Below are 57,671 nucleotides of genomic sequence, written 5' to 3'. Positions count from 1 at the left end.
GCCGTGACGGCGGCGCTGCTGGGCGTGGCGGCGTACACGCTGAGCGTCCCCGAGCCCTTCGGGGTGGACACCGAGCCGCGCTGGCTCGGGGCGAAGGTCGCGCTGTACGCCGCCGCCATCGCGTGCGGGCTCGGCATCCGGCTGACCCTGCGGCCGTTCGGCCCGGCCTTTGCGGCCCTCGGTGCGGGGGGCTCGACGCCGGGGACGGAACGGGCGCTGCGGCGGGCGGTGGACGGCTGCGTCCCGTACGTGGTGACCATCTGGGGCTGCGTACTGGGCGCGGCGGTGCTGGGCGTGCTGAAGCCGGGGGCGAACCTGTGAGGGCGTGGGGAACGACCTCTCCGGTCAGTCGGCGGCGGGCCGGTAGCCGAACTCGGCCGACAGCCGCTCGGCCGCCTCGATCAGCAGGGGCGCGCATTCGCCCATGCGGGGCTTGAAGCGGGTCTGCGGACCGGCGACGCTCAGGACGGCGATGACATGGCCGTCGTGCCCGAGCACGGGAGCGGCGATGGAGGCCGAGCCGACCTCGCGCTCCCCGACGGACGTCGCGTAACCACGGCGCCGGATGGCGGCGAGCTCCTTGCGCAGCTTCGCGGGATCGGTGACGGTCCGGTCGGTCAGCGGCTCCAGCCGGTGCCGGTCGAGGTACGCGTCGGTCTCGGCCTCCGGCAGGAAGGCCAGCATGGCCTTGGACGAGCTGCCCGCGTGCAGCGGGAAGGGGATGCCCAGGGCTACTTCCATCCTCAACTCCTGGACGGGCACCACCTGGTCGACGTACAGCCGGGTGTCTCCCCGCCGGATGGACAGGGTGGCCGTCTCGCCGCACTCGTCCGCCAGGCGCCGCAGTTCGGGTGCGGCGAGGATCCGCAGATCGGTGCGGGCCAGGTAGGCGCGGCCGAGCGAGATGGCCGCAGGGCCGAGGGCGTACCGGCGGGTGACGGAGTCGGTGATGATCAGGTCGCGGTTGCGCAGTGCGGTGAGGATGCGGTGCACCGCGGCCTTGGTGATCCCCAGCTCCTGGGCGATCTCGGTGACGCCGAGGTCGGGGCGTCCCGCGCGGCCGAAGAGGAGCAGGACGTCCATGGCGCGCTCGACCGCTGCGATCGACCTGCTGCTGTTCTCGTCGGTCACGGTGTCCCCCGGTGTGGTGCGGGCGTGCTGAGCCGGCCGGGGCGACTCCGCCGACCTGGGACCAGCATAGGGGGCGATTTCCCCATGGGAAACACTCCCCCGGCCACGTATCGCAGGTCCCTTGACGCCCACTCCGGCATGTCATTACGGTGTGCGTGACACTGTTTCGCAAGACGAAACGACGCAGGAAGCGACATGGGGGCGGAAGTGGCCATGGACACCGGTACCGCCGTGGACGGGACGACCTTCCGCCGGGTGCTGGCCCGCTGGCCGAGCGGAGTCGGCATCATCACCACCGCCGGACGCGACGGCCTGCGCCACGGGATGACGGCGAGCTCCTTCAGCAGCGTCAGTCTCGATCCTCCGCTCGTTCTGGTCTGCCTCGACCGCCGCATTCGCTCCCACGAACTGGTCGCGCGGCACGGTGTTTTCGCCGTCAACGTGCTGGGGCGCGACCACATCGGACTCGGCCGCCGGTTCGCCGGGCTGACACCGGGCGTCACCGACCGGTTCGCCGAAGGCGACTGGCTTCCGGGCGCCACCGGCAGTCCGGTGCTCGCCGACGCCACGGCCTGGGTGGACTGCCGGGTACGCCACGCCTACCCGGGCGGGGACCACACCATCTTCGTGGGCGAGGTCATCGCCGCCGGAGTGCCCCGCATCACCTCCCCGCTGCTGTTCCACTCCCGTTCCTGGGGCCAGCTCGCCGATCCCCTGCCGGAGAGCGTCACGGTTGCCGACACGGAGCTGGCCCGCACGCTGGCGGCGGAGGCGGGGAACCGGCGGCGCGCGGCGCGGCTGACGGCCGCCGTCCGCGCCGCCGGTGTGCGGGTACGACTGCCCCGCGACGAGCTACGCCGCTCCCCCGCCCTGCCGGAGCCGGTCTCGGTCCGGGTGAGGAACGCCGCCGAGGCGGCGGAGGCCGCCGCGGGCTGCCGGGCGGTGGAGGTGACCGTGGCGGCGGACGGCACAGCCGCCACGGCCGCCTCCGTCGTCGCCGCCGTGGCCGGCTCGGGCACCGCGGTCGTGGGCCGCGTCGACGACGCCCTCGATCCCGCGCGGGGCCGGGCCGTACTGCACACCATCGGCGCCCTGCGGGAGGCGGGCTGCGGCGAGATCGCGCTGGACGAAGCCGGGCCCCGAGGTGGTGAGGACCGCGAGGACGGCTCGCCACGCCATCTGCGCAGGCTGCTCCAGGACGCCGTACCGCAGGCGGGAGACGCCCGGCTGCGGCTCGCCCTGCGCGACCACCACGGACTCGGGCTGGTCAACGCACTCACCGCGATGAAGAACGGCGTCAGGGACTTCGACACCGGCCTCGCCGGCTGCGGCGGACTGCTGCCCACCGAACGCCTGGTGCTGCTGTGCTCGCGGCTCGGCGTCGAGACGCCGGTGGAGAGGGAGGCCCTGCGCCCCTGCCTGAACGAGCTGCACACCCTGCGGTACGGGAGACGGCGCGGCGGCCCCGTCCGGCCCGCCGTCCCCTGACCGAACGCCGTGCGCCGTACCCGGTGCGGCGTGCACCACGCGCTGTGCGCCGTACGACGTATCCCGTACGCCCGTACGCCCGTACGGACCTACGCCTCGCGGCCGTACGCAGCACGCCGTGCGCCGTACGGACCGTGCGCCGAACGCCCCACCCGAGGCACCCGAAGCCAGTGAGGAGCCGCACCCATGCCAGCGTCCCCACCACCCGCTGCCCGCCTGACCGCCGAAAGTCTCCTCGACGCCATGACCCCGGCCGAGCGCGCCCGGGCCGAGCGCGTCGAGGCCGTCCTGCCCGCCCTGCGGGCCTCGGCCGCCCGGGCCGACGCCGACGCCGCGTTCCCCGTCGGCCATGTGGCGCTGCTGCGCGACGCAGGGCTGCTCGGCCTGGTCGTACCGGAGGAGTACGGCGGTCTCGGCGGGACGCTGCGGGACCTGGCGGCGGCGACCCTCGCCATGGGCACCGCCTGCCCCTCCACCGCGCTTGCCTACTTCTTCCACAACACCAGCGCCTCGCGCGGGCTGTTGCCCCTCGACGCCATCAAGGCCGGGCTGTTCGCCCCCGAGGAGGCGGGCGAGGTGACCGCCTTCGCCGAACGGGTGCTGACGACGATGGCGTCCGGGCGGTGGCTCGCCAACTTCGCCAGTGAGTCGGTCAAGAGTTCCGGAGCCAACATCTCCATCGCCACCACCGCGAAGCCGGCCCCCGGCGGCTGGCAGCTCTCCGGCGAGAAGTCCTTCGGCTGCGCCACCGGCGTCGCCGACACCTACCTCGTCACCGCCAAGCTGGAAGGCAGGGAAGGGCCTGACGCGCTGGCCCTCTTCCTCGTGCCGCGCACCGCACCCGGAGTCACCTCCCGCGAGCCGTGGAACGGCCTCGGCATGCGCGCCAGCGCCAACCACGGCATCCGGCTCGCCGACGTCTTCGTGCCCGAGGACCAGGCCCTCACCGTGCCCGGCGCGTTCACCCGCATGCTCCAGGTCAGCCGCGGCAGCTTCGTCGGCAACCAGCTCGCCATCGCCGCCGTCTACACGGGCGCGGCGCAGGCGGTGTACGACCACACGCTGGAGACCCTCACGCGCCGGACGTTCGCCGACACGGGCAGGCCGATCGCCTCCAGCCCCGTGCATCAGGTCCTCATCGGTGACATGACGCAACACCTCCAGACCGCCCACCTGTGGCTGCGGCGCCAGTTGGAGCTGGAGACCTCCGAGCCGCCGTTGCGGCCCAAGTCCGAGGTGTTCACGCACTGGCGGCTGGGCAAGGGCTCGGTGACCGAGGCCTGCTTCGACGTGGCGCTGGGCGCGTTGAAGGCCTGCGGTACGTCGGGGGCCACCATGGACGGACCGGTGGGCCGTGCGCTGCGTGACCTCGCCATGGGCCTGGTGATGACGTTCCCGGCCGAACGCGGTCGGCTCGAAGCGGCCAGGATCGCCACCGACGCCCAGGAGAACGCCCTGTTCGCGACCGTGGAGGCCGACCGGTGAGCCAACTGCCCACAACCGCCGATCTGGTGGACGGTGTCTGGCAGCCCTGTTCCCGTGAGCTCGACGTGGTGCTGGAGGACCCGGCGACCGGTGAACCCCTGGGTCGGGCGATGGCCTCCGCCCCGGAGCGCGTCGAGCGCGCCCTCGCCGCCGCGGCCTCGCTCCACGCCGACGAGAGCTGGACCGGGCTCGCCGACGAGAAGCGGGCGGACGCGCTGGAGACGGCCGCCGCCGCGGTGGAGGCCCGCGTCCCGGAGATCGTACGGGCCGAGGCGTACGCCACCGGCGTCCCGCTGGCCCAGACGTCGGGTCTTGGCGTCATCGTCGGCGGGGCCTTCCGCCTGGCCGCAGCGCGCCTGCGGGCCGGGCTGCTGCACTCCGGCGCCGTCCGGCCGGACGGCCGGTCCGTCGAGGTGCGTCGTGCCGCGCTCGGGCCCGCCCTGTGCGTCGTCCCGTACAACGCGCCCGCGCCCATGGCCGCTCACAAGGCGGCGAGCGCGCTGGCCGCCGGCTGCCCGGTCGTCGTCAAGGCCCCCGAACTGGCTCCGTACAGTACGCAGTTGCTGGTCGAGGCCGCTGCCGAGGGGCTGGCCGCCGCCGGGGCGCCGCCGGCCGTGCTCCAACTCCTGCACGGGGACGGCGCCACCGGGGCTCGGCTGGTGGCGGACGACAGGATCCGGGTGGTGTCGTTCACGGGAGGTACGGCGACGGGCCGCGACATCGCCGCCGTGTGCGGGCGCGCGCTCAAGCCCGTTCAGCTCGAACTCGGCGGGAACAACCCGTTGATCGTCATGCCGGACGCGGACGTGGCCATCGCGGGCCGCGTCGCGGCCGAGCTGCTCACCACGCTCAACGGCCAGTGGTGCCGGGCGCTGGGCCGGCTCGTCGTACCGGCGCGGCTGCTCACCGAGGTCCTGGACGCGACGGCGGGGGTGCTCGCCGCACTGCGGGTGGGCGATCCGCTGGACCCGGCCACCGGGTACGGGCCGCTGGCGCACTCCCGCCACCGTACGAAGGCGCTGGCGGCGGTCGAGGCGCTGACCGGTGCGGGGGCGAAGGCGCATCCCCTCGCCGGTGTTCCCGAGCGGGGCAATTTCCTGCCGCCCCTGCTGGTGACCGGTGCGCCGGAGGCCGCCGCGCGCGAGGAGATCTTCGGGCCGGTGGCGACCGTCCACCCGTACGCCGACGAGGCCGAGGCCGTGGCCCTCGCCAACTCCACCGGATACGGCCTTGAGGGGTACGTGGTGGGCGGCGACGAGACGGCCGCCCTGGGCGTCGCGCGGCGCGTCCGGGCGGGCGAGGTGAAGGTCAACGGCTCGTCGGTGCTGAGCCTGCACACCGACACGCCCCGCCCCGCCTGGGGCTTGTCCGGGCTGGTGGACGAGGGCACGGACGAGACGATCCTGCACTTCACCGGCGCCCGGGTCACCGGCGTGGAGGGGGCCTTCGCGCTGCACGCCGGGCCCGGCGCGGCTTCGGAACGCGGTGCGCGGTGAGCCGTGTTCTGGTCGCGGGCGCGGGGCCCGTGGGGCTGACCGCCGCGCTCGTCCTGGCCCGGCGCGGGGTTCCGGTGACGGTCCTGGAGGCGGGGGCGGGTCTCGCCGAGGAGTCGCGGGCGTCGACGTTCCATCCGCCGACCCTGGAGATGCTCGACGAACTGGGGGTCGTCGCGGCGCTGCTCGACCGGGGGCTGGTCGCCCGCACCTTCCAGTACCGCGACCGCCGCACCGGACGGCCGGTCGCCGAGCTGGACCTGGCGGTGCTCGCGGACGACACGCCGTACCCGTACCGCGTGCAGTGTGAGCAGAGCAAGCTGACGCCGATCCTGCTCGACGCGCTGAGCCGGCACCCTGCGGCCGATGTGCGCTTCGGCTGTCCGGTCCGGGAGGTGGCGCGGGACGCCGGTTCGGTGACCGTGGTGCTGGGGGACGGCTCTCGGGTGCGCGGCGACTGGCTGATCGGCGCGGACGGGGCGCACTCGGTCGTACGGCGTGCCCTGGGCGCGGAGTTCCCGGGCGTGACGTATCCGGAGCGCTTTCTGGTGGCGTCGCTCGACGAGGACCTGACGGCCACGGTGCCGGACCTGGCGCCGATCGCGTACGTCCTCGATCCGGACGAGTGGCTGGTGCTGCTGCGTACGCCCGGCCACTGGCGGGTGCTGCTGCCCACGCCGGACGGCACACCGGACGCGGCCGAGCTGGCGCGGCTCCCGGAACGGCTTCGCGATCTGTCCGGAGTCGGGGAACGGCCGTGGCGCGTCGCGCACACCAGCCTGTACCGGGTCCATCAGCGGGTCGCGGACGGCTTCCGGTACGGCCGGGTGCTGCTGTGCGGGGACGCCGCGCACGTCAACAACCCGCTGGGCGGCATGGGGATGAACAGCGGTATCCACGACGCCGTCCTGATGGGCGGCGCGCTCGCCGACGTGATGGCGGGGGAGGCCGGGGACGCGGAGCTGTCCCGTACCGCCGAGCGGCGCCGGCGCTGTGCCCTGGCGTACGTCGGAGCCGAGACCCATCGCAACTGGGAACGGCTGCGGGCCCGTGACGAGGAGACCCGGGCGTCCGTGCGCGCGGAGTTGCGGGCCACGGCGGCGGACCCGGGCAGGGCCAGGGATGCGCTGCTGCGCAGTTCGATGATCGCCTCTCTGAGACCTGCGGGTGGTGCGAAGGGGGGCGCGGATGCCCGCTGAGCTCATCGTCCGCCGGAACCCGGCGCGGGTGGACGAGGTCGTCGGCAGCGTGCCGGTCGCCGGGGGCGCGGCGGTGGACCGGGCCGTCGCGGCGGCGGACGCGGCCGCCCGATCCTGGGCCGGGGAGCCGGCGGAGGACCGGGCCCGTGCGCTGCTGCGCGCGGCCGACGCGCTCGATGAGGTGGCGGCCGAGGCCGCGCCGTTGCTGGCGAGTGAGTCGGGCAAGCCGCTGGCGGACTGCGCGGGCGAGATCCGCTTCTCCGGGGTCGTCCTGCGCTGGTACGCCGAACAGGCCCCCGGGCTGCTGGCCGACCGTGTCACCGACGACGCGGCGGGCCGGCTGACGGTACGTCACCGGCCCTTCGGCGCGGTGGCGGCGCTCACGCCGTGGAACGCCCCGGTGGTGCTCACCGTCGTCAAGCTGGCGCCCGCGCTGGCGGCGGGCAACACCCTGGTGGTCAAGCCCTCGCCGCTGGCCCCGCTGGCCGTGTCGCTGGTCCTGGACACGCTCGCGCGTCACTTCCCGCCGGGGCTGCTGCATGTCCTGCACGGGTACGCCGACACCGCGCGCGCCCTGGCGGGGCACGCACGCATCCGGAAGGTGTCGTTCACCGGCGGGCCGGAGGCGGGGCGTGCCGTGGGCGCGGTCGCCGCGGCGGCGCTGACGCCGACCACCATGGAGCTGGGCGGCAACGACGCCGCCGTACTCCTGGACGACGCCCGACTGTCGGAGAGCGACCTGGAGCGGCTGGTGCTGGCCAGTTTCGCCACCGCGGGACAGGTGTGCATGGCGGCCAAGCGGATCTACGTGCCACGCCGGCGGTACGAGCGCTTCGTGGCGGAGTACGTCGCGGCGGCCGAGCGCGCGCTGCTGCTCGGCGACCCGCTGCGGCCCGCCACGACGGTGGGCCCGGTGATCAGCGCGGAGGCGGCGGACCGGATCCGGCTGCTCGTCGCCGATGCCCGGGGCCGGGGCGGACGCCGTGTCGAGCTGGGCGGGGTGTGCCCGGACACGGACCTCGCCGCCGGACACTTCGTGCGGCCCACGCTGCTCCTTGGTCTCGACGACCGCGCTCCCGCAGTACGGGAGGAGCAGTTCGGCCCGGTGGTCCCGGTGCTGGCCTACGACGACGAGGACGAGGTGGTGGCCCGCGTCAACGCCACCGAGTACGGCCTGGGCGCTTCGGTGTGGAGCACCGACGAGGACCGGGCGTTCGCCTTCGCGCACCGTCTGGAGGCGGGTTTCCGCTTCGTCAACACGCACAACCGCACGGGGATGTCGCCGCGGGCGCCCTTCGGCGGGATCAAGCGCAGTGGGCACGGCCGGGAGTACGGGGCCGAGGGGCTGTACGCCTATACGCAGCCGTGCGTCACGCACGCGCCCGCGGCCTTCCGGCCGGGTGGTCCGGGGATGCCGCCCGGTGCGTATCCCGGCCTCGTGTGACCGCCGCCCGTCGAGCGGGTGTCAACTCCGCCTCGGCGGTGGGTATTGACAGGTCCGCCCGCCTCCGCTGTCATGCCCGTATCGCGAACAGAAACTTCGTTTCTCTTTAGGAAACGACTGTCCGCCCTTGGAGGCTCGCATGCACCTGCCAGCTCTGCGCAAGGTGATCGTTCCGGCACTGGCCGCCCTGCTCCTCGGCGTCGTCCCGGCCACCACCGCCCACTCCGCGACCCTCGCGTCCCCCGCGTCCGCCGCGTCCGCCGTCACCAAGGCGTCCACCACCGTCGACGTGTCCTGCGCGGTCTTCACCTACCGCCAGTCCGCCGACTGGTACTTCCCGTCCACCGCGTCCGGGGCCCCCAAGGGCCTGATCTGGCTCCAGCACGGCTTCGCCCGGGCCAACGACCACATGACGGACCTGGCCGGCCGCTACGCCGCCGCCGGGTACGTGGTGTTCGCCCCGACCCTGCGCAGCGCCGACATGTTCGGCTGCACGCTGCAGAACATCGGCAACAACAAGCCGTTCCTCGACAACGTGGCGAAGTGGTTCGCCTCCGCCGACAACCCCTCGTCCCAACTGGCCCGCAGCTACGCGTCGGCCAAGAGTCAGGCCGGCCGTACCGATCTGGGCGCACTGCCCGCCGCGTTCGTCTTCTCCGGCCACTCGGCGGGCGCCGAGGCGGCGGAGTACGTGGCGCAGAGACTGCGGGCCGACCACCCGGCCGCCTTCGCCAAGGTGCGGGGCCTGGTGCTGCTGGACCCGGTGAAGTCGTTCATCGGGAACAACACCGACGCCTCACTGTCCCAGCTGGCGACGACGTCCCTGCCCATCCTGACGGTCTCCGCTCCCGGCTACAGCTGCAACAACAGCGGCAGCGGCACCACCGCGCTCCAACAGCTCCTGCCGCGCCCCTTCGTCGGCGTACGGCTGACGACGGGCGCCCACACCGACGCGGAGGGCTCCTCCACCGACGACGCCGGCACGCTGATGTGCGGCACGCCGCAGCAGAAGAACGTCTCGGCGCTCCAGACCCTCGCGGTCGGCTGGGCGAAGGACGCCTTCACCGGGGCGCGCACCGCGGACCTGTACCCCGGCGGCGCGTACTACGCGTCCCTGCTCGCCGCGGGCACCGTCCAGACCCTTCAGGGCCGCGCTTCGTAATCGACCGTCACCCGGTCCGCGAGCCGCGGTCGCAGCCAGTCACCCAGCGCGCGATGCGCTGGGTGACTCTGGTATCCGGCGAGCGCGGCGGCCGAGGCGTGCCGGGTGGTCAGACACAGATCGTACGAGACGGCCGACCCGGTGACGTCGAGGCCGACGCGCATCGACTCGATCTCACCGACCAGGGCGGGCAGTTCCTCCAGCCGCTCCTTGGCCTCGCGGGCGTCGGCCGGGTCGCTGAACCTCATCAGGACGACGTGGACGAGCACGACGGAACCTCCGATCGGTCATCGCTTCCCACCCCTGTCGCGGGGTGGCACCCGAGTGTATGTTTGGGAAACACTGTTCCGCTAGAGGAACCAGAGGAGGCTGTCATGGCCAGGCTCGGCACCACCGTGCGCGTCGCGGCGGCCCAGTTCGCCGTCGGCGCCGACCGCCGGGCCAACCTGGCCGCCTGCCTCCGCGCGATCGACGCGGCGGCGCGGCGCGGCGCACGTCTGGTGGTGCTGCCGGAATTCTGCAACCACCTCTCCTGGTACGACGATCGTGCACACGCGCTGCGCAGGGCGTGCCGGCTCGGTGACGACTTCCTTGCGCCGGTGGCAGCGGCGGCCGAGCGGTACGGCATGTTCGTCAAACTCCACGTCACCCTGGCCACCGCCCACGAAGACCAAGACCGGGACCGGGTCACCGCGGCGAGCCTGCTGTACGGCCCCGAGGGGACGCTCGTCGCCCATGCGGACAAGCAGGTCCTGATGGGCAGCGAGAGGGACCACCTCGACCCGGCTCTCGAAGCGGGACCCGTGGTGGACACGGAGCTCGGCAGGATCGGCCTGTACTCCTGCATGGAGGGCGTGATCAGCGAGGTGTGCCGGGGACTCGCCCTGCGCGGCGCCCAGGTGCTCCTCAACAGTCTCAACTCCTTCGCCCTGGACGAGGCTTCGCTCCACATTCCGGTGCGGGCGGCGGAGAACAAGGTCTGGGTCGTCGCCGCCAACAAGGTCGGTCCCCTGCTGCCCGCCGAGCACACCGACGCCGTCGCCGCCGGCCTCCGTGTGCCGCGCGAGGCGCTGTACGGGGCCGGGGAGAGCCAGATCGTCGCCCCCGACGGCACCGTGGTCGCCCGTGCCCCGCGCACGGGTGAGGCGGTCGTCGTCGCCGACATCGAGCCGGCGCGGGCCGACGACAAGCGGCGCCCGGACGGCACGGACCTCTTCGCCGCCCGCCGGCCCGCGCTGTACGCCCCCCTCGCGGCTGCGCCCCGCCCGGCACCGGACTTCGCGGGACGGCGGGCCGACGAGGTGACGGCCGCCGTGGTCCAGCCCTCCACCTCGGGCCCGGACGCGGTGGCCGAGGCGGCGGAACTGACCGCCCGGGCGGCCGCCCATGGCGCGTCCCTCGTCGTGCTGCCGGAGATGTTCTGCTTCCCCGGCGGGGTCGCCGAGGAGGGAACGTCCGACCCGGACGCACTCGCCAAGGAGGCGCTGGCGGCGCTGACCGGCGCCCTGGCCGGCACCGACACGTACCTCGCCTGCACGCTCCCCCACGAAGGCAGCCACACGGGATATCTGCTCCGTGGCGACGGCCCCGTCCTCGTCCAGCCCCAGCTGCACCGCAGCGCGCGGCACTCCCCCTGGGCCGACGGTCCACCCGGGCCACGGCTCCTCACGCACGACGCCCCGTGGGGCAGGATCGCGGTCGTCGTCGGCGACGACAGCCTGTACCCGGAGACCTTCCGGCTCGCCGCGCTCGCCGGGTCGGACACGGCCGCCGTCTGCTTCACCGGGACGGAACCCTGGGAGAGCGCCCTCGGGCTCCCGGAGCGCGGCGCCGAGAACCGGATGAACGTCGTGGCAGCGGGTCACGCCACCGGCGCTATCCACTGTCTGCCACGGGACTTCGGCCTGTGGCAGACGCGCGAGGCGCCCTTCGACGGCCGGATCAGCCACCCCGACACCGTCCCGGCGGACGGCCGCCTCACCCTCGCCCCGATACGGCCGGCCCAGGCCGCCCGCCGTCTCGTCTCGCGGGGCACCGATCTCGTCGACGGGCGGCCCTGGCACCTCGCCGGGGCCCTCGTATCGGCCGCACGCCCAGGAGGAGCAGCGTGAGCGAAACCCGCGAAACCCGCGAAACCCTCAAGGCTGTCCAGGACATGACGGACGAAGCCCCGGCCACCGACGTGACCGACACCTTCGAGCAGTGGCGCGTCCTGCTCACCGAGCTCAAGGAGAAGATCGACGCCCGCTTCGAGCTCCACCGGGACCCGTCCACCAAGGACCTGGACACCTACGGCTCGCCGCCCGAGAGCCCCGGCGGCTCGCTGGCCGCGTACACCGGCCCGGAGGTCGACTGGATGGTGCACTCCTGGCTGGGCAACCCCACGCGCGGCTTCGCCAATCTCCACCTGACCGTCTGGCTCGGCCCGCACATCCGCGTCCCGCACCTGGGCATCGCCCTGCTCTGCTGGCCGGGCGGGTGGTTCTACCTCGATTCCGTACCCCGTACGAACCTGCTCGCGGACGGCGCCTCCTACGACCGCTACTACGAGCCCGTCGCCGCCGAATGGCTGTCCGTACGCGAGGAGAACCCCAAGCTGTCGTGGTTCACCAGCCGCGCCGGTTTCATCCGGGCGAGCCTCTCCCCCACCGCGTACTGCTACTCGATGCCTCGCGACGAGCACCACATCGCGCTCGTGCGCCGGCTGACGCACGCGCACGTGGACCGGTGGCTGGGATGGGTGGACGAGGCGGAGCCCGTACCGGAGGAGCAGCGGGCAGCGCTGGCCGCCACCGATCTGGCGACCCGCCGCAACATCGCCGAACGCGACCCCGCCAACGTCATGGGCGTGCGGTACTTCGGCCAGGAGACCACCGACCGGCTGGTCCGCGCCCTGTGGGGCGGGGACCGCGAGTCGCCCCGGCCCGGCGGGCCCGCGTCATGAGCCAGGTCCGGTCCCTGTGGTGGGCCCGGCGGGTGCCCGGTCTCAAGGAACCGTTCGACACCGCCCATCTGCGTGTCTTCTACCCGGCCCGGCACACGGGCTCCGACGCCGAACGCCTGTCCGGCGAGGTACCGGCTGATCCGTCCCGCGCCCCTTACCCCGTCGTCCTGCTGCTGCCCGGCATCAACGTCGGCCAGGACGCGTACCGCTGGCTCGCCATCGCCCTCGCCGAGAAGGGGCTGGTCACCGTCACGGCCGACCTGGTCGGTGAGCTGTTCGCCGGCCGCCACGGCCTCACCCCGGCCGTCGACCTCGACGCCGCTTCCCCGTCCGGGTACGGGTCACGGCCCACCACCCCGCTCATCGCCGCTCTGCTCGCCGCGATGGGCGAGCTAGCCGCCCGGCCTCCCCTGGCCGGGCTGCTGGACCTGGACCGCGTCGCGCTGGGCGGGCACTCGGCCGGCGGCACGGTGGCGTTGCAGTCCGCCGGGTTCACGCCGGGCGTCCGGGCGGTCTTCACGTACGGCGCCCATACGCTGGTCGCCTCGATGCTGGGCTGGCCGCCCGGCACGGTGCTGCCGGTGAGCGGCACCGCGCCGGTCATGCTGCTGTCCGGCGAGACGGACGGCGTGATCGCCGCGAGCACCGACCGGTACGGGGGCGAGGGCGCGACCGATCCCGTGGAGCGCACCTTCGCCCGAGCACTGCGGGACGCGGACGGGGCGCACGTCTGGGCGCGGCTCGCTGGCGCGGGCCACTTCACGCCCTGCGATCCGCACGACCCCACCACGGCCCGCGGGTTCCTCGAACGGCCCGGCGCAGCCCAGCACTCGGCACGGGCTCTGCTGGCCCGGCTCGTCACGCTCTTCTGCACCGCCCATCTCCGCGGCGACGCCACCGCCCGCGGCGCGCTCATGTCACTGCTCGCCCCGCCCCATCCCGGCCTCGCCCTGGTGCGTCGCCGCTGAGACCGCTGAGACCCGCTGATCCCTGAAGGAGCGGCACGGATGCTGAAGAATTTCTGGTACGCGGTCGAGTTCGCCGACCGCGTCGGGCGCACGCCCCGCAAAGTGGTGTGCCTCGGCCAGTCGCTCGTGCTGTACCGCACGGGCGCCGGCCGCCCCGTCGCCCTGTCCGACCTCTGCGCGCACCGGGGCGCGACCCTGTCCGCCGGCACCCTGGCGGGCGACTGCGTGGTCTGCCCGTACCACGGATGGCGGTTCGACACGGACGGGGCGTGCACCCTCATCCCGGCCAACCAGGCCGGGCGGGGCATCCCGAAGAAGGCCCGGGTCGACGCGTACCCCGTGCGGGAGAAGTACGGCTTCGTGTGGGTGTTCCTCGGCGATCTGCCGCCCGAGGAGCGGCCCCCGATCCCGGTCTGGCCCGAGTTCGACGACCTCGTCGAGCACGGTGGGCGGTTCAGGGCGGTCAGGGGCGAGTACCTGTGGCGCTCCAACTACGAGCGAGTGCTGGAGAACGGCTGCGACATCGCGCACACCCCGTTCGTCCACGCGGGCTCGTTCGGCAACCCGGACCGGCCGGAGGTCGAGGAGTACACACTGGAACAGCCCGACGAGTGGTCGGCGTTCGCGACGGTCGCTCTGCATCCGCCCACCGCCAAAGGGCTGTGGGGCAGGCTGTACGCGGACCGCAGGGCACGGGCGAAGGACCGGCCACCGGTGGTGACGACGGCCGGCTGGATGCTGCCGAACCTGATCAAGCTGCATGTGCGGCTGCCGCTGGGCAGCATGGTCATCTACGACACCAACATCCCCGTCGACGAGACGACGACCCTGGTGAAGTGGGTTGCGCTGCGGGACTTCTTCACCGGGGCGTGGGCCGACGGCAACACCCGCAAGCGGGTCATGAGGATCTTCGGCCAGGACGCCCCCGTAGTGGACGGCACCCGGCCCGAACTGCTCCCCGCCGACCTGGGCGCGGAGCTGCACCTGCGGTCCGACCTGATCTCGGTCGCGTACCGCCGCAAACGTCAGGAACTGGCGGCCAAGGGCTGGATGGTCGGTGACGCCGACCGCATCACCGGCGACGTCCCGGCACGCACCGCCACCGTGATCCCCTCGCCCGGCCGCCGCGACATCCCCGAGTTCGCGCGCGCCTGGGAGCAGAAGGCGCACGGCTTCCACCCCACCGTCGAGAGCGAGTGATCATGTCAGAAGCGGTGATGTCCCCGGCCGCCGAGCTGTCGGCCCTGGTCCTCGACCGGCTCGTCGCCGGTACGGGCGTGAGCGAGCGGCCCACCGAGTGGACAACCCTGCGCGGACCCGCCTTCCCCGAACCGGTCGGCAGCGTACGGTACTTCACCGGCGGCCACGCCGAGTCCGTCGCGTCGGTGGTGTACATCGGCCTTGTGCTGCCCGCCGCCGGTCTTGACAGCCACATGGTGTTCGCCTTCGGCGCGGACGACTGCCCGCTGCCCCACTTCACGCTCGACTCGGTGCACGCGGGCGGTGCGTACGCCTTCCACCTGGACCTGGTGCAGCGGGCCGACCTGGCCGCCCATCCGGTGTATACGGACACCGTGTACGGCCCGCTCACCAAGCCCCACGCGCGGGCCGCCGAGGCCCCCGGACTCACCGCCGCGGCCATCAGCCCGCGCCAACGGTCCCTGATGTCCCCGTGGATGCTGGTGCACCGCGCCGACGAGGCGGCCCTGCGCGCCATCACGCCGGTGGCTGAGGAGTACCTGGAGCACTGGCTGTCGCTCGCCGCCGCGATACCGGCGGAGGCGGCCGGCGAACTCGCCGACACCGACCTGCCCGAACGGGACCGACGGCTGCGCACCGCGCTGTTCAGCCGGGAGATCGACCCGGTGTGGGGCAGGGTCGACCGGCTGCTCGGCGCCACGACCACGGACCGGCTGCGGCACCTGTTGATCACCGGCCACCCGGAGGGAACGCGATGACCCAGGTCTCCCCCAGCGCCTGGCAGCAGCGCATCGCGGGCGAGTGGCACGGCCGCCCCTCCCTCTTCGACGCCCACGGCACCTGGTGCGGCTACGAGGACATCCGCCGCTCGTCCGACTTCAAGGACGGCGCCACCGTCTACCGCATGGACGGCGGCCTCACGGGCGGCGGGCCGCTCGCCGGCCGGTTCCGTCTGGCCGCGCCCTTCGCGTTCGCGGTGAGCGACGCCGACGACAACCGTCTCTACCAAGGGCCCGACTTCCACGGCAGCGGGCAGCCGTACGGCGCGTTCGTCGACGCCCACTACTACGGCCCCGGCTGGCAGGTGGGCCTCAACACCTGGAACCACGTACTGCCCGGGGGCACCGCCCAGGTCTACTCCTCGGTCCTGTACCAGGGCTGGACGGTCATCGGCTGCTTCAACGGCCTCTACGTGAGGACCACCGACCACGACACGAACCCGGACACCCGGCGGGCCGTCGCCGCGCACCGGGAGGCCGAGACCGCCAACGGCCCCGTCCCGTGGATCCTGCCGACCAAACAGGCCGGGCGCTACACGGGTGACTGCGAGCTGTGGGGCGCGGACCAGAAGCCGCTGGGCACGGTACGGATCGTCGACCGGCTCACCCCGCTGGACCTGCTGCGCACCGAGCACCGTGTCACCTGGACGGGCGGCGGGACCGACCGGGCGTTCACCGTGGTACGGCGGCGGGACGGGACGCGTGAGTTCTGGGAGGGCCCCGACGCCTGGGGCAGCGCCCAGGCCTTCGGCCGCGCCAACTTCCCGCTGTGGCACTTCACGGGCCGCGGCGACGCACAGGGCGTACACCGCGTACACCGGGTCACGGGGCGGGAGTTCGCCCTCGACGCCACGCCTGGCATGTCGGCGGGCGGGCGGCTGGCCGTCTCGTACGAGCTGTTCGACGGCAACGTCCTCAGCGCCGTGCTGCACGGCGTACTGACCTGGGAGGCGGAGTCGTGAGCGGCGGCACCGTCGTGGTGGTCACCGGCGGTACGCGGGGGATCGGCCTGGGGCTCGTACGGGCGTTCCTCGCGCGCGGCTGCCGCGTGGCGCTGTGCGGCCGTAGCGCTGGTGCCGGTGCTGCTGCCGGTGAGGCCGGTGAGGCCCTGCCCGGCCCGGCGGACCGGGTGCTGGAGCGGGTGGCGGACGTCACCGACCGCGGGCAGGTACAGGCGCTGTGGGACGCCGCGTACGAGCGGTTCGGGCGCGTCGACGTCTGGATCAACAACGCGGGCGCCGCCGCGCCCCGGCGCCCGTTCTGGGAGCTGTCCGCGGCGGACGTCGAAGCGGTGGCGGCGGCGAACCTGCTGGGCACGGCCCACGGCTCGGCCGTCGCGGTGACCGGCTTCCTCGCCCAGGGGCGGGGACGGCTGTGGAACATGGAGGGCTTCGGCTCCGACGGGCGCGCGCTGCCCGGCCTCGGGGCGTACGGCGCCACCAAGAGCGCGGTCACGTACCTGACGCGGGCCATCGCCGCCGACCTCGACGAGCGGGCCAGGGCGCACCCGCACGACGTGAAGGCGCTGCGCCTGTCCCCCGGGATGCTCGTGACCGACCTGCTCGTCCACGGCTACACCCCCGAGCAGTACGCGAAGGCCCGGAAGGTCCTCGACATCCTCGCCGACCGGGTGGAGACGGTGACCCCGTGGCTCGCGGACCGGGTCCTCAACGACCGGACCCGCAACGGGGGCCGCGTCGCCTGGCTGACCCGCCGCAGGGCGGCGGCCCGGTTCGCCACGGCGGCCTTGCGGCGGCGCGACGTGCTCCCCGAAACCCTCCCGGTTCGGTGAGCGCCGTGGAGTACCCCGTAGCGCTGGCTCTGGAGGACTTCGTCCCGGTGGTGCTGACCGGATTCGCGGCGGCACGGCTGGTGGCGCCGATCGGCCGCGCCGCCCCACGCGCCCGTGCCGTCGCGGTCGCCGGCGCCGCCCTGGTCTTCGCCGGCGGCCTGTCGAAGGCGAGCTGGAAACTCACCGTCGCGCTGGACGGACCCGACATCCAGCCCCTGAACAAGGCGCTCTTCCCTCTTCTCGCGCTGGGCTTCCTGCTCCTCGCGCACGCGCTGCTCAGCGCGCCCCCGCGCGGCAGTACGGGCGACCACCGGCTGCCCCCGCTGTGGGGCTTCGCCGCGGCGTGGACGGCGGCCGCCGCCGGCTCCCTCGCGCTCCGGTCGACCCTGCCCCTCATGGTGCTCACGATCGCCGCGGTGACGGTCTGCGGCGTACGGCTGATCCTGCTGGCGCGCTCGGCCGGAGAGCCACGCGCGGCCACGGCCACCGGTCTGTGGCTGCTGGGCACGTACACGCTCGGCCCGCTGGCCGCCCGGCCCGACCAGAGCGTCGCCCTGCAGTGGGTGGAACAGTCCTGCAACACGCTCACGCAGGCCGCCCTCGTGTACGCGGCCTGGCGCCTGTCCGCCTCCTCACTCCCCTCCCTCCGGAAGGTGACCCTGTGACCGACGCCCTCGGCTGGCGCCGCAAGTTCGGCGTCATCGCGCCCAGCACGAACACCATCGTCGAACCTGACTTCTCCCGGCTGACGGTGCCGGGCGTGACCGCCCACTTCTCCCGTATCCACATCCGCGACCAGAACATGGCTGGGGACGCGGGCATGGAGCGGCTGCTGGAACAGATACGGGACGAGATCGGCGCCGCCTGCGAGCGGGTACTCACCTGCGAGCCCGACTACATGGTGATGGGCATGTCCGCCGAGACGTTCTGGGGAGGCGTGGCCGGCAACCGGGCCTTCGTGAAGCAGATCCACGACATCACCGGGCTTCAGGTGGCCACCGGCGCGGAGGCGTGCGAGCGCGCGCTGCGCCTGTACGGGGCCCGGCGCATCGGGGTGGTGACGCCGTACCAGCCGGTCGGCGACGCGAACGTACGGCGCTTCTTCGGCGAGCTCGGCTTCGAGGTCGCGGGCGTGACCGGTCTGCGCTGCCCGACGGCGGTCTCCATCGCCCATGTCGGGGAAGAGCGGCTCCGGGATGCGCTGACCGGTCTGGCGGCGCTCGACGGGGTGGACGCGCTGGTCCAGTGCGGAACCAACCTGTCCATGGTGGCGCTGGCCGACGAGGCCGAACGGTGGCTCGGTCTCCCGGTGATCGCCATCAACGCCGCCACGTGGTGGATGGCCCTGCGCGACAACGGGATCGAGGACAAGGTGTACGGCGCCGGGTCACTCCTGCGCGAGCACTGAGCGCACCAGTCCGGCGAGCATCAGCGCCTCCCCCGCGTTGCCGAGCGGCGGCACCACGACGGCCGCCGCCGAGGCGACGAACAGGGCCACCGCCCCCAGAGCCAGCCATGGCACGCGCCGGCGTCGCCAGAGCACCGCCCCCGCCACGAGCAGCAGGAGCATCGCCGCGACCGCCGCGACCGGCACCCCGCCGGGCTCCGCGTCCGCGTACCGCACGGTGTCCGCCCAGTGCCGCGGTTCGAGGCCAAGCCCTGGCAGGGTGGCCCAGGCCCCCGCCACGGCCAGCGCACCGGCCGTGCCCCACGCCCCGGCCACCACCACGCGCCCGCTGGACAGCAGCATCGCGGCGCACGGCACCACCAGTGGCGTCAGCACGGCATGCAGCAGGTACCGGCCGGTGCTGAGCGTCTCCAGCGGTGGGCCGTGCCCCAGCACCGTACCGGCGGCGACGACGGCCGAGTCGTACGCCAGGGCGCAGCCGAGCAGCGCGACCCACCGCCCCGGGCACGGACCGCGCAGCGCCACGGCGGCGAGCGCCAGTTCCAGGGCGGCGACCACCGCCAGGGCCGAGGAGAACACGGTCGTCCGCCTCCGACCGGCTCAGCGGCCGTAGAGCGACTCGATGAGCTGCGCGTACCGCTGCTCCACCGCTCCACGGCGCACCTTGAGGGTCACGGTGAGCTGGGGCCCTCCGGGTTCCCACACGTCCCGGAGGACAGCATGGGCGCGGATCCGTTCGGGGCGGGAGAGGCGGGTGTTGGCGTCCTCGACGGCGGCGGCGATGGTGCCGTCGAGGCCGGCGGACCCGCCCCCGGCGGTGACCGCTTCGTGGTCCGGGAGGATGAGGGCGACGTTGTGGGGGCGCCCGTCACCGACGACCACGACGTGCCCGATCAGGGGCGACGCATCCCGCAGGACGGTCTCGATGCGGGTGGGCGACATGTTCTTGCCGCCCGTGTTGATGATGATGTCCTTCTTGCGGTCGACGACGCGGACGTTCCCGTCGTCGTCGACGGTGACGACATCGCCGGTGTGGAGCCAGCCGTCGGAGTCGAGGACTCGCGCGGTGAGTTCGGGCTCGTCGCGGTAGCCGCGCATCAGGAAGGGCGCGCTCACGAGCAGTTCGCCGTCCTCGGCGACCCGTATGCGAGCCCCTGGTACCGGCCGGCCGACGGTGCCGGGACGGAGGTCACCGGGTGGGTTCATCAGCGCCATGCCGGACAGCTCCGACATGCCCCAGGCATCGCCGAGCGGCACACCGATCGCGTGGAAGAACCCCACCAGTTCCGCCGACGCGGGAGCGGCTCCGGTGACACAGACCCGGGCGCGGTCGAGGCCGATTCGTTTGCGCAGTTCGGCGAGGACCGGCTCGGCTTCGTCGAGTTCCTTGGTCTCTTCGGCCGTCAGCGTTCCGGCGCGCCGGCCGGGGCCGAGGCGGCGTGCGGTGGCGATACAGCCCTCCACCAGGGCACGCAGTCCCGGGTCGGCCTCGGCGAGGGCCGCGTCGAGCCCGGCTTTCAGCCGCTGCCATACGGCGGGCACCGCGCCGAAGAGAGTGGGGCGTACGGAAGTCAGCGCGCCAGGCAGCTCCTTGAGGTCGGGTACGCAGGTCAGGCGGGTACCGAAGCGGAGGTTCGTGTAGTGCGAGGCCCATCGGTCGGCGATGTGCGCGGCGGGCAGGAAGGACAGGTGGCTGTCCTCGTGCGTGATGCCGAGGAGCTGTTCCGTGGCGTCCAGTTGGGCCGCCATACCGGCGTGGGTGATCTCCACGGCCTTGGAGCGGCCGGTGGTTCCGGACGTGTGGATGAGCGTGAGGACGTCGTCCGGCCGTACGCGCTGCCATGCCTCCGCGAAGTCGAAGCCCGTCGGCGCCGCGGCCTCCACCGCGGCCAGGTCGGTCGCGCCGTCACCGGGGCCGTCCACGGCAATGAGGTGCTCGACGTCCGTACCCGCGAGGGACGCCCGCAGTACCGGCAGGAATCGCCGCTCGGTGACCAGGACGCGCGCCCGGGCCCGGGTGAGTACGTCGGTGAGCTGGTCCGGGGGCAGGGTGTTGTAGAGCGAGAACGGTATGGCCCCGAGGTGGAAGGCGGCGCAGTCCACCACGTGGAACTCCGGCCGGTTGGTCAGCATCAGGGCCACGGTGTCGCCATGCCGGACGCCCAGGCCGTGCAGCCCGGCGGCGACCGAGGCGACGCGCTCGGCGTACTCGGCCCAGGTCAGGGCATCGCCCTGAACGGTGTGGAGGGCGGGGGCCGGGCCCCGGGTGGCGGCGGTGTGCTGCAGGGCCTCGCAGAGGGTCGCGGCGTCGGACATGACGGCTCCTTGGCGTCGGGTGGTACGCGGAAGGAAGATCAGGACGCCGCGCCGAAGCGCAGGCGGAAGTCCCGCAGCACCAGGCTGAGCAGTGGTCGTCGGCGGACGAGGTGGCTGAGCGGGCTGGTGTCGGGCACGGCCCAGCGTGCGGTGGCGAGGACGACACCGGTCCGGGTGCGGACCGGGCTCGCCTTGCTCCGCCCGTGGAGGGTCTGGGCGACGTGGTACGTGAGCGGCCAGCGGCCCGGCAGGCGACGGGTGCGTCCGAACACGGCGGTGGCCAGGACCTCCTGCTCGGCCTTGGCGGTGGCGCGCAAGCCGGCCGAGCGGTCGATGTCGAAGGACGCGAGTTCCTTCGGGATGCCCCACAGCTCCCGCCCGCCGGCCATGGAGGCGGGGCTGTCGACCCAGATGTCGGTGATGGTGACCCGAGGGCGGGCGCCGTCGCGTACGAGGACGGCGGCGAGGAGTTCGTTGTAGTGCAGCACGCTGTCCTGCTCGTACACGACCCACGCGAGTCCGGCCACGCAGCGTCCCGCGACGGTGACCGGCCGGGTGCCGGGCGGGAGGCCGGGTGGGAGCGCGTGGCGTGGTGCGAGCCAGAGGGAGAGGTACATCTGCCCGGCGAGGTGCCAGGGTTCGGGCGGGTACGCCGTCACGGTGGGTCCTTTCGGCCGGCGGTCCGTCCCAGGCGCAGCGCGGCGGGTGCCGTGGCGGGCACTGACGGCGTACGTGGGGGGACGGGTGCCAGGGTGCGGTAGGGCTCGCCGGGGGCGGGCCGGGGGTCGGGGTCGCCCTTGTTGGGCCACAGGGCGGTGGCGCGTTCGGCGAGGGCGGTGATGGTGAGGGAGGGGTTGACACCGAGGTTCGCGGAGAGGGTGGAGCCGTCGACGATGTGCAGGCCGGGGTGGTCGTGCACCCGGTGGTAGGGGTCGACGACGCCCGTGTCGATCGTGTCCCCGATGGTGCAGCCGCCGATGAGGTGGCCGGTGGTGGGGATGTCGAAGAGGTCCGCCCACGTACCGCAGGGTATGCCGTCGATCCGGCGGGCGGCCTGCCGGGCGGCGCGGTGTCCGGCGGGTATCCACGTGGGGTTGGGGTCGCCCTCCCCGGGCCGACTGGTGAGCCGGCGTCCGAACAGGCCCCGCCGCGTGGAGGTGGTGACCGAGTTGTCGAGACTCTGCATGACGAGGAGGACGAGCGACTGCCGCGCCCAGCGGCGCGGGTCGTGCAGGGCGGGCAGGTCGCGCAGGTTCTTCGCCATGGCGGCCATACCGAGCAGCAGCCGGGAGCGGCCCGGCACGGGGTCCACGAGGGTGGCGCCGAGCAGGCCCAGCAGATTGCTGCCGCGTCCGTAGCGGACCGGTTCCACGTGCGTGGTGTCGTCGAGGTGGACGGAGGAGGTGATGGCGACGCCCCGGGTGAAGTCGGCGTTCCGGTCGCGGGAGCGGACGGCGAGGATCGCCTCGGAGTTGGTGCGGGTCAGGCGCCCCAGGTGCGGGGAGAGCCCCGGGAGCGCTCCGGTGTCGCGCAGCCGGTGCAGGAGGCGCTGGGTGCCCAGGGCACCGGCGGCGAAGACGACGTGCCGCGCGGTGAGGGTCCGCTTCCGGCGGCGCGGGGCCCGGCCGGTGCGTACGGATGTGACGGCCCAGCCGTCACCGGCGGCGCGGACGTCGGTGACGGTGCGCTCGGCGTGGACGTGGGCTCCGTTGCGCTCGGCGAGGCCGAGGTAGTTCTTGGGCAGGGTGTTCTTGGCGTTGTGCCGGCAGCCGGTCATGCAGGCGCCGCAGTGCAGGCAGGCGGCCCGGTCGGGGCCCTCGCCCCCGAAGTAGGGGTCGGGGACGGCGGTGCCGGGCGCGCTGCCGGGCGGGCCGAAGTGCACGCCCACCGGGGTGGGGCGGAAGGTGTCCTCGCGGCCGAGGTCACGGGCGGTCTCCCGCAAGACCTGGTCGGAGGCGGTGACCAGCGGGTTGAGGGTGACGCCGAGCATGCGGCGGGCCTGGTCGAAGTAGGGGGCGAGTTCGGTGCGCCAGTCGGTGAGGGAGGCCCAGTGGGAGCCCTCGTAGAAGGCGGCGGGAGGCTCGTACAGGGTGTTGGCGTAACCGAGGGATCCGCCGCCGACGCCCGCTCCGGTGAGCACGAGCACATCACCGAGGAGGGTCATGCGCAGGATGCCGGTGCAGCCGAGCCGGGGCGCGAAGAGATAGTCGCGCACGCGCCACGAGGTACGGGGGAAGTCGGCGTCCTCGAAGCGGCGCCCGGCCTCCAGTACGCCGACCCGGTACCCCTTCTCGGTCAGCCGCAGTGCGGTGACGCTGCCGCCGAACCCGGAGCCGATGACGAGGACGTCGTAGTCGAAGGCCGTCACCGTCGTGGACGCCGTCATGGGCGCTCCTCCGACACGAACCCGGCCATGAGGGGGATCACCAGCCGCTCGATCGCGGCGCGCCGTGCCCCGGGCCGGTCCTCGGTGAAGGCGACGGGTCCGGCGAGGCCGGGGGCGAAGGGGGCGAGCGCCATGTGCGGCAGAAGCAGCAGGAGCAGGGAGAGCAGGGCGTCGGTGTCGGCGCCCTCGCGGATGTCCCCGGTCTCGACGGCACGCTGGACGAGGGGCCGCAGTCCGGCGAGGTAGAGCCCGTGGACGGGGGCGCGCACGGCTTCTCTGACGACCGGGTCCATCTCCATGTTGGTGGCGGCGGTGACGCCGCGCTCCAGGGGGTGGGTGGCGAAGTAGTCGAGCCACGCTTCCAGGGCGTCGGTGAGGTGGGTGGTGAACTCCTTGGTGCCGTCGTATCCGTCGAGCCACGGCCGCATGGCCGCGTAGATGCGCAGCGAGGTCTGTTCGGCGACGTACGTGAACAGGTCGAGCTTGCCCGCGAAGTACTGGAAGAGAGACCCCTTGGCCACTCCCGCCGCGCGGGCGATGACGTTGAGGCTTCCCGTGGAGTAGCCGTGCGTGCCGAACTCGTCCATCGCCGCGACCAGGACCCGCTCGCGCCGCGCGGGCGAGAGATGCGTCCAGGTGGAAGTGGGCATGGGGTGCTCCCGCTGTATGACCGGGCGGTCATGTGACCGCCTGGTCATCGTGGCGAACGCACCGGCCGATGTCAACACCCCCGTGGCGCCGGGTGGTTGACAACCCGTCACCCGCCGCCCACCCTATGACCACCCGGTCACATGACCGGGTGGTCATCCCGTCCGTCTCTCGTCGGAAGGCTCGTGATGAAACGCGTCTGTGTCATAGGAGCGGGCTCGTCGGGCATCGCCGCCTGCCAGGTCCTCGCGGAGCGGAAGATCCCGTACGACTGTTACGAGGCCGGCTCCGAGGTGGGCGGCAACTGGCGCTACCTCAACGACAACGACATGTCCTCGGCGTACCGCTCCCTGCACATCAACACGTCACGGCAGGTCATGGAGTACGCCTGCTTCCCCATGTCGGAAGGGTATCCCGTCTATCCGAGCCATGCCCACATCGCGCGCTACTTCGACGAGTTCGTCGACCATTTCGGTCTGCGCCCCTCCATCGCCTTCCGGACGGAGGTCACCGGTGTCGAACCGTCCGCCGACGGGCGACGCTGGTCCGTCACCACACGCCACCGCGAGACCGCCGAGGAGGCCGTCCGCTCCTACGACGCCGTACTGGTGGCCAACGGGCACCACTGGCAGCCCCGTTGGCCCGATCCGCCGCTGCCGGGCTCGGAGTCCTTCACCGGGTCCCGGACGCACTCGCACCACTACAAGACGCCCGAGCCCTTCGCCGACAAGCGCGTCCTCGTGCTCGGCATCGGCAATTCGGCGTGCGACATCGCCGTGGAGACCTCGCGGGTGTCGCGACGGACCTTCCTCGCGATGCGGCGCGGCGCCCATATCCTGCCCAAGTACCTCTTCGGGGTCCCCACCGACCATCTCACCGGCTCCTGGCTGGCCCGCGCGCCGCTCAGTGTCCAGGACCGGGGGCTCCAACTGCTTCTGCGGCTCAGCCGCGGCCGACTGAGCGACTACGGTCTGCCCGTGCCCACCCACCGCGTCCTGGCCGCGCACCCGACGATCTCCGACGACCTGCTCTCCCGGCTCGGCCACGGCGACATCACCGTCAAGCCGATGATCGAGCGCATGGACGGTGACGAGGTGCTGTTCACCGACGGGTCGCGCGAGACCATCGACGCGATCGTCCACTGCACCGGTTACGCCATCAGTTTCCCCTTCCTCAGCCGCGAGCTCATCGACCCGGCCGGCAACGACATCGGGCTCTACCACCGGGTGGTGGACCCGGATCATCCCGGCCTGTACTTCATCGGGCTCGTCCAGCCGCTGGGAGCGATCATGCCGCTCGCCGAAGCGCAGTCGCACTGGGTGGCGGACCTCATCGAGGGGACGTGCGCGCTGCCCGGACGTGCGGCGATGCGGCGCGAGATCGCGACGTACCGGGCCCGTACGGCACGTCGGTACGTCGCGTCCTCGCGTCACACGATCCAGGTCGACGCCCTCGCGTACCTCCGCGAGATCCGGGCGGAGCGCCGCCGCCGTTCGCTCAGTACGCCTGCTCCACGGTGACGGTCCGGTCCGTTGCGTCGCCCCAGTACCGCACATAGGAGGCGGCGACGGGGTCGCCCAACGATGCCTTGAGCCACAGGGCGGCCCACCGGCCGGCGGCTCGTATGCCCTCGGTCTGGTCCAGGGTCTGGGGAGAGGCGTCCGGGCTCGCGCCCGGCGGGTTCTGCACGTCGGTGATGCCGAAGTGGTTGGCGCCGTGCAGGCCGACCAGCGCCTTGGGCTTGGCGGACAGCGCCCGGTAGGTGTCGCGTGCGGCGACGGGCGCGGCGACGCCGTCCGCGTCACCCTGGATTAGGGCGACCGGTACACCGGCGTTGTCGATGGGGCCGACCGGCCCACCGCCCGGCGGCACACTGTTCGTACCGAAGAAGGCGGCGGCCTTCAGCTGCGCGGGCTTGACCGCGCCGGGCGGCAGTCCGGCGCAGAAGGGCGGCGCGCACAGCCCCTGGATGGTGGACATACCCGCGGCGCCTCCGAACGAATGCCCCAGCAGGGTCAGCGTGTCGGTGTCGATACGGCCGGCGAGCGGGCTGCCGTCCCGGCGGTTCTCCGCCGCCGCCCACGCCACCGCGCCGAGGGCCTGGTCGGAGGAGGCCCACAGGCCCGGCACACCGAAGACCGGACGTACGTGGTTGGGTACGACGACGACGAAACCGAAGGCCGCGACGGTACGGGCGAAGCCCTCGTAGTGCGCCTTGTCGACATTGGCGCCCTGCAGGAGCAGCGCCACCGGCAGTCCGCGGCTCGTCGTCGCCGGGTAGTACACGTCCGCGGCGTCCGCGCCGACCTTGGCGGCGTACGAGCCGGTCGGGAAGGTCGTCGGATTCTCGGGCGTCACGGCCTCGCGGGCCTCGGCGCGACCGCCGATCGCCGCCAGCAGAGCGAAGCTCAGCAAGCCGGCGAAGAGGCCGCGCCGCAGACCGTGCGCGCGTCTGAGGAAGGTATGTGCCATCGGTACCCCGATCCTCGAGCGTGATGACTGTGGAGCGTTTCTTGTAGCGAAACGATGTTTCGCAGTTAACGGGGCGAGAGCTGCCGCGTCAACCCACTGGACCGAGATCACCGACGCTGCCGCGCCTGCCAGTGTCGAGAACCGCCCCATCCACATCGGCGCACCGAGGCCGGGGTGGTGGTGTCCGTTGGTGACAAGCTGCCGCCGGCCGCCCCAGGTCGGCACCATGGCGCCGTTCCCACGAGTGGCTTGCGGGACGGGCCGTACAGCCGTAGGTGATTGAAGCGCGAATTACCGGCGCTCAGTCAGGACTGACGCTGGCGCTGGCGGCTCGGCGAATCGCTCGGTGAGGGGCTGACGCTGGGGCTCGCCGTGTCGGCGGTGTCCGCCACCGCGGGATCCGAGGGATCAGGCCGAGCAGCATGGCGTAGTCGTCAGCCGGGACCCCGAGGCCCACACGGTCGACGTCCAGCAGTATGGTCACGGCGTCGGTGGTCAGGAGTTGGCCGGGATGCAGGTCGCCGTGCAGGGTGGCGGTGGGTTCGGACCGGAGCCCGTGGACCGCGGTCACGATACGCGCCAACCGCCCGGCGAGTCCCGGGTCGCAGTCCGGCGACGGTGCGAGCGTTGCGTTCGAGGGACGCGACCGCACCGACGGCGCGCGTTCCCAGCGGCACCGCCGCGAGGCGGTCGCACAGACCGATCAGAGAGTCGGGATCGGGCAGAGGAGCTTCCGGCGCCATCAATTGTTCCTTCAACGTCCGCCCGAGGGACAGCGGGCAGCGCGACGATGCCCAGTGCCGGAAACGAGCCCAGGCTCGGCGGGACCGGCAACTCCGCGGAGAGGACTGTGCGTGCTCTGTGCAAGGCCTCTCCTTCAGCGGGGCGTACGACCTTGAGGAAGAGACACTGCTGGCCCACGCGCGCCTCCACGACGGCCCGTCGCTCGGCCCGGCAGGAACGGACGGCCAGCCGCACGCGTAGTGGACCAGCAGTTTCCGGCCTGGCCGGTAGCTCGCCTGAACCGGGCGGTATACCCTCAGTTGGCCGCCGAACTGCTCGACGACCACGGCGCCCGGTGCGGCCCACCCCGCGCCGGGGATCGGACACGCGCATGCTGCGTCTGCGCACCAGAAGGGCACGCCGCAGCTCATCTCCCGGTTAGGGCCCCAACCACCTTGACTGCCAGGCTTCCTGACGGGTCGTCGGGCGGCGAGCACACTCGCACCCGTTTGCGGCGGACGGATCGAGCGGGAAATCGGGGTTCAGGGGCGCCTCCAAGAGCTGGTGCGGATCTGCTTGCCGCCGGCAGTGCGGCGCGGGGTGCCTGGACGGGCGTCTGCCACGCAAGGGCGACGGCGACCCGCCCGTCCCCGTCCGCACCTGGACGACCTGTTTCGAGGCGATGCGCCATCAAGAAAAACGGGTTCATCGCCGGCCGCAGGGGAGCGCTGTGCAGAGGGCGGAAGGTCAGCAAGCGGAGACAGGACTGCGACGCATGCTGACCTTCTGCTGACCCGAGGGACCTCTATCATGCCCCTGACCTGCACAGACGTCCAAATGCTACATCTTGGACTTGAGCATGGTGCGCAGCATTGAGTGCTCCTAGAGGTCAGCTCCCTGCCTGCTTGCTGCAGGTCAAGGGCGTTTTCTCACTGTACAACCGTGCGCTCGCGGGCAGCGGCCACCGCCTCCGTGGTACTGGAGCTGACCAATGGCTGATTGCCTGACGGCGTGCCAGTTGGGTTCCGGGGGCACGTCGGTCCGGGAGCCGGGGTAGCCACAGCGTTCGGTCGCACCGAAGCAGATGGGCGGACCCGGGCGCGGCGATCTTGCCGCTCCGACTGTCAGTGGCCTGCGACGCCGGAGCAGACCCGACCCATTCTCTGAGCGAGGGTACCCGGACAGCGGCCGAAACCGTCCGCACCGGCTCCGGGCCGCGATCAACTCCGTGGTGAGTGACGGGCTTCTCGGGCACTGCGCCCTCCGGGACACCAGGTGCAGAACCTTCTCCGAACGGTCGCCGCCTTCCCCAGCCGGGCAACCAGCCCGAACTGCTACAAGGAGTCCGCCAAACGCCACGTGAGATGACGCCTTACGCCTCCGCTCTTGCTTCGGTGGCGAGTGCTCTCCGTGCCCGCGGCGGTCGCTTGGCACTCGGATGAAGCCCGCGCTGAAGGTCCGGTGGGGGCCGCCGTCGTGGTGTTGAGCGGCCCGATGTGTCCGTCGTAGAAGACTCCAACGAGATCGCACGTCCGTTCGCCATACAGGAGAACAACGCCTTTAAGGACGCCGTCACCCATATGGACGTTCCCGGCTCGGGTGGCCGCCTATCCCGGCGTCCACGGCCCCACCGGCGGCGGGGGCGAACGTGGAGGCCGACCGGCTCACGGCGGCCTCCCCGGCCGCGGTGGGGATCGTGTCTCGTTGGGTGACCGCCACCCCACTCCCCCATCCGCGAGGGTGCTCCGTAGAAAGTTCAGGGAACGCTCACCCTGCGCCACGCCTGAATACCTTCGGGCGTGGTCGGGTCACGTTCAAGGCCCACCGCCGACAGCTCGGCGGCCAGCGTCTCGTCGGAGATGACATGGCAGTCGAACTCTGCGGTCTCTTCCCGAAGCAGGTCGTCGTCGCGCCAGGTCCGGTAGGTCATCACCCAGCGGATCAGGCCCTCACCCACTACGTCCGCCCGCGCCAGCGTGTCGTAGCGGTGTCGTCCCAGCGCGCTCCCAGGAATCACCGACGGGGGAACCGCACTCGCCGTCTGAGGGTGCTGCGACTCCGTGATCAGCAGGCCGCCGGGGCGGAGCGCACCGGCCCACTTGTGCCAGAGCCGGACCCGCTGCTCCGGCGAGAAGTGCATGATGATGTTGAACATCACCACGGCGTCCAGCGGGGCGTCCACTTCGGCTTCCAGTGCGTCCTCGGGCAGGACGGTCACCGTGTCCGCGGCTGCCGGTATGCGGGACAGCCGCGTCACCAGAGCTGCGCGCATGATGCGCGTCGGCTCGATTGCGAAGAGCTCCCCGTCCGGCCCGAGCAACTCCAGCAGGAGCTCGGTGAAGACCCCGGTGCCAGGACCGATCTCCGCAACGGCGCCGGCCCCGGACACCAGCCGGCGCAGTGCGTCCGTCAGTGAAACCCGTACCTGCTGGGGGAAAATCATGTCGTAGTACGGGCCGTTGACGGCATAGCCGAGCCCTTGATCGGCGCGGTCGGCCTCACTCGCAGCGGTCCTGGTCATCTGTGGCCCTCCTCGGTGGTGAGCTGAGAGCACCGTTCCGTCAGCCCGTCCAACGGCCGCCGGGAGGTCCGTGGCGGGGGGTTTCATACGCTGCCGTCGCAGCCACTTGTGCGGCGCGCCCCTTCACTCTCCGGACGCTCGGGCCTTGCGACGGCGGACGGGGAGGGCTGGCCGGTTTGCTGAGGGCGTGGCTGGTGTGCCCGCGATTGCTCGTTCTCACCGTCGCCCTCGGCCTCTCCGGCATCGTTGGACTGCGTGCCCTCATCACCGCCAGAGGTTCGTCTGCGCCTTATCTGAGAACGTGTCGTCAATATAGCGCCCACGGCCATTGCAAGCGCGGCGATTTCTAACAGCATACCTTTCATGGTGAAATATAGATCCTTCAGCCACTGGAAGGCGCCCTCGTCCGTCTCTTCCCGGCTCGGGGGAGGAGCTGCCGCTACCTGCGCATGGGAGACGATGGGTGGTTTCTCGAACAGCACGTTATCGGTGTCGCGAAGATAGGCGGTTACGGTGAGCGTCAAGGTGGCTTCGCCGGCCTCCACGGCCTCTATCTCCCACTGCCACTCCGCACTGTCCTCTACGGTGAGAACGTTTTGCCGTTCGGACGAGAGCGACTTGCATTTGATTCCAGCCCCGGAGCAGGTTAGCTTTACTCCGATTTGCGCCCCCACCTTCGTGACTTGCCTGTCCGAACCCGCCGTGCGAGAATCCCAGTTGCCACTCACCGTGGCCTTGTAGAGGCTGCTCTTACCCGCCGTCATTTCTAACTCTGCGGCATCGTCATATGTGATCTCGCCAGTGAACAGTTGCTTTCGGCTCGCAGTGACCTCAGAGATGTAGTCGTCCTGGGAAGTGTCCGGCGCCGGTTCCGTCCTTACGCTCCCGCACGACGACAGTAATAAGCCGCAGATCAGGGCGCACAGGGCTGACAGCACCATGCGATGACGCGAACGCAGCTTCCGGCTTCGACCTCTCTCATCGACGGCTTCGTATACGGGTTCTGCCAGGCCGGGACCCTTCACCCTGTACCGCGCACGAGGAGGTACTAGGTGGGCATGAGCCAGGCGAACGTCCTGAGCGGCTGCGACGTCACTCACGCGGGTGACGGTGGCACCGGCCGTCTCCGTCCGTGCGCTCCATTCCATAGAGGCATCGTCTCTCAACACTCGACGCCATGTTGGAGCAAGCCGGAAATTCCTGGGGTTGATCAGGGGAGGGGCCCGAACCGGCCTGGGGCTACCTAGATCGAGTTGCCCTGGCCGTGCGATCACGGCCGCGATATCCTCCGGCGCCGCCTCGATCGCCACCTGCGCTGCGCCCCCGGCAGGCAATATGCAGCACCAGTAGCCGCTAGCCACGAACGCTTACCCAAACCACTCGACGATGCCGCTAGCTGTGAGCTAGGCGTTCAACAGCGTGCTCAAGGTCGAGTACGTGCACCGTCACACCATCCCCTACCCGCGTCAGCTGCACAGAGTGTGCGACTTCAAGAGTCCGATCAACTGCGCACGCGAGCACTGGGCCAGCCTCACCGTGGGGCTGGCTGCATAGGAAGGACTCCACGGTTCGGGGATTGACAGGGCAGCGTGACACCCGGTGTGACAGCCCGATCGACTCCACAGCAACGATCGACTCCACAGCATCCAAATGGCCGGTCATGGGATCGCGGGATAGAGTCGAATTGCCGTGCGCAGTACCGTTCATGGTAATTTTTGGTTCACGAGGCCCACGCTTCCGCTAACCGGCCATATAGCCCTCACGAATCGCCACTGGGGAAACAAACATGAGTGAAACCCATGCCCATAAGCAGGTCAGGATTGTGCATTCGAAGGATTTGAATTCTCAAACGCTACAGACTCCCGGCCTCTTGCGCGAGGTCGCGTTCGAGGGCGAGGACTCCGGACCCGTCCAGTTGTCGGCATTTCGGAGCACGGTGAAACCGGGCGCGGCCACCGGTGCGCATCACCACGAGGACCAAGAGACCGTCTTGTACGTGGTCAGCGGCACGGCCCATTACCGTTGGGGAGACCGGCTGGAGAACGTGGCCGAGGCCGGGCCGGGTGACTTCGTGTTCATCCCCCCGTACGTTGTTCATCAGGAAATCAATAGGTCCACCGACTTGGAGACAGTCTGGGCCGTGGTGCGCTCTGGAATGAAGGGCAAGGTAACTAATCTGCCCGACCTTGACAAGTACGGCGAAAAGCCGAAGATCAATTACACCGCAGCAGAATAGCGGGAAGACACGCAGGTTTCACGAACTCACGGGTTCGACGATGTCCGGTACCAATGAGGTCCAGGGGGCGGTCGCCGGTGGTCGACGGCCAGCACTTGGTGCGTTTCGGGCAGTGCGTACTCGGTGGGTGATTCGGCGCCGGAGCGGATCCTCCTTGGGGCGATCGGGTGCGGGGCGCGTCGGCGTGGCCGACGCGGGGACGGGGCGAGCGGGAGATCGGCTACTGCTACGGCGCCGAGCGTGATGAGCCCTCATTGAAACGTACGACGGTCCATGGGTTGCTCCGCGGCTCGGGCCTGTGCGACTGCCTACGCCATCTGCCGTGGGCGGCCAGCGCACGAAGGGCCTGTGATGTCGGGTCGGCGCAGGGCTGGAGCGGTTATGCGCATGTCGCCTGTCATGTCAGTAAGCACGGGTCTCGTCCCGTCCAACGCTCGCCAGGCGCGTGATGCACATGATTCACGGCAGGAGTCGCTCATTGCCCCAGTGACGGGGGCGCCTTGCTGCGACCACTCTTTCGAGCGAGGCCGTACTGTGCCGCGCCGCGTGCCCTTCCGGCGGAAACGTCACGTCTCACAGCAGAAACGTGAGGGCGGTGATGGAGCATAGGAGGAAAGCAAGGACGGGCCAGTACAGCAGTTTGGGTGCCAGGTTGTCCCGCCACTGGATCAGCGCCAGATGTGGGCCGCGGGAGAGCAGGAGGGAGTTCCACACCACCGCGATGATCATGAAGTAGAGACAGAAATATACGTAGTCAATGTACGTGATGCCGTGTGAGCCGGTTTCCTGTCGCGCGGTGTTGTGGTCAACGGTCAGGACCAGCAGTGTCGCCGCCGCGAACTCCACCACGGTCAGTCCGTCGAATCCGGCGAGCGGGAACCGCTGAGTGTTCTTCGTGGTGACGAAGAGGGAGGCGAAGACGAGGACGGCGATGAAGGCCAGGGGGATGATCCGTCCGAAGAGCGGGGAGGCGAACTCTCTGGCCATGTGCATGTTGAAGTACAGCTCTGGATGCGTCTCGTGCCGGTACTGGCGGCCTTGTCCGAAGTTCACCGAGTAACGCGGGGTGTCGTAGCTGAAGGAGGTGTTTTTGACGGCCCAGTTGCCGGAGACGAAGTTCGCGTCCAGGCCGTAGGCGGCCGGGCCGCGCCAGGGCGGGTACGCCGCCAGGTCGGGGACGAGCTGCGCTCTGTTCTCGAAGTCGGGATGCCACATACGGAGCCAGACATCCTGCTCGTCCAGGGGGTATGTGTGGTAGTCGAACGCCTGCCGGAGCTTGACGTTGAAGTACCAGCCGATGACGTGTTCGCCGTCACGGTGGATGTCATAGACCTTGTGGGGCTGGTAGGAATCGTCCGCTTCCGGCAGAACGATGCCGCGTTCAATCCCGGCCGGGACGGAGTCGGCGTATCGCTGCCAGATGTAGCCGCTCACCTCGACGTCGTAGGCACCCGTGAAGCGCAGGGCCTGGATGAACACACCTGTGGGGATGTGCACCTGGCGTGATGATGCGGGGGCGTGGCGGGTGAGGTAGGCGTCGGTGTCGCGCATGGTGGTGACCGGTGTGCCGCGGATGAGGCTGTGCGAAGTGTCGACGACCGTCGCGATCCAGGTCAGTGCGGTGGCGCTCAGCAGGATGGTGGCGGTCCATGCGCTGGCCAGCCACAGGCGGTGGGCGCCCAGTCGGCGGATGCCTGCGAGGCCGGCCAGCAGGAACAGGGACAGTCCAGTGGTGACGACGGCGCAGAGGGCTGGACCGGGGCGGGCGAAGTCCAGCTCACGGTCCTGGTGGGCGGTGACGCCGAGCGTGAGGGCGAAGAGCGCGCCGGCGGCGAGGGCGAGCAGGTCGATGGTCCGGGCGGCAGCGCGTAGGCGGTGGGCGAGCGGATCGGAGTTCAGGTTCTTCACTGTGTCACCGGAGCCGCGGGGTTCAGCCGAAGTGGACGAGGTAGGCGAGCAGGACCGCGAGGCAGAACACCGGGTAGTAGACGCGGGAGACGAGCGCGAGCCGATTCCAGGCCCGTATGTTGTGGTGCTCCTGGAGCCAGGCGCCGGCGAGTGAGATGAAGACGCAGGTGCCCACGAGGAACATGAAGGTGTAGTACGCCCACTCGAGTGCCACTGTGTATCCGATGTCCGGCAGGGAGTTGGTGACGCTGGTCAGCAGCACGGCGGCGCTGAGCATGGCGGTGACCTCCAGGGAGACGCGGGTGCTGGTGTAGCGGGGGTCGCGGGGGAAGAAGAGCGTGGCGTAGGTGACGGCGGCGCTGAGCAGCAACGGCAGGAGGTTTTTGATGAGGAAGGGGCCGACGTTGCGGGCCACGGTGACGTCGGCGACGTACTGCGCGTAGTGGACGCCGTTCTCGCCGCGTGCCAGGTCCGGGTCGCCGAGTCGCGCGGTGCTGCCCACGGCGGTCTTGTACAGACTCAGGTCATGCACCGCCCAGTTGGGCAGGCCGTCGAAGGTTTGATGGACGTCCTTGCCGCTCTGCAGCGCCTCCGTGCGGTCCTGCTGCACCAAGGGCCGGTCGACCACGTAGACGACGCGGGAGGCGGGTTGGGTGCGGTTCTGCAGGGTGATTGCGAGGTGCTGCCGGTCGAAGGGAAAGCGGTGGAAGTCCAGTGCGGTGCTGAAGGTGGTGACGACCTGGTAGAGCCGGTATTTCATGCCCTGGGCAGACGATTCGCGAACGGGCGCGGTCCACTTGAACTTGTCGTCCGCCAAGTTGGGGAATTCCACGTTGGTGGCCTCGTCACTGCCTCTGTAGCGGAACCACAGGAAGAAGTCCGCCTTGAAGGTGCCCTCGCGGGTGTCGAGCGTGCTGATCCGGTTGACGTTGATGCCGGTGTAGACGATCTGCTGACGGGCCAGCGCCTTGCCCCGGAAGGCGACGGCCCGTCCGGCGGCCAGTTCCCGAGCGACGTCGATGTCCTCCTCCGGGCTGTATTCGGTCAGCTGGACTGGGGCGGAGACGATGTCGCCGGCCTGAATGGTGCCTATGGTGACGGGCAGGTGCAGGGATCGGGTGTGGTCGAAGAACACTCGCCCGTACACGCCGGGAACGCCTCTTTTCGGAGTGTTCATGGCGGCCAGCGCATCGCGGACGGCCGTGCGGTCCTTCGGGGTGACGTGGGCATGGTGGACCTTTGCTCTGCGCAGGGCGTGTACGGCCATGTGGGCCGCGGTCTGACCTGACATAGCCTTCCAGGACGGCATGGTCCCGTAGTGGTTCCGGAAGGCCGTGGCCCAGGTCAGGCCGGCACCGGTGAGGCTGTCGGCGAGCTGGGGAGAGGCGGCGTAGAACCGCCCGGTCATCGAACCGGGCGCCGCCCGTTCCTGGGCGGAGGCGGCCAAGCGGGAACTGAACTGGGTGTTGGACAGGTCGTCGCCCCCGATGGCGGTGGCGCGTATGCCGTGGCGGCGCAGGTAGGACAGCGTGGTCAATGCGGGGTCTTCGGGGAGGGCGAGGACGACCGGGCCTTGGCCCGGGTCCGTGCGCACGGCCTCCAGCGCCTTCTTCAGCTGGTCCGGTCGCGGGTTGCCGCTGTGGTCGCCGAGGGCGACGACCCGGTGCACGCGCCCTGTGCCTGCGAAGGACCGGCGGAAGCCGTCCGCGAGGGACACGCCGTAGGAGCTGTCGGCGTGCAGCACGGTCGCGCTGCGCGCGCCGAGGACGTGGTGTGTGTAGGCGGCAATGAACTGGCCCTGATAGGTGTTGGTGTAGGTCGTGCGGAAGCACCAGGGGCCGGCGGTGATGCTGTCGGCTGTGGCCGTGGGGGTGATGAAAGGGATGCGAGCGGCGTCGTACACGGGTGCGGCCCAGGTAGCCGTGGGACTGCTGGTGTTGCCGATGACGACGGCGACCCGGTCGTCGCGGGCGATGCGCTCGGCCATGCGGCGCGCGGTCGCGGGGTCGGCCCGGTCGTCGTAGGGCAGCACCCGTACGGGATGGCCGCGGATGCCACCGGCCCGGTTGATCCGGTCGAAGTGAAAGCGGACACCGCGGGTGATCTCCTGGCCGCGAACGGCCCCCGGTCCGGTATGGCTGGTCACCAGAGCCACGTACACCGGCTCCGGTGCCGGGCGCAGGAGGTACGGCAGTCCCACTGCCGCCGTGGCCAGGAGCAGGACGAGGACCGCCGCCGCAGTCAGGCGCGCGGGGCGGGTCCGCCACCTGGGCCGCAGACCGCTCGCGGTCGCGCCCGCAGGTGATGAACCGGTGTCCCGGACTTCCTGGCCGGGAGTCCGCCCGTTCTCGGCGGCGTTGCCGCGGTTGTCCCCGGGCGTGGTCAAGCCGGTCTCCTTCCTCCTCGGGTCCTGGCGGATACGCGTGCGGACACGCCGGCCCCTCACGTGCGGCTCCGAGGCAGGTGGCCTCGGAGCCGCACGCGGGCAGGGGTGCGCTAGTCGGCGTCGTGGGAGGCGATGCCGTCGATGGCGTTGTGGAAGACGGACAGCTTGGCGTCCTGGGCGACGAAGTACTTGTCGACCTTGTAGGCGATGGTGGCGAAGTCCAGGCGGCCGTCTCCGTTGAAGTCGCCGACGGCGATGCGTGCGGTGGAGTCGGAGGAGACGCGCCACTTGGTGAAGATGCCGGCCTGGATGTCGATCGCCTTGTAGTAGAAGACACCCTGCCAGGGCCAGGGGCCGCGCAGGGCGACCAGGAACTCGTCGTCGCCGTCGTTGTCGAAATCGGCGCAGACGATCTGGTGACCGGGCCCCTCTCCCAGTTCGTTGGGGTCGCCGAAGACGTCGAGAACGACACGCCGCCAAGTGGCCTCTGCCACGGGAGTGCCGGGCTGCTCCTTGACGTAGACGGCCAGGGTGTTGCCGTGGAACGGCTCGGTGGCCGCCACGTAGGCGTGCGGGTCGTCACCGATGCGTCCGGCACCCACGTCTCCACTGCCCTTGAAGCCGGTGTGCTCGAACTGGGAGTGCTCTCCCGAGCCGATGTGGGTGGTGGTGAACCGGCCCTCGCGTTCGTCGTAGTGCAGCCAGGTGACGCCTTCTTCGGAGGCGAGCAGGATGGAGTCGAGGTGCTCGCTTCCGGGCAGGGGGTTCGGCCTCAGCTCCGCGCCGTGGATCATGCGGAAGTGGCTGTCGTCGACGACGCGCTTCTCCCACGGCTTGCGCACGTCGTGGTTCGGGCTGAACAGCACGATGGGGATGAGGCCGTGTACGTGCTTGGGCCCCACGCACGGCACGCCCATCACCTCGGGCTTGCGGGTCTGGGTGAAGTGCCCGACGCGCAGGCGGTGCATGCCGGTCTCGCGGCCGATGTAGTGCCGCTCCCAGCGCACGTCCGCATCGGGCTTGCCGGTGTTCTCGATCCAGTCGATCTTCCCGCCTTCGAGGTCGGGGTCGTCGATACGTCCGCCCGCCCCGTACAGCTCGTAGCACACCACGATGTCCGGGCGGCCGTTGCCGGAGATGTCGGCGCAGTGGGCGCCGATGGGCATGTGGAAGCCGTCGGCCACCAGTTGGCGCTTCCAGCCGGGATTCTTGTACCAGTAGATCTCGCCCAGGGACAGGCCGTATCCGAACAGGTCGGGTCGGGTGTCGCCGTCGAGGTCGGGGGCCTCTACCCAGTAACCGTCATTGAGCTGGTCGGCTACGACTTCCCGGTCGAACTTGGGGGTGGCGAGGTGCAGGGGGGTGTTTGCGCCCATGGGGGTGCCTTCCGAAGGTGGGGTTGGCCGGACGCCTGCCGGTGGCGAGGCGGACCGGTTCAGGCGAGGGCCTCGGTGAGGTAGCGGTGAGCCGTCTGCGCGTGGTGGAGGGGCGGTTGGCCGCTGCGAGGATCCTGTTCGGCCTCGACGACGAGCCAGCCCCGGTAGGAATCTCCCGGGCGCAGGGTCTTCAGGAGGGTGTCGAAGTCCACCTCGCCCTCGGTGTCACCGGGGACGGTGAAGATGCCCGCATCCACGTACTCGCGAAAGCTCCCGGAGGCCAGCGTCCGGTCCGCCCTCACACTGCTGCGGATGTTCTTCAGGTGGACGTGGGCGATGCGGTCCCGGTGCCGCTCGACGACGCCCCGGACGTCGGCGCCGGCCCAGGTGAGGTGGCCCGTGTCGAGCAGCAGGCTGACATAGCGCGGGTCGGTGTCGCGCATCAGACGGTCGACGTCCTGTTCGGTCTGTACGCCGGTGCCCATGTGCGGGTGGTACGCGAGGGTGAAGCCCTGGCTCGCGACGATCTCGCCGATTTTGTTCAGACCCTTGCAGAGGTCGGCCCACTGCTCGTCGGTGAACTCCGGCCGGTTGCTGCGCAGGCTCAGCGACTGCAGGTGGATGGAGTGGCCGAACTCGGCGACGCCGATCGTGGTGGTCTTCACCGGCGGGTCGCCGGCGTTGAAGTCCTTGAGGAACTCCAGCACCTTCAGCAGGTCGCAGGCGGTGCGCTCGGCGCCGTCGGGCACGGTGAAGTAGGTGCTCACCCACGGTTCGCTCACGCTCAGGCCGCGCAGGTGCATGGCGGCGGTGAGCGCGTCGACGTCGGTGGTGAAGTTGTGGCCGATGCTGCACCCCTCGAAGCCCGCGAGGGCGATCTCGCTGAGGCACTGCTCCATCGGGATGTCGTTGCCGATCAGCGGGAAGTCGTCGTTGGTCCAGCAGGTGGGGGTGATGCCGAGGTGGATGCCCTCGGGGCGGATGGTGGTGGCTTGGCTCATGGGACAGTCCTGGGGGTCGCGGGGAGTGGGTCAGTGCCCGGGGTGGCCGCTGAGGATGGTCTCGGCCGCGTGCACGGCCATGGCGACGCTGGTCAGCGTGGGGTTGGAGGCGTTGCCGAAGGGGTGCAGGCCGTTGCCGCCGAGGTAGAGGTTGTCGACGTTCCAGACCTTGGAGTACTCGTCGACGACGCTGTCCAGCTCGCTGGTGCCCATCCGGGTGGTGCCGGCGATGTGCAGCGGCAGGCCGGGGGTGAGGAAAACAGGCTCGGAGCCGGGCATGAAGCCACCGAGTGCGGCAGCGGTGCGCAGCATGTGCTCGTTCATGCGGTCCGTCTCCTTCCGTTCGGCCTCGTCGAGGCGGAAGTGGAAGGTGGGCTGCGGCATGTCGAAGGTGTCGCGGATCTTCCGGGAGAAGGTGACCTTGTTCTCCGGGCGGGGGCGGGAGATGCCGAACCAGCGCAGGTCCACGATGAGCCGGGGATCGACATTGGGCGGCACGGCCCCGTAGGTGAAGGCGTCGCGGTGGATCTGACAGTGCCAGGGGCGCTGCTCGGTCACCAGCAGGGCCAGGTTCGGATCGCGCTCGGCAGGCGGGAAAGGCACGGGGTCGGCGGTTTTGTCACCGCCGTGCAGCCGCTTGAGCTGGGCGGCGCGGTAGGCGGCGACCCGTTCGGCGGCGGACGCGGCAGGGGCGTCGTCGTCGCTGCCGGAGACGCCGCGCAGGATCGACTCGATGTTGTTCATGTGCTCCTGCTGGAGGACCACCTGGCAGAAGGACATGGGCTGTTCGGTGAGGTAGCGGCCGAGTGCGGGCAGCGTGACACCGGAGTTGAACAGCAGCTGCGGGGTGGGTACCGCACCGCACGCCACCACATACGTCTTGGCCCGGAGCTGGATCTCGCGGCGCAGGTCGCGCAGGTGGCGTACGACGGCGTACTCGACCTTCTGTCGCTTGCCCGCGCCGGTGATCTCCAGGCGGACGCACTGGTGCTCGGGCAGCAGGGTGAACGAGCCCTCGGACGGCCGGTGCGTGGGCTCGGCCAGGTCACCCAGGACGGTATCGGCCGCGGACCAGGTCACCGCGGAGGTCCGCTCGGAGTCGACGCGTTCGCTGACCGCCAGCGGCAGTTCGGCGACATCGCTGAACTCCTCGCCCGACTGCTTCAGTACCTGCTTGACCAGCAGGTGTCGGGCGGAAGCGGCGAAGACGGAGGTCTGCCGGCCCAGCAGGGTCTCGGCCTTGTCGTACAGCTCGTCCATCTTCTTGTCGTCGATGGGGTATTCCTGGTCCCCGTTGCGCCGTTCGACCTGCGCGTGGAAGCGGGGAACGGCGCACGTCCAGTGGGTGGCCATGCCGCCGACGGCGTAGGTCGCCGCCGCGGCCGGCAGGTTGGTGTGCTTCTTCTGCTCGGGGTTCTGGTTGCGCATGGAGAAGCCGGCGTACTTGTCCGGGTCGTAGGCGAACGCCGACGGGTCGAGGGTGAGGGCCGGCTCCTTGTTGGTCGCCGTCGACAGGGGCAGCAGATTGCCCTTGATGACGGAGACGAACAGGTCGATGTTCTTCTGGAACAGGTAACTGTTCTTGAGGTGTTCGCCGTAACGCCGGGACAGCTGGGCCCCCGCGTCGATCATCAGCACGTGCTTGCCGGCCTCGACCAGTTTGCGGGCGAAGGTGCAGCCCACCGGGCCGCTGCCGATGATCAGCGCGTCGTACTCGGCGCCGAGCACGTCGTTGTCGTTCATGTGGATTCCTCTCGCAGGGGATTGATCAGGCGGCACGGCAGGGGGTGTCAGGGACGCACACGGCTGGGCCGACGACCCAGGGAATCGACGTCGACGGCATGGCCCGGCTGGCCGTCGACGGAGGTGATGTCGGCCGTGCCGCTGAGCCACAGAGCGGTGTTGACCAGGCCGACCATGCTGAACGCCTGGGGGGTGTTGCCCAGATGGCGGCCCGTGCGCGGGTCGTACTCCTCGCTGAGCAGTCCCACGTCGTTGCGCAGGTCCAGCAACCGCTCGAACAGCTCCTTCGCCTCCCGCCGGCGGCCGGTGCCGTGCAGCGCGTCGGCGAGCCAGAACGTACAGACGAGGAAAGTCGCCTCGTCGCCGGGCAGGCCGTCGACACCGCCGTCCGCCTCAGGCCGGTAACGCAGCAGGAAACCGTCCTCGCTCAGCTCGCGGCGTACGGCGTCCACGGTGCCCCGCACCCGCGGGTCCTCCCACGGCAGAAAACCGACCCGCGGCAGCAACAGCAGCGCCGCGTCCAGTCCCTTGGAGCCGTAGAACTGGGTGAAGGTATTGCGCTCGCTGTCGAAGCCCTTGGCGCACACCTCCGCGTGGATACGGTCGCGCAGTTCCTCCCAGCGGTCCACCGGGCCCCAGCGGCCGTGGTGCAGGACCGAGCGCACCGCGCGGTCCAGTCCCGCCCACGCCATGACCTTGGAGTGGACGAAGTGCCGGGAATCGCCGCGGACTTCCCACAGGCTGCTGTCCGGTTCGCTCCAGTTGCTCTCCAGGAAGTCCAGCAGGGACAGCTGCACGTTCCAGGCGGGATCATTGGCCGGCAGTCCCGCCTCGCGGGCCACGTAGAAGCACTCCAGGACCTCTCCCCACACGTCGAGCTGGAACTGGCCGGCCGCGGCGTTGCCGACCAGGACCGGGCTCGACCCTTCGTAGCCGGACAGCCAGTCCAGGGAGTACTCGGGCAGCCGCCAGGTGCCGTCGAGGCCGTACATGATCTGCAGGTCGGCGGGATTGCCGGCGACCGCGCGCAGCAGCCACTCCCGCCACGCCGACGCCTCCTCCAGATAGCCGGTGCCCACCAGCGCCTGCAACGTGAAGGTCGCATCGCGCAACCAGCAGAACCGGTAGTCCCAGTTGCGCGGTCCTCCGATCTGCTCGGGCAGTGATGTCGTGGCTGCCGCCAAGATCCCGCCGGTGGGCTGATAGGTGAGGCCCTTGAGGGTGATCAGGGAGCGCCGCACCGCCTGCTGCCACTGCCCCTGGTAGGTGCACCGGCTCATCCAGGTCCGCCAGAAGCGCTCGGTGTCCGCGATGGCGGCAACAGCCTCGACCGGCTTGGGATGGCTGGCCAGGTGGGAGGGCTTGTGGGTGAGGACGAACGGCACCTGCTGGCCGGCCTCGACGGTGAACTCGGCCTTGGTGGCCATGTTCTCGCCGTAGACGGCCACGGGCGTGTGCAGCCAGAAGGCGTCCGGGCCGGCCACGGCCCGCAGTCCGCCGCCGGTCCGGTTCACCCAGGGGATGATGCGGCCGTAGTCGGGACGCAGCCGCAGGTCCATCCGCATGGTGACCCGTCCGCTGATCCCTTCCACCAGGCGAACCAGGTCGGACCCCTCCCCGCGCAGCGGCATGCAGTCCACGATCCGCACGCTGCCCCCGGCCGTGTGCCACTCGCTCTCCAGGATCAGGGTGTCGTCCCGGTAACGGCGCCGCGTGGCAGGGCCGCCCGAAGCCGGGGCCAGCAGCCAGCGGCCGGCATCCTTGTCGTGCAGCAGCGCGGCGAAGCACGCCGGCGAATCGAACCTCGGCAGACACAACCAGTCGATCGACCCGTCACGCCCGACCAGCGCACCCGAATGCAGGTCTCCCAGGAACGCGTAGTCCTCGATGGCACTGGGCATTCCGACACTCCCTCACACCGGCGGCACATCACCGCCGGAGAACGCTCGCGCCGGTCTGCGGGCGCACCACAACACCGCTTCATGGGCAGGGGTAGGCACGCCGCGTCACAGCGGCACGTTGCTGGTGAATGGGTAGAGCACCCGGACAGCACCGGGCACCGAGCATGCGCTGACATCTGATGAGCCTGCCTGCCCCTCCCGCATGACGCGGTGGACCAGGCCCGCTCTCAGACATCAGCCGGCCGCCCTGGGAACCGCTCACCGGCCCAGCCCAGCCTTCACAAGAAGACTTCGGGCCATGCAACGGCTTCAGCGAGTCCGCCGGGCGACATCCCTAAGGTGGCATATCGCATAAAGATGCGCGACTCGGGCATATGCATCCGGCTAACCGGCAGACCAGACGGCATCTTCCAGGCTTCTGGCATGTGTCACAGTCAAGGACCGGGCCGGGATGACAAACCTGGTCACGCCGGTACTGCTCTTGCGGATGGCTCACCATGCGCTCGGCCACCGTCGGATTTGCATCTCCGTCTGCTGCCAATCACCTCGTCGGCGCTCGGCGCGCATTGCCGCTGGGGCTCCGCCATGCTGATCAACCACTGCGACCATCGCGGCCGGACAACTCGCCCGAAGTGGACGCCAGCGGGAATCAGAACTGGCCACGACAGATGCCACGGTGATGGATGTGGTCGACGACGATCCGCTGCTGGTTGGGCTGGGAGGTCGACGGCCCGGGAGGAACCGCATCCGATCGGCCGGTGTGACGACGAAGAGGTGCTCGCGCTGCTGGAAGCCGCCGATGTGAAGCCGCAGGGCGGCGAATGGGTGGCTCAGAACCGGCGGGATGCCGTATGCCACCGTCCGGGGGGCCTGGGGCACCCGAGCACTGGCTACGGGCTTGGGGTGGCGCCCGTCATCGCGTCGTTGCCGCGCGCCGACGGATGCCTCCCGTTCTCGTCCTCGTTCTCGTCCTCGTTCTCGTTCTCGTTCTCGTGAACATCGACCTTTCCGATTGGCGGGTGCCTCCGGGAACCATGAACGTATGCCGCCGGAACTTCGTGAAGCCAGCTGTCCTGTCTCAACGAACCGAGTCGCCGTCTCGCCGGAGGATGGCGATGGTGCTGGTGGCCTAGGAAAACGGGATCGCACGCTAAGTGGGCTCCACCGGAAACCGTGTGTTCAGCTGGAAACGCTGAATTGCCGCCGACCAAACATCCCCATCTGGGTGCTTGCTGCGCCAGCCTTCGAGCGCCCTGGGCCTCTTCTTCCGTCTCTTACCCGAAAGCCTGAGCGAGCATTTGCCGTTCAGCGGCACGATAGGCGGCAGGAAGCCTCAGGAGCAGCGCTGCCACCTGTTTCAGGAGAATGCCGGACCCTTCCAACGCAGCGATTGCGCACCCGATCTCATGCCAACCCACGCCCGCCTTCAGTGCTGCGTCGATTGCCGACGATGACACGGAGCAGTGCATCCCCAGCACGAGTCGGTTTACGGTTTCCAGCGCCCGCGGAGGATCTGCCATCACTTGCCGTTGGAACTCTGCCCGCCACAAGTCCCTCGGCCAGGGCGAGCGCCGATGCCCCTGGTTTGTCATCGTCCATGCCTGCCCAACGAGCTGAGCCCGGTCAGGCCACGCGTCGGCTGGAACGCGTGAGATGGCGCTCGGTTCATTGAGTCGGGACATCAGCAGGCGGCCGACTCTGCCCGTCAGAGCGCTATGCCCCTATTGCGCATATATCCTGGGAACGTGATCAAGTCTGGACGGCTGCGGCCCCGTAGGCGCCGCGGCCCGGGAAGACTCGTGCGGCTATCGCCGGTCATCCTGATGATCGTCATCGCCAGCCTGGCATACACCACGCCGCCGGAAATGGCCTTCAGCCGCCTCCTGCCCGCGGCGCCAGCCCTCGCCGCCGCCATGTGGCCGGTGCTCCCCACCGTCCTGCTCGGGACGGTCTGCCTCTTTCTGATGATCGGCCTCAGCCTCGTCTTCCCCGATCTGGGGACGTGGTGGACGGCCGCAGGGATCATCGCCGTTACCGTGGCCGCCGCGTACGGAAGCCATATCCGGCTCCAGCGGGAGCGCACCCTCTTCCAGGTACGGCTCGTCGCCGACGCGGCGCAGCAGGTGGTGCTGAGCCCTATGCCACGCCGCCTCGGCAACATCGAGATCGAGTCGCTGTATCTCGCGGCCGCGGCGGAGGCCCGCATCGGCGGGGATTTCTACGAAGTGGTCGACACTCCATACGGGGTCAGGCTGCTCATCGGTGACGTGCGAGGCAAGGGCCTGCCGGCAGTGGGGGCGGCCGCGGCGATCGTCAACGCCTTCCGGGAGGCGGCCTACGGCGAGATCGACATGGTCAACGTCGCACGCAGGCTGGACGCCAGCAGCACCCGTTACAACGCCGCCTTTCCCCCCGAGGGGCCGATGGAGCGCTTCGCCACCGCCCTTCTCGTCGAGATCCCGCACGAGGGCAGACGTATCGACATCCTCAACTGCGGACACCCCCCGCCGCTGCTCCTGAACCGCGGGAAACTCCGTGTCCTCGAGTCGGCCACCCCATCGCCACTGCTCAGCCTCGCGGAGCTGATCGGCGACCAGTACAACGTCGACACCTTCGACTTCGCCCCCAACGACCTGCTGCTCCTCTACACCGACGGGATCGCCGAGGCCCGCGCCCGCGACGGCGAGTTCTTCCCGCTGGCAGCTTGGATGCGTCAACAGCCCCCGACACCGCCCAGCGAACTTCTAACGGCTCTTCACCGCGATCTCCTCCGCTACAGCAGAGGACGCCTTGACGACGACATCGCCGCCCTCGCCGTACGCCTGCATGAGCCCTGAGGCACTGAGTCCCAGTGCGCGGCCCCTCACCACTCAACCGCGATGGCACACACTCAAGGTTCAGTGGCACAGGCAGCCCCGGAGTCGCAGTCTCAGTTGCGGGTTGACCTCCGAATTCGAACTTGCGCTCTACTTTGAGACATGGCGCAAAGTACGTTCCCTCGCGACCTGATCCAGGCGCAGTACGACTGTGGACCATGCCCAGTGGGCGGTCGGCCGCAGCTTGGGGGGGTGGAGCTGCGGCCGGCCGTGCGCGCCCCGCAGCAGGAAGAGGTGGATGCTCGGTGAGGACTGGTCTGAGCTTGAGGCAGGAGGACATCCTGGCCTGTATGCGGTACTGGATCCGCGAATACGGTGACGCGCCCACCGTCTGCGAGATTGGTGAGCGTCGTCCCTCCGGCTGCTTGAGCTGGTAGTGCACGGACGAGGGACTGGACAGGCCCATGGCCCGGTCAGTCCACCGGCATCGCGCTCGGCTTTGGATGCCCTGGGCCCAGACGAGGCGGCGGTACTTGTCGTGGTCGTAGCCCCGGTCGGCGAGGATCATGTCCGGTCGTCGTAGCGGTCGCCTGACCAGGCCCGGAACGGACGGAATCTTCGCGAGCAAGGGCAGCATCTGGTGACATCGTTGTGTTTCGCGCCGGTCAGCGACACGGCGAGCGGGATGCCCTGCCCGTCAACGCGGACATCGTGCTGGCTGCCCGGACGTGCGCGGTCGACCGGGCTGGGTCCGCTGTGGGGCCTCGTCCGAGCGGCCCTCACGTGGCTGGAGTGGATCACCGCCCGGGACCAGTCCAGTTGTTTTCCGGCCCACAGCTTCGCCAGCAGGACGGCATAGAGCCGGTCCCACACGCCGGCCTCGTTCCACGCGGCGAGCCGTCGCCAGCACGTCATCCCGGAACCGAAGCCGAGCTCCTGCGGCAAGTACTCCACCGGAAGCCGGTGTGCAGTACGAACAAAATCCCGCACAGAGCCCGCGCGAATCGCCCAGCGGGGCGCTCATGCTTCCTCAAGGCCTCCCATCCTTCGGTGAAAACAGGCGGCACAAAGCGAAGTCGCGCATCAGGTCCATGGCGAACTCGTCGCCTGCGGCGAACGCGGGGTTGGCCGGCGCGCGCAGCACCGCGTCGAATCGCAGTGGCGGCAGCGACGCACCGATGGCGGATGGGCTGTCCGGCAACTTGAGCGCGCGGCGGGCAACGGCGAGGACGGCCTGTTCCCGGTCCTCCGCTGACACGCTTCCGGCAAGGCATTCCTCGCCGTTCGGACGCGTCCGTTCCAGACGGCAACGAACACCTCCGCTTCGGACAGCAGCGTGCTGGTCTCGGTGACGGTGCCGGCCCGCAGCAGGACATCGACATGGCCCGGCCGGCCGACCGGCCACTCGGCTCGCGTGTCGGCACTCAAGCGGATCAAGGTGTGAAAGGTCTCGACGAGTTGGCGACGCTCGTCGCCGGTGAGCCGTGACACGACGTGCTGGCCACCGTTTCGGGCGGTCCGCCTGCGCTGCGGCGGACTGCACAACCTCCCGCACCCGCGTGGCCCCGTCAGTGCAGGTGACGGCGACCACCCCTGGCCCGGCCCTGAAAGCAGCGACGGCGGCCCCCCTCAGCAGATCACGGCGGCCCTCCAGGACGGCTTCCGCGCCGTCGATCACGAGCAAGCGAACCGCCCGTATCCCTCCCGCCTCGAACACCTCCGTCAACGGGCGCCCGCCCACGAGGTGTCGACCTGCACTGCCGATTCGGGAAGGTCACGCAGGCTCAGGCAGGCGACAGCCGCGCCGTGATCGGTGAGCTGCTGTGCGGTTCGGATCGTCAGAGCGGACTTCCCGACGTCAGGCTCCCCCGTCACCACCAGGCCCGAGCTCGCCCGGCCGGCCTGGTCCATCCAATCGGCGAGCCGTGCCCGCTCCTCGACCCGGTCAAGTTCCAGCCTCACTTCACCGCCCCCGCAAATCCGGGCGGGTCCCCTCCCGGAGGAGGCCTGCCCGTAGGAAGAGGTCCGGTGCAGCGGGAGGCCGCTGAGTTCGCGGCGCACCATCGTCTGGTCCAGGTCCGCAGCGGAAGAAGCCCAGCACCGGAGCGCTCCGCAAGGTGAGCGAAAACGTCGTCAGCTACCGTCATCGCCTCGTCAGCCACGATGCGCCGTAGCGCAGAGACGGCCGTGCTCCGGTCAGACTCGTCGACACCCTCCAATCGCATCTGCCGTACCCGCAACGCCATCAGCTAGCGCCACGTCAACTCCTCGGCGTCGACCTGCGACAAATCGTCCTGGTTTTTGACGGCCGCCACGACCAGGGCGTCCAGATGCTTGAGACGTGTCCGCACGGCGGCCTTGGCCGCCCCCGGACGCTCGACGGCAGTGCGAAATCCGGCAGCAAAGGACACGGACCGCGCCATCCGGGCCAGCACGTCGGTCTGCTGCACCGCCGTGCTGGAGACACCGACCGCGAGCGCCACCCGCCAGCGCCCGGCGGCCACCTCATCCCAGAGTCCGGTAACCACCCGCAGGAAAGACCGCACCAGCGGGACCGACTTCTCATCGCTCGTGGTCAGGCCTGGATCCCGGCGTACCCCGATCGACACCCGCCGCCCGAGGCCGTCACGGGTACTGCCCTCCACCACGACGTCGTCGATCGGGCCGATGTAGCTGGCCTGCAGACGCACAGAATGCGGGACGACATCGTCACCGAGCTCACTGATCGGATCCTCGGTCAGCAGTGCGGCAACCAGCGTCGCCGCGTAACGGTGCTCGATCCAGACACCGCCCCCACCAGTCGAGTACGGAGCAGAGGCGTCAGTCGTCGGCACGCCCAGGAGCTTACGGGCAGGCACCGACAACCCTCGCTAGTCCCCGTACATCCCTCTCTGGCAATGAACCCCAGTACGAGCAGGAGCACTTCGTCAAGAGATCTTCAACCGCCCTCGGCCGGGAGGCGTCATTACCTCCACACGGCCATCCTGACGTCGTTAACACTTACGCGACGTGTTTTCACAGGTCAGAGGCGATGTGACTGCCGCAGTGATCGGTAAAACGGACGAGGCGCACCGAGCAAGCGGTTCGCTCGGAAAGGCGTGGGCGGCCTTTCACGACCAAGAGCTTGTGCCGGCGATGCGGCGACTGTACCTGACGGCGTCGCCTCGGATCTGGATGGAGCGACCGCCGGTGCCGCGATGGTTGCGCAGCGAGGAGGCGGAGGAGGCGCGGGCGCGGGCCGCGCGGGGCTCGCTGCCCCAGGAGCTGGCCTGTTCCATGGATGAAGAGGAAATCTACGGGCCTGTCTTGTGGTCTATGTCGCTTTCGGCGGCGATCACTAGGTGTTGTGGGGCAGGACGTTGTTGACGCTTTCGGCAAGGTAGACGCTTGAAGCCGCAGAGCCACGGCTTGCACACCATTGCCGACACATCGCACACCGCACACGACGCGACTGCCCGCGTTTGCCTCAGGTTGTCGGGTCCCAGAGCCCGCGGGCTTTGCCGCGGGCGAGGTGCTCGGCGTAGACGCCGACCTTCCAGGCGATGACGGATCGGCACTCCTCCAGCGCCTGGATCTGTGCGTCGACGCGCTGTCGATGAGCGTCGAGCAGGCGCAGGCGTTCTGCCTCGTTGCCCGGTCCGTGGCGTACCAGTTCGGCGAAGTGCTTGAGGTCGGCGAGTGGCATACCGGATGCGCGGAGCTTGACGCAGATCAGCAGCCAGTCGACATCGAAGGAGGTGTAGCGCCGTCTGCCGCCCGATGTGCGCTGGACCGGCCCGACGAGCAGGCGCTCGCGCTCGTAGAAGCGCAGAGCGTGCACGCTCATTCCGGTCCGCTCGGCCACCTCGCCGATGCTGAGCGACTGCGCGGCAGCCTCGGTGGTCGTCATACCGCTCACTCCTGGACTTGATCTAGACCTCACTCTAGATCGTAGCGTCAGCGGCATGACCCTTACTGATCAGCAGCCGCTCGGCTCGCCCTTCTCGGCCGTCACCACCGCGGAAGACATCGTGGCCGGCCGTGACCTTGCCGGCAGGACCGCTATGGTGACCGGGGGTTATTCCGGGCTCGGTCTGAAGACCACCCGGGCGCTGACGGCCGCCGGGGCCCGGGTCATCGTTCCCGCCCGCCGCCCCGACGTCGCCCGTGCCGCTCTCCAGGAGGTGAAGGGCTGCGAGGTCATCCCCATGGACCTGGCCGACCTCGACAGCGTCCGCTCAGCCTCCGCGCACATCAGCGACTGTCTCGACCGGCTCGACCTCCTGATGGCCGTTGCCGGAGTCATGGCCACCCCGGAGCGACGTGTCGGGCCCGGCTGGGAAGGCCAGCTCACCACCAACCACTTCGGGCACTTCACGCTCGCCTGCGAGCTCTACCCGCTCCTCGCCGCCGCAGGCGGAGCGCGCGTCGTCGTCAACAGCTCCGCCGGACACACACTGACCGGCATCCGCTGGCACGACCCGCACTTCCGCACCGGCTACGACAAGTGGCTGGCCTACGGCCAGGCAAAGACCGCCAACGCCCTGTTCACCGTGCACCTCGATGCCCTCGGGCAAGGCGATGGAGTCCGCGCGTTCGCCGTTCACCCAGGCAAGATCATCACCGGTCTCCAGCGCGAGATGGCCCTCCAGGAACAGATCGACCGCGGCTGGGTGAATGAGCACGGCAACGTGGTCGGCGCCGACTTCAAGACCCCCTCCCAGGGCGCCGCCACCGGCCTGTGGGCCGCCACGTCTCCGCTCCTCGATGGCCGCGGCGGGCTCTATCTGGAGGACTGTGACGTCGCCCGCGTCTCCGCCCCCGACACTCCCATGGACGACGGCGGCGTCCGCGCGTACGCCGTCGACCCCGACGAGGCCGCCCGGCTCTGGGACCTCTCCGTCGCCGCGACCGGCGCCACGCCGATCACGGCCACCCCCGGCCAGCCCACCCGGCGATCCGCCGCCAGCGGCAGAGGGATCTAGGCATGCCGCACCGCAATGCACCACTTACGGTCGAGGGCCGGCGGTGGCTCATTGAGCGCTGCCGCACCCGCCCCATCTCGCACGCCGCCGCCGAGATGGGCATCTCGCGGGCATGCGCATCCAAGTGGGTCAACTGATGGTGCCGTCACGGTGACCTCAGCCTGCTCGACCGTCCCTCGATCCCACACCACAGCCCACGTACGACATCGGCATGGGTGATCGAGAAGATCGAATCCTGGCGGCGGCAGGAGAAGTGGTCCGCACAGCGGATCATTCACGAGCTGGCCGAGCTCGGTCACGCCGTCAACCGACGCACCGTCACCCGTCACTTGGCCAGGCTAGGACTGGGGACACCGCCGGTTCCTCGATCCCTGGGGGACAGCAACCGGGAGCCCGGGAAGATCACCGCTCACTGGCCGGGACACATGGTGCACCTGGACGTCAAGAAGGTCGGACGGATACCCGACGGGGGCGGCTGGCGTGTGCACGGTCGCGACTCAGGAGAGGCCAAAGCTGTGGGCCGGGCGAAATCGGCAGGCGCGAAGCACGGCTACGTGTACCTGCACTCCGCCGTCGATGGTTTCTCCCGGCTGGCCTACACCGAGCCGCTCGCCGATGAGAAAGGCTCCACGGCTGCCGCATTCCTGGCACGGGCGAAGGTTTGGTTCGCCGCCCACGGCGTCATCCACCTCCACCGCGTCGTCACCGACAACGGCGCGTGCTACCGCTCAGGCGACTTCGCCCGCACCATCGGAGGCCAAACTCGACACCAGAAGACCAAGCCCTACACACCTCGCCACAACGGGAAAGTGGAGCGGTACCAGCGGATCTTGGCCGAAGAGCTCCTGTACGCCCGCGAGTTCACCAGCGAGGTCGAGCATGCGGCGGCGATTGCCGTCTGGAACATCCATTACAACTACCACCGGCCGCACAGCGGAGCGGACGGTCTACCGCCAGCATCACGGCTCAAGAGCGCTGTCACCAACGTGCGGCCCTCCTACTACTAGGATTGCCGGTATCAACTGGTGGTGGCGGAAGGGGCAGGACTCCAACGTCACTGTGCTTCGGCCAGGGCACCGGGATGAGACAACGACCGGCCATGTTCGCTTAGACCGCGCGCTGCTTACCCGGCTGACGGCACGACCTGCCCCTGATCGAGTTCCAGGCGTCGTCTCAGCCGCCGACATGGATGCCGGGGCGGCGGTCGATCGGGGTCGGGTTCGTGGCTGGGGATGACCTCGCGGTTGACCGGTGCAGTGTCGTCAGGAACAAACCGGGAGCCCACCGCGCACGCGCGAAGGTGGCCCGACCGCGCGGTCACCGCCGACCCGGCAACTCACGGGAACACAAAGTGGTCACGAGGACGACGCGAAGGAACCGACCTCCACGACCCGCCGGGCCGGATCGGCCGGCACCAGCAGGTCGATCCGGCCCCACGCCGCGTGAGTGGGCCCCCCCGATCGACTGACCAGCGTCAGAAGGCACATGCCGGTCCTTGATCAGGACGGGTCAACAGGTCAGGTCAGGTCCGAGTCGCAGCACCTGCCCGCCGTCCGCGAGCCGGACCGCGCCGACTGTGCCGCTGGTGCCGTGCTTGGGGTCGGGTGGGCTGGGGTTCAGCAGGCCCCTACCCGCAAGGAGCTGATGTTGTCGTTCCGGTTGTACTGGGAGGTATTGCCCTGCCAGTTCCCCACGGGCCATGTGGCGCCGTCGCGGTTGATGTTCAGCCACGTGCAGAAAGTCCTGCCCGTCCTGTTCCATACCGAGGAGATCTGGTCGTTCATATTGAAGTCGCGCAAGTCGTCGGAACCCGTCTGGAAGCGCACCATCCTGCCCCAGCCGCCGGCGTCCTCCCAAGCGCAGAACCAGCCGACCGGACAGTCCTGATATGCGGTGATCGACACGTCCCGTTCGACCGTGGTCGCAGACGCCTGGGCCGTGGGCACGGATGCGACTACTCCAGCCGCAGCCAGACCTACTGCCGCACAGAGTGCTGTGAACCGTTGCATGAGGGGTTGCCCTCCTTCGATTCATACAAGGCCGGGAAGTCCGGCCGTTGCCTTGTTCCACTTCGACAAGCGAGGCTCCCTGCACTCTCTCCTGACCGTGTATGGGATGTCCCCGTTTCTGCGATTCTGGCCGAAACGCCCCCACCACCAGCCCCTTGGTCTCAGCGACCCCACCACCAGGGGGAACGGCAACCAACCGTCCGGGCATTCACCGAAGGGAGTCTTACCAAACCCCCCGCCAGAACGAAACACTCTTTCAGAATTGTCCGTTCCATGTCAGGACGATGCGCGGGTCCTGTTACGACAGGATCGCGTGGCGGCAGGGTGCCTTCCCCGGGTCTAGCGTCGGCGGTGACGGTGATCTTTTCGGTGCCGGCACCGCCGACGCTGGTGTCGATGGCGACGGCAGCGGGCGCCGAGCCGTGGGCGGTTCCTTCGTCCACGGTGGTGCCGTCTGCTTGGATCTGCCAGCGCAGCCGCGCGTCCGTGCAGAAGGAGGGCAGCTCGGCGCGCAGCTTGCCCACCAGGTTGCCGTGTGCGCGCTCGGGAACGTGGGTGCCCTCTTGCGTCCGTGGTCTGAAGTTCGTCTTGATCGGCCCCTCGAAGGTCCAGGTGAAGGTGGTCCGGTCGGGTGTCGGCCGGCCCCCCAGGCCCATGTACTTCCCTTCTCGGTTCTCCCCCACTGACACGGAGCCGCTGGCGTACTCCAAGCGGGCATCGGCTTCCCCCTCCGACAGCCTGGCGAACCAGTAGGCGCAGACGACCAGGAGCAGGGGGACGCCGAACACCAGGGCTGGGATCCACAGTATTCGCCTGGGAATCGGCTCGTCGTCGGGGATCGTGCGTGACAGGGCTGCTGTCTGCTCGGCGGAGAAGCCTTGATTGAGTCGTTGACGGGCGCGGTCCTGTTCCTCCTTGTCCACCTCTTCGGGGTCCAGGACTTGTCCGCGGACAACGCGGGTCTGGTCGACGGCCGGCATGCCCAGCCGCAACCGCAGTGAGTACAGCTCCCGACGAGCTCCTTGCAGATGGCGGGCGTTGAGAGCCAGTACTCGGTCGCACTCGTCCAACTCCAACCGGGGCGGTGCCACGTCGTGCACGCGGTGGGACAGCGTCACCGGAAGGTGGTCGGCTCGAAGCGCGCGGCGGTAACGCTCGGACTGCAGGTGGGCTTCCAGGCGCAACGCTTGGGCTTCGTTCGCTCCTCCTGCGCTTGGCGCAGTTGTTCCTCGGGTGTCTCCAGGCGCCGGCGGTAGGGACCGGTCCAGTCGCCCGCTCTTTCCTCTGCTTCCTCGCAACAGCAGGACCATCTGCGTCATGCTCATCAGCGTCTTCTGCGCCTGGACCTGCCCCCGACGGGTCTCCGCGAGATCCATCTCAAGCTCGCTCACCGGCAGAGTGCGCACCGCCACAGGCAGTTCCCGGCCCCCTCCCGCTCCGCCCGATCCAGAAGATCCGCGGCCTGCGCGAGCATCTTCTCCTGCAACTGTTCCTCGGACACGCGCTCACGCACGACCTGTTGCAAAAGCCAGCTGGGAATCAGCTGGCTGCCGTTGAGGAACTGCGCCCACTTCGTCTTGTTGTACGGAAAGCGCTCCGCCAGCTCGCGGACGTTCAGCCCCCGGGCGATGCCATGCAGCCACTCGGCCAAGGCCTACGCCTCAGGATTCTCGGCCCGAGAAACCCTCGGACGACCCCGCCCACGGCCCCCGCCCCCGCGTCCTCCGGCATCCCCTGCCCCCTCCCCCAGTAGGCACGGTCACTTCACAACAACCCGCACACATCTCATGGAGGTTGAACCGTGAAGCGCACCACTTGGCCTACGCCGTGACCGCGATCGCCGCCCTCGCCCTGCAAAGCGGCTGGGGACCCCACAACGTCCTCACCCTTGCTGCAACACTGCTCGTCCTGATCGGCTTCGTCATCTCAGCCGACGACACCCGACCCCACTGACGCCGGCACGGAAACCCCGTGTCAGTCGCCCGTCACCGCGGTCGCCGCCCTCGCGGTCGGCTATCTGCTCGGGCGGCTGCGCCCGTGGCGTCGCCTGGGCAACGCCCTGGCCCACGCCGTCACCGCGCCGCGCACCAGCTGGCGCATCATGCACGCCCCGACCCAGAGACGCGGGCACCGGCGCCCGTACGCGATCCGGACTGAGTCGCCAACCGCACCGGAACCGACAAGGAAGGCACGGCGTGAGCACCGAACAGCACGACGACGGCACCAACCCTGCAACCACCCGTACCCGAGTGCCTGAACAGACCGGAGAGGCTGAGGACGGAAATGGATCAGAAGAACGAGAGGGCGAAGACGGTCAGCGATGTCGAGTGCAGGGTGGCAGTTCGCCGGGAGGTCACCGGACTGACGTGGGCGCAGCTGGGCGAGCTGATCGGAGCCGCCGGGGACGGAAAGAGGAGCGGGGCGCCGGTGGGTGAGGCGGAGCGGCTGGCGGCGGTGCGCGTGACGGAGCTGAGGCGCATCCGGGCTCTGGTGGGACAGCAGAGTTGGGGATGAGTACAGCCCTGCCGGTGATCCGCAAGAGCGCCACGACGGGCATCCGGCCTCCAGTGGGGTGCGGCCGCCCGAGCGCCAAGGGCAGTTCCGGGGCGTGGCGAGGTGTACCGACCCGGAGCATCCCGGTGCCTCGGAGCTGGTGAACTGGTTCCGTGCCGCATAGGTGGAGGAGGCTGCGGTGAAGGTGCGCCGCGCCAAGGAGGGCAACCTCTACGGGGCACCGGGGCTGTACCGGGTGGTGGAGGTGTGCGAGGACGTTCCCTCGGCGCATGCACGGCAGTTGGTAGAAGTGCTCTCGTGGGCCGTCGGCGAGATCGGGCAGGCCGCAACCGCCGCGGTCGGCGGCTACGAGCCTGCCCGGCAGCACCCGAAGCCGCTCGAGGTGCTCAGCAACTTCTTCGACCGCACCGTCGTCTCCCCCTGGCACCTTGCCTATCCCGGAGACCGGGGCGACGGCAGCTACGACGGGACACTGCACGGCAGCGAGCCCAGCCACGTCAGCCATGCTCTGGAACGCCTGCTCCTGACTCACCTGGAAGCCCTGGATATGCCCCTGCAAGCACCCGCCATGGCCGTTCCCCGCAACACGCAGGAAGGCACAGCATGAGCACCGAACAGCACCATGCCGACGCATACGGCCAGGAGCTGGCCCGCATCAGCCAGCATCAGCACGAGGCAACGCACGCGCGGTCCATGCTCTTCCAGGCCCTGGCCGCCATCGGGATCGCGGACGAGCAGGCGGACGACATCGTGTCGAAGCTGGAGGCCGGGGCGGTGGCTGGCGCCCACACCTGGATCTCGGAGAGCAGCGCCCCGCACGGGTCCCGAGCTGCTGCGCATCGCCGACACCACCGCCTCCGCTCAGCGCGGGCGCGCCGCCTCCAGCGCCCAGCTGCTCGCCCACCTTCGGCAATCGGCCTCCCCCGCGCCGGAGCCCCCGGCGCACGAACCGGTGCCGGCGCTGAACGCGAAGGACGTCCTGGCGGCGGCGCAGCGGTGCACGTGGGCCTTGACCGACCCGGACAACTTCCTCATCCCCTCGGCGTCGGAGGAAATCCTGACGGTGGCGCTCAGCACCGTGCGCGAGGACGAGCGGGACGGGTACGCGCAGCGCCTGGAGGCGTTCGCCGAACAGCACCGCGAGCGACTGGTGGAATTGCTGCGCGCGTACGGGCCAGGCAGCACCCCCGCCTCCCACGGCCGCTACATGCTGGCTGGTCAGCCCGAGATGATGCGGCGCCGAGTGGCTGCATCCGGCGCGTCCAGCAGGGTGCGCACCGTCTGCGGCCCAGGCACCCGCATAAGGGGAACGCCCTCGTCGACCAGGAGCTTTTCCAAGTCGCCCGTACCGAGCGTGACGTCGCGCAGGTTCTCCGGGCGGTGTTTGTTGAGGGTGTCGCGGAGGGATTCGAAGACGCTGTGCCACTGGGGCGGCCGGTAGGTCTCGACCATCGGCTGCAAGGCATGGCGGACCATGTCGTTGAAGCCCGTCAGGTCTGCCATCTGCCTGCGGAGGTTCTCCGTCACGGCGTTCATCCGGATCAACGGAGAATCCAACACGATCCGCGGAAAAAGCGGGCGCATCCTCATCCCGGCGGACTCAGCAAGCAACTTGCCGATCCACGCGTTCCGGTTGCGCAGATAGTCCTGGAACGGTTTGAACGCCGCCGCGTAGAAGCCCGAAAGATCAACTGGTCCCGTCAGGCCCGCGTCTTCGGACTCGCCGGACTCCTAATCCTCAGCCTCATCCCGGACCCTCGCTTGTCAGCCTCCCTATCCTCACCCATGGCCAATCGCCCCCGCCCCGAATGCACGCCGCCGGCGGGACGACGGTGGACGTTCCCCTGTCCCGCCGCGCGCCTGCCTGGACGGCACCGCGCCCGAATGGTGGCGCGTGGCCAGCGCACTTCAAGAATCCCAAAACGCCGCACACCGCACGGCCCTCGCCAGCAGCAGCGACGGCGCTCCGGCCGACCTGTGGTGGCACATCGCCCTGCTTCACCTCGGCCACGCCTGCGCCCTGTGGAGACCACATCGGCCACAGTCTGCGGGTCAGCACCACTCGTCGGCCAGGTGGGGGACGACCCTCCGGCAGTAGTGACAGGTAGACCCGGCATCCTGGACCACGGTCGAGCCGGCGCAAGTCGGGCACTTTCCTCGTTCGAGGACCGGGCCCCGTCCGGCCTCGCAGGCGGGGCAGAGGTGCGCGAGGACGTCGGGCACAGCCGGGTAGCCCGGCAGGGCCACGGCCGCCGGCCGGAGGGCCCACCCGGCTTCCACGATGACGTCCTCGAACCGGGCACCCTCCGGCAGCCCCTCGGGCTCCAGGTACAGGGCGAGGCAGCTCTCACGGTCGCAGATCACGGCATTGCGGATCATCGGATCTCCCGGTTCTCGGCGTGGCTGGTCTTTGGCTGGGCCAGTCCAGGCGGGTGCCCGGAGCGCCGGTGTTCCATGCGTACGGGGAGCCATGAGGTTCGCCCGGTTGGTCATCTAGCCGCCCGACGAAGACGGGTGGTGCCCCGTGCGCTGGGACGGGAACGCCAATGGCATGGCCCACCGGCACGACCAACATCCGCGTCTTCCTGCCCGCGGCCGGGATGGAGAACCCCGAAGACCTCGACCTTGCCGGCGGGCCCTCACTCGTCGAGTCGCGGGGCGCGACCCCGAGAGCTGGGCGGAGTCGCCGCCCTGATGTCGGACCCATTTCTGCTGACACCCCCAGAGCACCGAAGTGGCCTGACCACTGGGGACGTACGAGCGTACGCTGCTGGGGAGTTCGGACCATACGCCGACATCCAGCGTCCACGATCGGCCGCAAACCGGGCACTCGACCTGGTCCCCCCACTGCAAAGCAGAGGCCGCTCGTGCGTCGACGCCGCGAGCGCGACCAAGCCGCCGACGTCGCTGAGAGGTCGTTTCATCCTGTTGTTTCATCCTGGGATGCGGCTTTGATGTGCTGGTGTCGGGTCGCGCCAGGAGATGGTGTTCTCGCCGGTGAGGCGGCGGGCCATGAGGTCGGTCATGGCGAGGTGGATCATGGCTTCGGAGCGGTGTGGGTGGGTTTCGTAGTCGCGGGCCAGGCGGCGGTGGAGCATGAGCCAGCCGTAGGTCCGCTCGACCGCCCACCGCTTCGGGATGGGGGTGAAACCCCTGGTCCCGGGGGTGCGGGTGGTGATTTCCATGTCGATGCCGAGGGCGGCGGCATGTTCGACGAGGTGCTGGCGGTAGCCGCCGTCGACCCACACCTTCCGTAGG

Annotated in this window: 51 protein-coding genes and 2 pseudogenes (1 of these 53 running past the window's edge); 25 read left to right on the top strand and 28 right to left on the bottom strand. The window is 70.1% G+C overall.

Going from position 1 to position 57,671, the window contains the following annotated elements:
* On the top strand, positions 1-321 hold the 3' portion of the coding sequence (locus G412_RS0126815; protein WP_028814777.1) for a hypothetical protein. The gene continues 375 nt to the left of window position 1, outside the view; only the last 321 of its 696 coding nucleotides appear in the window; its start codon lies beyond the left edge, outside the window; the stop codon is at positions 319-321.
* A gap of 24 nt (positions 322-345) precedes the next feature.
* On the opposite strand, the gene G412_RS0126810 is transcribed toward G412_RS0126815, so the two are convergent.
* Positions 346-1,131, bottom strand: a complete 786-nt coding sequence (locus G412_RS0126810) for an IclR family transcriptional regulator (RefSeq protein ID WP_037649970.1) — start codon at positions 1,129-1,131, stop codon at positions 346-348.
* A 195-nt stretch (positions 1,132-1,326) separates the two neighbouring features.
* Here G412_RS0126810 and G412_RS37370 point away from each other — a divergent pair, with 195 nt between their 5' ends.
* From G412_RS37370 to G412_RS0126780, 6 genes are all read left to right on the top strand, one after another.
* A complete protein-coding gene (locus G412_RS37370) occupies positions 1,327-2,619 on the top strand; it encodes a flavin reductase (RefSeq protein WP_051338627.1) in 1,293 nt (430 codons plus the stop codon).
* 186 nt (positions 2,620-2,805) lie between these two features.
* Positions 2,806-4,104, top strand: a complete 1,299-nt coding sequence (locus tag G412_RS0126800; protein ID WP_037649969.1) for an acyl-CoA dehydrogenase family protein — start codon at positions 2,806-2,808, stop codon at positions 4,102-4,104.
* A complete protein-coding gene (locus G412_RS36085; RefSeq protein WP_051338626.1) occupies positions 4,101-5,600 on the top strand; it encodes an aldehyde dehydrogenase family protein in 1,500 nt (499 codons plus the stop codon). Before G412_RS0126800 ends, G412_RS36085 begins: the two co-directional genes overlap by 4 nt.
* Complete coding sequence (locus tag G412_RS0126790) at positions 5,597-6,796, top strand: FAD-dependent oxidoreductase (protein ID WP_028814774.1); 1,200 nt, start codon at positions 5,597-5,599, stop codon at positions 6,794-6,796. The genes G412_RS36085 and G412_RS0126790 overlap by 4 nt, the downstream gene beginning before the upstream one ends.
* On the top strand, positions 6,786-8,240 hold the full coding sequence (locus tag G412_RS36080; protein ID WP_037649968.1) for an aldehyde dehydrogenase family protein: 1,455 nt from the start codon (positions 6,786-6,788) through the stop codon (positions 8,238-8,240). Before G412_RS0126790 ends, G412_RS36080 begins: the two co-directional genes overlap by 11 nt.
* 139 nt (positions 8,241-8,379) lie before the next feature.
* Positions 8,380-9,402, top strand: coding sequence for an alpha/beta hydrolase fold domain-containing protein (locus G412_RS0126780; protein WP_051338625.1), 1,023 nt, complete (start codon positions 8,380-8,382; stop codon positions 9,400-9,402).
* Here G412_RS0126780 and G412_RS36075 read toward each other — a convergent pair.
* Entirely contained in the window at positions 9,384-9,671 is a 288-nt protein-coding gene (locus G412_RS36075) for a Dabb family protein (RefSeq protein WP_037649967.1), read from the bottom strand. The genes G412_RS0126780 and G412_RS36075 overlap by 19 nt on opposite strands.
* A 105-nt stretch (positions 9,672-9,776) precedes the next feature.
* Here G412_RS36075 and G412_RS0126770 point away from each other — a divergent pair, with 105 nt between their 5' ends.
* Genes G412_RS0126770 through G412_RS0126730 form a run of 9 tightly spaced genes read left to right on the top strand, consistent with a single transcriptional unit; the run spans position 9,777 to position 18,493 of the window.
* Positions 9,777-11,513, top strand: coding sequence for a nitrilase-related carbon-nitrogen hydrolase (locus tag G412_RS0126770; protein WP_028814772.1), 1,737 nt, complete (start codon positions 9,777-9,779; stop codon positions 11,511-11,513).
* The gene (locus tag G412_RS0126765; protein WP_208857936.1) at positions 11,510-12,346 is read left to right on the top strand and encodes a hypothetical protein; all 837 of its coding nucleotides are present in this window, start codon (positions 11,510-11,512) and stop codon (positions 12,344-12,346) included. Before G412_RS0126770 ends, G412_RS0126765 begins: the two co-directional genes overlap by 4 nt.
* Positions 12,343-13,314, top strand: coding sequence for an alpha/beta hydrolase family protein (locus G412_RS0126760; RefSeq protein ID WP_028814770.1), 972 nt, complete (start codon positions 12,343-12,345; stop codon positions 13,312-13,314). Before G412_RS0126765 ends, G412_RS0126760 begins: the two co-directional genes overlap by 4 nt.
* A 39-nt stretch (positions 13,315-13,353) precedes the next feature.
* Positions 13,354-14,514, top strand: coding sequence for an aromatic ring-hydroxylating dioxygenase subunit alpha (locus G412_RS36070; RefSeq protein WP_037649966.1), 1,161 nt, complete (start codon positions 13,354-13,356; stop codon positions 14,512-14,514).
* A 2-nt stretch (positions 14,515-14,516) separates the two neighbouring features.
* The gene (locus G412_RS0126750; RefSeq protein WP_157839165.1) at positions 14,517-15,272 is read left to right on the top strand and encodes a hypothetical protein; all 756 of its coding nucleotides are present in this window, start codon (positions 14,517-14,519) and stop codon (positions 15,270-15,272) included.
* Positions 15,269-16,255 carry a hypothetical protein gene (locus G412_RS0126745; protein ID WP_028814768.1) on the top strand — a complete coding sequence of 329 codons (987 nt, stop codon included), beginning with the start codon at positions 15,269-15,271 and terminating at the stop codon, positions 16,253-16,255. Before G412_RS0126750 ends, G412_RS0126745 begins: the two co-directional genes overlap by 4 nt.
* A complete protein-coding gene (locus G412_RS0126740) occupies positions 16,252-17,085 on the top strand; it encodes an SDR family NAD(P)-dependent oxidoreductase (protein WP_037649965.1) in 834 nt (277 codons plus the stop codon). Before G412_RS0126745 ends, G412_RS0126740 begins: the two co-directional genes overlap by 4 nt.
* A 5-nt stretch (positions 17,086-17,090) precedes the next feature.
* Entirely contained in the window at positions 17,091-17,750 is a 660-nt protein-coding gene (locus G412_RS0126735) for a hypothetical protein (RefSeq protein WP_028814766.1), read from the top strand.
* Complete coding sequence (locus tag G412_RS0126730) at positions 17,747-18,493, top strand: maleate cis-trans isomerase family protein (protein WP_028814765.1); 747 nt, start codon at positions 17,747-17,749, stop codon at positions 18,491-18,493. The genes G412_RS0126735 and G412_RS0126730 overlap by 4 nt, the downstream gene beginning before the upstream one ends.
* Here G412_RS0126730 and G412_RS0126725 read toward each other — a convergent pair.
* From G412_RS0126725 to G412_RS36065, 5 genes are read right to left on the bottom strand one after another with little or no spacing between them, the layout of a single operon-like run.
* Positions 18,473-19,072 carry a hypothetical protein gene (locus tag G412_RS0126725; protein ID WP_028814764.1) on the bottom strand — a complete coding sequence of 200 codons (600 nt, stop codon included), beginning with the start codon at positions 19,070-19,072 and terminating at the stop codon, positions 18,473-18,475. The two genes, G412_RS0126730 and G412_RS0126725, sit on opposite strands and share 21 nt — an antisense overlap.
* 21 nt (positions 19,073-19,093) lie before the next feature.
* Positions 19,094-20,809: an AMP-dependent synthetase/ligase gene (locus G412_RS0126720; RefSeq protein WP_037649964.1), complete on the bottom strand. Its 1,716-nt coding sequence runs from the start codon at positions 20,807-20,809 to the stop codon at positions 19,094-19,096.
* 38 nt (positions 20,810-20,847) lie between these two features.
* A complete protein-coding gene (locus tag G412_RS0126715; protein WP_028814762.1) occupies positions 20,848-21,468 on the bottom strand; it encodes an acetoacetate decarboxylase family protein in 621 nt (206 codons plus the stop codon).
* The gene (locus G412_RS0126710; RefSeq protein ID WP_028814761.1) at positions 21,465-23,195 is read right to left on the bottom strand and encodes a GMC oxidoreductase; all 1,731 of its coding nucleotides are present in this window, start codon (positions 23,193-23,195) and stop codon (positions 21,465-21,467) included. The genes G412_RS0126715 and G412_RS0126710 overlap by 4 nt, the downstream gene beginning before the upstream one ends.
* Positions 23,192-23,845, bottom strand: a complete 654-nt coding sequence (locus G412_RS36065; RefSeq protein WP_037649963.1) for a TetR/AcrR family transcriptional regulator — start codon at positions 23,843-23,845, stop codon at positions 23,192-23,194. Before G412_RS36065 ends, G412_RS0126710 begins: the two co-directional genes overlap by 4 nt.
* A 186-nt stretch (positions 23,846-24,031) precedes the next feature.
* Between G412_RS36065 and G412_RS36060 the strand changes: the two genes are divergently transcribed.
* Positions 24,032-25,363, top strand: a complete 1,332-nt coding sequence (locus tag G412_RS36060) for a flavin-containing monooxygenase (RefSeq protein ID WP_037649962.1) — start codon at positions 24,032-24,034, stop codon at positions 25,361-25,363.
* Here G412_RS36060 and G412_RS36055 read toward each other — a convergent pair.
* A complete protein-coding gene (locus tag G412_RS36055; protein WP_051338623.1) occupies positions 25,341-26,315 on the bottom strand; it encodes a poly(ethylene terephthalate) hydrolase family protein in 975 nt (324 codons plus the stop codon). The genes G412_RS36060 and G412_RS36055 overlap by 23 nt on opposite strands.
* A gap of 301 nt (positions 26,316-26,616) precedes the next feature.
* Entirely contained in the window at positions 26,617-26,967 is a 351-nt protein-coding gene (locus tag G412_RS41815; RefSeq protein ID WP_078607407.1) for a phosphotransferase, read from the bottom strand.
* A 209-nt stretch (positions 26,968-27,176) separates the two neighbouring features.
* Between G412_RS41815 and G412_RS41470 the strand changes: the two genes are divergently transcribed.
* Positions 27,177-27,299 (top strand): hypothetical protein, encoded by a 123-nt coding sequence (locus G412_RS41470; RefSeq protein WP_279626787.1) that lies wholly within the window; start codon positions 27,177-27,179, stop codon positions 27,297-27,299.
* Positions 27,300-28,794: 1,495 nt separating this feature from the next.
* Here G412_RS41470 and G412_RS37365 read toward each other — a convergent pair.
* Together G412_RS37365 and G412_RS0126675 are read right to left on the bottom strand one after the other, a co-directional pair.
* Positions 28,795-29,559 carry a class I SAM-dependent methyltransferase gene (locus G412_RS37365; protein WP_051338622.1) on the bottom strand — a complete coding sequence of 255 codons (765 nt, stop codon included), beginning with the start codon at positions 29,557-29,559 and terminating at the stop codon, positions 28,795-28,797.
* An 83-nt stretch (positions 29,560-29,642) separates the two neighbouring features.
* Entirely contained in the window at positions 29,643-30,500 is an 858-nt protein-coding gene (locus G412_RS0126675; protein ID WP_028814759.1) for a hypothetical protein, read from the bottom strand.
* A gap of 845 nt (positions 30,501-31,345) precedes the next feature.
* On the opposite strand from G412_RS0126675, the gene G412_RS36045 reads away from it, so the two are divergent.
* Positions 31,346-31,795, top strand: a complete 450-nt coding sequence (locus tag G412_RS36045; RefSeq protein WP_037649959.1) for a cupin domain-containing protein — start codon at positions 31,346-31,348, stop codon at positions 31,793-31,795.
* A gap of 573 nt (positions 31,796-32,368) precedes the next feature.
* On the opposite strand, the gene G412_RS0126660 is transcribed toward G412_RS36045, so the two are convergent.
* The 6 genes from G412_RS0126660 to G412_RS36040 all read right to left on the bottom strand — a co-directional run bounded on the left by G412_RS0126660 (position 32,369) and on the right by G412_RS36040 (position 42,110).
* Positions 32,369-33,703 (bottom strand): immunoglobulin domain-containing protein, encoded by a 1,335-nt coding sequence (locus G412_RS0126660; protein ID WP_028814758.1) that lies wholly within the window; start codon positions 33,701-33,703, stop codon positions 32,369-32,371.
* Between the two features lie 22 nt (positions 33,704-33,725).
* Positions 33,726-36,089, bottom strand: coding sequence for an ABC transporter substrate-binding protein (locus G412_RS0126655; protein WP_028814757.1), 2,364 nt, complete (start codon positions 36,087-36,089; stop codon positions 33,726-33,728).
* 110 nt (positions 36,090-36,199) lie between these two features.
* On the bottom strand, positions 36,200-37,465 hold the full coding sequence (locus tag G412_RS0126650; protein ID WP_028814756.1) for an FG-GAP repeat domain-containing protein: 1,266 nt from the start codon (positions 37,463-37,465) through the stop codon (positions 36,200-36,202).
* A 59-nt stretch (positions 37,466-37,524) separates the two neighbouring features.
* A complete protein-coding gene (gene iolE / locus G412_RS0126645; protein WP_028814755.1) occupies positions 37,525-38,466 on the bottom strand; it encodes a myo-inosose-2 dehydratase in 942 nt (313 codons plus the stop codon).
* A gap of 30 nt (positions 38,467-38,496) precedes the next feature.
* Positions 38,497-40,209, bottom strand: a complete 1,713-nt coding sequence (locus tag G412_RS0126640; protein ID WP_028814754.1) for a pyranose oxidase — start codon at positions 40,207-40,209, stop codon at positions 38,497-38,499.
* Positions 40,210-40,256: 47 nt separating this feature from the next.
* Entirely contained in the window at positions 40,257-42,110 is a 1,854-nt protein-coding gene (locus G412_RS36040; RefSeq protein ID WP_051338620.1) for a glycoside hydrolase family 15 protein, read from the bottom strand.
* 1,799 nt (positions 42,111-43,909) lie between these two features.
* Between G412_RS36040 and G412_RS0126625 the strand changes: the two genes are divergently transcribed.
* Entirely contained in the window at positions 43,910-44,947 is a 1,038-nt protein-coding gene (locus G412_RS0126625) for a PP2C family protein-serine/threonine phosphatase (protein WP_028814752.1), read from the top strand.
* A gap of 481 nt (positions 44,948-45,428) precedes the next feature.
* On the opposite strand, the pseudogene G412_RS36035 reads toward G412_RS0126625, so the two are convergent.
* From G412_RS36035 to G412_RS0126595, 5 genes and pseudogenes are all read right to left on the bottom strand, one after another.
* Positions 45,429-45,918, bottom strand: a pseudogene (locus G412_RS36035) (IS5 family transposase); the annotation flags it as partial.
* Positions 45,919-45,956: 38 nt separating this feature from the next.
* Positions 45,957-46,184, bottom strand: a complete 228-nt coding sequence (locus G412_RS0126610) for a hypothetical protein (RefSeq protein WP_028814751.1) — start codon at positions 46,182-46,184, stop codon at positions 45,957-45,959.
* Between the two features lie 464 nt (positions 46,185-46,648).
* On the bottom strand, positions 46,649-46,888 hold the full coding sequence (locus G412_RS0126605; protein WP_157839163.1) for a P-loop NTPase family protein: 240 nt from the start codon (positions 46,886-46,888) through the stop codon (positions 46,649-46,651).
* A gap of 287 nt (positions 46,889-47,175) precedes the next feature.
* Positions 47,176-47,760 carry a hypothetical protein gene (locus G412_RS0126600; RefSeq protein WP_028814749.1) on the bottom strand — a complete coding sequence of 195 codons (585 nt, stop codon included), beginning with the start codon at positions 47,758-47,760 and terminating at the stop codon, positions 47,176-47,178.
* Between the two features lie 632 nt (positions 47,761-48,392).
* Entirely contained in the window at positions 48,393-48,815 is a 423-nt protein-coding gene (locus tag G412_RS0126595; protein WP_028814748.1) for a MerR family transcriptional regulator, read from the bottom strand.
* A 55-nt stretch (positions 48,816-48,870) separates the two neighbouring features.
* Between G412_RS0126595 and G412_RS36030 the strand changes: the two genes are divergently transcribed.
* Entirely contained in the window at positions 48,871-49,890 is a 1,020-nt protein-coding gene (locus tag G412_RS36030) for an SDR family NAD(P)-dependent oxidoreductase (protein ID WP_051338618.1), read from the top strand.
* A 2-nt stretch (positions 49,891-49,892) separates the two neighbouring features.
* Positions 49,893-50,897 (top strand): annotated as a pseudogene (locus tag G412_RS36025) (IS481 family transposase).
* Positions 50,898-51,506: 609 nt separating this feature from the next.
* On the opposite strand, the gene G412_RS38505 reads toward G412_RS36025, so the two are convergent.
* The 3 genes from G412_RS38505 to G412_RS0126565 all read right to left on the bottom strand — a co-directional run bounded on the left by G412_RS38505 (position 51,507) and on the right by G412_RS0126565 (position 53,550).
* Positions 51,507-51,794 carry a peptidase inhibitor family I36 protein gene (locus G412_RS38505; RefSeq protein ID WP_157839162.1) on the bottom strand — a complete coding sequence of 96 codons (288 nt, stop codon included), beginning with the start codon at positions 51,792-51,794 and terminating at the stop codon, positions 51,507-51,509.
* Between the two features lie 266 nt (positions 51,795-52,060).
* Positions 52,061-53,290: a hypothetical protein gene (locus G412_RS0126570; protein WP_157839161.1), complete on the bottom strand. Its 1,230-nt coding sequence runs from the start codon at positions 53,288-53,290 to the stop codon at positions 52,061-52,063.
* Positions 53,287-53,550, bottom strand: coding sequence for a hypothetical protein (locus tag G412_RS0126565; RefSeq protein ID WP_028814745.1), 264 nt, complete (start codon positions 53,548-53,550; stop codon positions 53,287-53,289). Before G412_RS0126565 ends, G412_RS0126570 begins: the two co-directional genes overlap by 4 nt.
* A 143-nt stretch (positions 53,551-53,693) precedes the next feature.
* Between G412_RS0126565 and G412_RS39825 the strand changes: the two genes are divergently transcribed.
* The 3 genes from G412_RS39825 to G412_RS0126550 all read left to right on the top strand — a co-directional run bounded on the left by G412_RS39825 (position 53,694) and on the right by G412_RS0126550 (position 55,020).
* The gene (locus G412_RS39825) at positions 53,694-53,852 is read left to right on the top strand and encodes a hypothetical protein (RefSeq protein WP_157839160.1); all 159 of its coding nucleotides are present in this window, start codon (positions 53,694-53,696) and stop codon (positions 53,850-53,852) included.
* 330 nt (positions 53,853-54,182) lie between these two features.
* Positions 54,183-54,413, top strand: coding sequence for a hypothetical protein (locus tag G412_RS0126555; RefSeq protein WP_028814744.1), 231 nt, complete (start codon positions 54,183-54,185; stop codon positions 54,411-54,413).
* Between the two features lie 178 nt (positions 54,414-54,591).
* Positions 54,592-55,020, top strand: a complete 429-nt coding sequence (locus G412_RS0126550) for a hypothetical protein (protein ID WP_028814743.1) — start codon at positions 54,592-54,594, stop codon at positions 55,018-55,020.
* A gap of 611 nt (positions 55,021-55,631) precedes the next feature.
* Here G412_RS0126550 and G412_RS0126540 read toward each other — a convergent pair.
* From G412_RS0126540 to G412_RS0126530, 3 genes are all read right to left on the bottom strand, one after another.
* Entirely contained in the window at positions 55,632-55,949 is a 318-nt protein-coding gene (locus G412_RS0126540; protein WP_157839159.1) for a hypothetical protein, read from the bottom strand.
* Positions 55,950-56,465: 516 nt separating this feature from the next.
* Positions 56,466-56,792 (bottom strand): hypothetical protein, encoded by a 327-nt coding sequence (locus G412_RS0126535; RefSeq protein ID WP_028814740.1) that lies wholly within the window; start codon positions 56,790-56,792, stop codon positions 56,466-56,468.
* 554 nt (positions 56,793-57,346) lie between these two features.
* On the bottom strand, positions 57,347-57,671 hold a 325-nt coding region (locus G412_RS0126530), incomplete at its 5' end, for an IS5/IS1182 family transposase (RefSeq protein ID WP_028814739.1).

Origin of the sequence: Streptomyces flavidovirens DSM 40150, assembly GCF_000429085.1 — a bacterium.
Lineage (GTDB): Bacteria > Actinomycetota > Actinomycetes > Streptomycetales > Streptomycetaceae > Streptomyces > Streptomyces flavidovirens.
Note: the sequence above shows the minus strand (reverse complement) of the source record. Positions and strands in the feature narration are given on the sequence as shown.

Excerpts from the sequence above, each read along its gene's own strand:
- G412_RS37370 (WP_051338627.1), top strand. The coding sequence starts at position 1,327 with ATGGGGGCGGAAGTGGCCATGGACACCGGTACCGCCGTGGACGGGACG.
- G412_RS0126800 (WP_037649969.1), top strand. The coding sequence starts at position 2,806 with ATGCCAGCGTCCCCACCACCCGCTGCCCGCCTGACCGCCGAAAGTCTC.
- G412_RS36080 (WP_037649968.1), top strand. The coding sequence starts at position 6,786 with ATGCCCGCTGAGCTCATCGTCCGCCGGAACCCGGCGCGGGTGGACGAG.
- G412_RS0126780 (WP_051338625.1), top strand. The coding sequence starts at position 8,380 with ATGCACCTGCCAGCTCTGCGCAAGGTGATCGTTCCGGCACTGGCCGCC.
- G412_RS0126770 (WP_028814772.1), top strand. The coding sequence starts at position 9,777 with ATGGCCAGGCTCGGCACCACCGTGCGCGTCGCGGCGGCCCAGTTCGCC.
- G412_RS0126760 (WP_028814770.1), top strand. The coding sequence starts at position 12,343 with ATGAGCCAGGTCCGGTCCCTGTGGTGGGCCCGGCGGGTGCCCGGTCTC.
- G412_RS36070 (WP_037649966.1), top strand. The coding sequence starts at position 13,354 with ATGCTGAAGAATTTCTGGTACGCGGTCGAGTTCGCCGACCGCGTCGGG.
- G412_RS0126750 (WP_157839165.1), top strand. The coding sequence starts at position 14,517 with ATGTCAGAAGCGGTGATGTCCCCGGCCGCCGAGCTGTCGGCCCTGGTC.
- G412_RS0126745 (WP_028814768.1), top strand. The coding sequence starts at position 15,269 with ATGACCCAGGTCTCCCCCAGCGCCTGGCAGCAGCGCATCGCGGGCGAG.
- G412_RS0126720 (WP_037649964.1), bottom strand. The coding sequence starts at position 20,809 with ATGTCCGACGCCGCGACCCTCTGCGAGGCCCTGCAGCACACCGCCGCC.
- G412_RS0126710 (WP_028814761.1), bottom strand. The coding sequence starts at position 23,195 with ATGACGGCGTCCACGACGGTGACGGCCTTCGACTACGACGTCCTCGTC.
- G412_RS36065 (WP_037649963.1), bottom strand. The coding sequence starts at position 23,845 with ATGCCCACTTCCACCTGGACGCATCTCTCGCCCGCGCGGCGCGAGCGG.
- G412_RS36060 (WP_037649962.1), top strand. The coding sequence starts at position 24,032 with ATGAAACGCGTCTGTGTCATAGGAGCGGGCTCGTCGGGCATCGCCGCC.
- G412_RS36055 (WP_051338623.1), bottom strand. The coding sequence starts at position 26,315 with ATGGCACATACCTTCCTCAGACGCGCGCACGGTCTGCGGCGCGGCCTC.
- G412_RS37365 (WP_051338622.1), bottom strand. The coding sequence starts at position 29,559 with ATGACCAGGACCGCTGCGAGTGAGGCCGACCGCGCCGATCAAGGGCTC.
- G412_RS0126675 (WP_028814759.1), bottom strand. The coding sequence starts at position 30,500 with ATGGTGCTGTCAGCCCTGTGCGCCCTGATCTGCGGCTTATTACTGTCG.
- G412_RS36045 (WP_037649959.1), top strand. The coding sequence starts at position 31,346 with ATGAGTGAAACCCATGCCCATAAGCAGGTCAGGATTGTGCATTCGAAG.
- G412_RS0126650 (WP_028814756.1), bottom strand. The coding sequence starts at position 37,465 with ATGGGCGCAAACACCCCCCTGCACCTCGCCACCCCCAAGTTCGACCGG.
- iolE (WP_028814755.1), bottom strand. The coding sequence starts at position 38,466 with ATGAGCCAAGCCACCACCATCCGCCCCGAGGGCATCCACCTCGGCATC.
- G412_RS0126640 (WP_028814754.1), bottom strand. The coding sequence starts at position 40,209 with ATGAACGACAACGACGTGCTCGGCGCCGAGTACGACGCGCTGATCATC.
- G412_RS36040 (WP_051338620.1), bottom strand. The coding sequence starts at position 42,110 with ATGCCCAGTGCCATCGAGGACTACGCGTTCCTGGGAGACCTGCATTCG.
- G412_RS0126595 (WP_028814748.1), bottom strand. The coding sequence starts at position 48,815 with ATGACGACCACCGAGGCTGCCGCGCAGTCGCTCAGCATCGGCGAGGTG.
- G412_RS36030 (WP_051338618.1), top strand. The coding sequence starts at position 48,871 with ATGACCCTTACTGATCAGCAGCCGCTCGGCTCGCCCTTCTCGGCCGTC.
- G412_RS0126555 (WP_028814744.1), top strand. The coding sequence starts at position 54,183 with ATGGATCAGAAGAACGAGAGGGCGAAGACGGTCAGCGATGTCGAGTGC.
- G412_RS0126540 (WP_157839159.1), bottom strand. The coding sequence starts at position 55,949 with ATGAACGCCGTGACGGAGAACCTCCGCAGGCAGATGGCAGACCTGACG.
- G412_RS0126535 (WP_028814740.1), bottom strand. The coding sequence starts at position 56,792 with ATGATCCGCAATGCCGTGATCTGCGACCGTGAGAGCTGCCTCGCCCTG.